This is a genomic window from Pseudoalteromonas atlantica, from assembly GCA_007988745.1.
Lineage (GTDB): Bacteria > Pseudomonadota > Gammaproteobacteria > Enterobacterales > Alteromonadaceae > Pseudoalteromonas > Pseudoalteromonas atlantica.
Map to the genome: position 1 here is coordinate 1 of BJUT01000014.1, position 57,671 is coordinate 57,671.

45 protein-coding genes and 1 pseudogene (1 of these 46 running past the window's edge) are annotated in these 57,671 nt (G+C 41.7%); 29 read left to right on the forward strand and 17 right to left on the reverse strand.

Annotated features, from left to right (window positions below):
• A partial coding sequence (gene glnE, locus PAT01_RS08190; protein ID WP_154945311.1) for a bifunctional [glutamate--ammonia ligase]-adenylyl-L-tyrosine phosphorylase/[glutamate--ammonia-ligase] adenylyltransferase occupies positions 1-2,837 on the reverse strand: 2,837 nt, incomplete at its 3' end.
• A gap of 78 nt (positions 2,838-2,915) precedes the next feature.
• Between glnE and PAT01_RS08195 the strand changes: the two genes are divergently transcribed.
• The 6 genes from PAT01_RS08195 to ruvX all read left to right on the forward strand — a co-directional run bounded on the left by PAT01_RS08195 (position 2,916) and on the right by ruvX (position 7,341).
• Entirely contained in the window at positions 2,916-3,809 is an 894-nt protein-coding gene (locus tag PAT01_RS08195) for a DUF350 domain-containing protein (protein WP_004586847.1), read from the forward strand.
• A gap of 81 nt (positions 3,810-3,890) precedes the next feature.
• Positions 3,891-4,367 (forward strand): hypothetical protein, encoded by a 477-nt coding sequence (locus tag PAT01_RS08200; protein ID WP_024031544.1) that lies wholly within the window; start codon positions 3,891-3,893, stop codon positions 4,365-4,367.
• A gap of 72 nt (positions 4,368-4,439) precedes the next feature.
• A complete protein-coding gene (rsmE, locus tag PAT01_RS08205) occupies positions 4,440-5,174 on the forward strand; it encodes a 16S rRNA (uracil(1498)-N(3))-methyltransferase (RefSeq protein ID WP_024031543.1) in 735 nt (244 codons plus the stop codon).
• Between the two features lie 75 nt (positions 5,175-5,249).
• Positions 5,250-6,200, forward strand: a complete 951-nt coding sequence (gene gshB, locus PAT01_RS08210) for a glutathione synthase (RefSeq protein WP_154945312.1) — start codon at positions 5,250-5,252, stop codon at positions 6,198-6,200.
• A gap of 124 nt (positions 6,201-6,324) precedes the next feature.
• Entirely contained in the window at positions 6,325-6,882 is a 558-nt protein-coding gene (locus PAT01_RS08215; protein WP_004586843.1) for a YqgE/AlgH family protein, read from the forward strand.
• Positions 6,883-6,891: 9 nt separating this feature from the next.
• Positions 6,892-7,341, forward strand: coding sequence for a Holliday junction resolvase RuvX (gene ruvX / locus PAT01_RS08220; protein WP_004586842.1), 450 nt, complete (start codon positions 6,892-6,894; stop codon positions 7,339-7,341).
• Between the two features lie 133 nt (positions 7,342-7,474).
• Here ruvX and PAT01_RS08225 read toward each other — a convergent pair whose 3' ends face one another.
• Positions 7,475-8,608, reverse strand: coding sequence for a PilT/PilU family type 4a pilus ATPase (locus PAT01_RS08225; RefSeq protein WP_054983574.1), 1,134 nt, complete (start codon positions 8,606-8,608; stop codon positions 7,475-7,477).
• Between the two features lie 9 nt (positions 8,609-8,617).
• On the reverse strand, positions 8,618-9,658 hold the full coding sequence (locus PAT01_RS08230) for a type IV pilus twitching motility protein PilT (RefSeq protein ID WP_154945313.1): 1,041 nt from the start codon (positions 9,656-9,658) through the stop codon (positions 8,618-8,620).
• Positions 9,659-9,660: 2 nt separating this feature from the next.
• Here PAT01_RS08230 and PAT01_RS08235 point away from each other — a divergent pair, with 2 nt between their 5' ends.
• The 8 genes from PAT01_RS08235 (at position 9,661) to PAT01_RS08270 (ending at position 16,682) form a co-directional block, all read left to right on the forward strand.
• The gene (locus tag PAT01_RS08235) at positions 9,661-10,374 is read left to right on the forward strand and encodes a YggS family pyridoxal phosphate-dependent enzyme (protein ID WP_004586839.1); all 714 of its coding nucleotides are present in this window, start codon (positions 9,661-9,663) and stop codon (positions 10,372-10,374) included.
• 17 nt (positions 10,375-10,391) lie between these two features.
• The gene (gene proC, locus PAT01_RS08240; RefSeq protein WP_154945314.1) at positions 10,392-11,213 is read left to right on the forward strand and encodes a pyrroline-5-carboxylate reductase; all 822 of its coding nucleotides are present in this window, start codon (positions 10,392-10,394) and stop codon (positions 11,211-11,213) included.
• A 26-nt stretch (positions 11,214-11,239) separates the two neighbouring features.
• On the forward strand, positions 11,240-11,773 hold the full coding sequence (locus tag PAT01_RS08245) for a YggT family protein (protein WP_004586837.1): 534 nt from the start codon (positions 11,240-11,242) through the stop codon (positions 11,771-11,773).
• A 57-nt stretch (positions 11,774-11,830) separates the two neighbouring features.
• Positions 11,831-12,274, forward strand: a complete 444-nt coding sequence (locus PAT01_RS08250; protein ID WP_138578006.1) for a DUF4426 domain-containing protein — start codon at positions 11,831-11,833, stop codon at positions 12,272-12,274.
• 4 nt (positions 12,275-12,278) lie between these two features.
• Positions 12,279-12,878 carry an XTP/dITP diphosphatase gene (locus PAT01_RS08255; protein WP_138578004.1) on the forward strand — a complete coding sequence of 200 codons (600 nt, stop codon included), beginning with the start codon at positions 12,279-12,281 and terminating at the stop codon, positions 12,876-12,878.
• Positions 12,875-14,011: a radical SAM family heme chaperone HemW gene (gene hemW, locus PAT01_RS08260; RefSeq protein WP_138578002.1), complete on the forward strand. Its 1,137-nt coding sequence runs from the start codon at positions 12,875-12,877 to the stop codon at positions 14,009-14,011. The genes PAT01_RS08255 and hemW overlap by 4 nt, the downstream gene beginning before the upstream one ends.
• An 86-nt stretch (positions 14,012-14,097) precedes the next feature.
• Entirely contained in the window at positions 14,098-15,930 is a 1,833-nt protein-coding gene (locus PAT01_RS08265) for a DUF885 domain-containing protein (protein WP_154945315.1), read from the forward strand.
• An 83-nt stretch (positions 15,931-16,013) separates the two neighbouring features.
• On the forward strand, positions 16,014-16,682 hold the full coding sequence (locus PAT01_RS08270; protein ID WP_138578000.1) for a hypothetical protein: 669 nt from the start codon (positions 16,014-16,016) through the stop codon (positions 16,680-16,682).
• On the opposite strand, the gene PAT01_RS08275 is transcribed toward PAT01_RS08270, so the two are convergent.
• Entirely contained in the window at positions 16,679-17,395 is a 717-nt protein-coding gene (locus PAT01_RS08275; RefSeq protein ID WP_004586831.1) for an SIMPL domain-containing protein, read from the reverse strand. The genes PAT01_RS08270 and PAT01_RS08275 overlap by 4 nt on opposite strands.
• 114 nt (positions 17,396-17,509) lie before the next feature.
• On the opposite strand from PAT01_RS08275, the gene PAT01_RS08280 reads away from it, so the two are divergent.
• Together PAT01_RS08280 and PAT01_RS08285 are read left to right on the forward strand one after the other, a co-directional pair.
• Entirely contained in the window at positions 17,510-20,182 is a 2,673-nt protein-coding gene (locus PAT01_RS08280; RefSeq protein ID WP_138577998.1) for a bifunctional acetate--CoA ligase family protein/GNAT family N-acetyltransferase, read from the forward strand.
• Positions 20,179-21,126 carry an ion transporter gene (locus tag PAT01_RS08285; RefSeq protein WP_004586829.1) on the forward strand — a complete coding sequence of 316 codons (948 nt, stop codon included), beginning with the start codon at positions 20,179-20,181 and terminating at the stop codon, positions 21,124-21,126. Before PAT01_RS08280 ends, PAT01_RS08285 begins: the two co-directional genes overlap by 4 nt.
• Before the next feature lie 8 nt (positions 21,127-21,134).
• Here the strand turns inward: PAT01_RS08285 and PAT01_RS08290 are convergent.
• The 3 genes and pseudogenes from PAT01_RS08290 to PAT01_RS08300 all read right to left on the reverse strand — a co-directional run bounded on the left by PAT01_RS08290 (position 21,135) and on the right by PAT01_RS08300 (position 26,268).
• Positions 21,135-25,639 (reverse strand): annotated as a pseudogene (locus tag PAT01_RS08290) (EAL domain-containing protein).
• Positions 25,640-25,659: 20 nt separating this feature from the next.
• Entirely contained in the window at positions 25,660-26,061 is a 402-nt protein-coding gene (locus PAT01_RS08295; protein WP_004586827.1) for a GNAT family N-acetyltransferase, read from the reverse strand.
• Between the two features lie 3 nt (positions 26,062-26,064).
• Positions 26,065-26,268, reverse strand: coding sequence for a DUF3283 family protein (locus PAT01_RS08300; RefSeq protein WP_004586826.1), 204 nt, complete (start codon positions 26,266-26,268; stop codon positions 26,065-26,067).
• Between the two features lie 156 nt (positions 26,269-26,424).
• Between PAT01_RS08300 and PAT01_RS08305 the strand changes: the two genes are divergently transcribed.
• Positions 26,425-27,123 (forward strand): substrate-binding periplasmic protein, encoded by a 699-nt coding sequence (locus tag PAT01_RS08305; RefSeq protein WP_138577994.1) that lies wholly within the window; start codon positions 26,425-26,427, stop codon positions 27,121-27,123.
• A gap of 15 nt (positions 27,124-27,138) precedes the next feature.
• Here the strand turns inward: PAT01_RS08305 and PAT01_RS08310 are convergent, their stop codons facing one another.
• Positions 27,139-27,384: a DUF1289 domain-containing protein gene (locus PAT01_RS08310; RefSeq protein ID WP_004586824.1), complete on the reverse strand. Its 246-nt coding sequence runs from the start codon at positions 27,382-27,384 to the stop codon at positions 27,139-27,141.
• A 108-nt stretch (positions 27,385-27,492) separates the two neighbouring features.
• On the reverse strand, positions 27,493-28,632 hold the full coding sequence (locus PAT01_RS08315) for a 1-acyl-sn-glycerol-3-phosphate acyltransferase (protein ID WP_029774392.1): 1,140 nt from the start codon (positions 28,630-28,632) through the stop codon (positions 27,493-27,495).
• A gap of 428 nt (positions 28,633-29,060) precedes the next feature.
• Between PAT01_RS08315 and PAT01_RS08320 the strand changes: the two genes are divergently transcribed.
• Positions 29,061-30,005 (forward strand): D-2-hydroxyacid dehydrogenase, encoded by a 945-nt coding sequence (locus PAT01_RS08320; RefSeq protein ID WP_154945316.1) that lies wholly within the window; start codon positions 29,061-29,063, stop codon positions 30,003-30,005.
• 295 nt (positions 30,006-30,300) lie between these two features.
• Positions 30,301-30,681, forward strand: a complete 381-nt coding sequence (locus PAT01_RS08325; protein ID WP_004585870.1) for a DUF3192 domain-containing protein — start codon at positions 30,301-30,303, stop codon at positions 30,679-30,681.
• A gap of 92 nt (positions 30,682-30,773) precedes the next feature.
• Here PAT01_RS08325 and PAT01_RS08330 read toward each other — a convergent pair whose 3' ends face one another.
• The 3 genes from PAT01_RS08330 to PAT01_RS08340 form a co-directional block, all read right to left on the reverse strand.
• On the reverse strand, positions 30,774-31,679 hold the full coding sequence (locus tag PAT01_RS08330) for a diguanylate cyclase (RefSeq protein WP_024031527.1): 906 nt from the start codon (positions 31,677-31,679) through the stop codon (positions 30,774-30,776).
• Positions 31,663-35,454, reverse strand: a complete 3,792-nt coding sequence (locus PAT01_RS08335) for a PAS domain-containing hybrid sensor histidine kinase/response regulator (protein WP_154945317.1) — start codon at positions 35,452-35,454, stop codon at positions 31,663-31,665. Before PAT01_RS08335 ends, PAT01_RS08330 begins: the two co-directional genes overlap by 17 nt.
• Positions 35,455-35,520: 66 nt before the next feature.
• Positions 35,521-36,918 (reverse strand): PhoH family protein, encoded by a 1,398-nt coding sequence (locus PAT01_RS08340; RefSeq protein WP_004585867.1) that lies wholly within the window; start codon positions 36,916-36,918, stop codon positions 35,521-35,523.
• A 306-nt stretch (positions 36,919-37,224) separates the two neighbouring features.
• Here PAT01_RS08340 and rapA point away from each other — a divergent pair, with 306 nt between their 5' ends.
• The 3 genes from rapA (at position 37,225) to PAT01_RS08365 (ending at position 42,345) form a co-directional block, all read left to right on the forward strand.
• Entirely contained in the window at positions 37,225-40,119 is a 2,895-nt protein-coding gene (gene rapA / locus PAT01_RS08345) for an RNA polymerase-associated protein RapA (RefSeq protein WP_055254909.1), read from the forward strand.
• Between the two features lie 534 nt (positions 40,120-40,653).
• Positions 40,654-41,307 (forward strand): bifunctional tRNA pseudouridine(32) synthase/23S rRNA pseudouridine(746) synthase RluA, encoded by a 654-nt coding sequence (gene rluA / locus PAT01_RS08360; RefSeq protein ID WP_095206678.1) that lies wholly within the window; start codon positions 40,654-40,656, stop codon positions 41,305-41,307.
• A gap of 81 nt (positions 41,308-41,388) precedes the next feature.
• Positions 41,389-42,345 carry a DUF3530 family protein gene (locus PAT01_RS08365; protein ID WP_154945318.1) on the forward strand — a complete coding sequence of 319 codons (957 nt, stop codon included), beginning with the start codon at positions 41,389-41,391 and terminating at the stop codon, positions 42,343-42,345.
• On the opposite strand, the gene djlA is transcribed toward PAT01_RS08365, so the two are convergent.
• From djlA to PAT01_RS08380, 3 genes are read right to left on the reverse strand one after another with little or no spacing between them, the layout of a single operon-like run.
• Positions 42,328-43,188: a co-chaperone DjlA gene (djlA, locus tag PAT01_RS08370; RefSeq protein ID WP_029773301.1), complete on the reverse strand. Its 861-nt coding sequence runs from the start codon at positions 43,186-43,188 to the stop codon at positions 42,328-42,330. The two genes, PAT01_RS08365 and djlA, sit on opposite strands and share 18 nt — an antisense overlap.
• Positions 43,189-43,205: 17 nt before the next feature.
• On the reverse strand, positions 43,206-43,868 hold the full coding sequence (gene murU / locus PAT01_RS08375; protein WP_154945319.1) for an N-acetylmuramate alpha-1-phosphate uridylyltransferase MurU: 663 nt from the start codon (positions 43,866-43,868) through the stop codon (positions 43,206-43,208).
• Complete coding sequence (locus PAT01_RS08380; RefSeq protein ID WP_154945320.1) at positions 43,865-44,866, reverse strand: aminoglycoside phosphotransferase family protein; 1,002 nt, start codon at positions 44,864-44,866, stop codon at positions 43,865-43,867. Before PAT01_RS08380 ends, murU begins: the two co-directional genes overlap by 4 nt.
• A gap of 101 nt (positions 44,867-44,967) precedes the next feature.
• Between PAT01_RS08380 and lptD the strand changes: the two genes are divergently transcribed.
• From lptD to PAT01_RS08415, 7 genes are all read left to right on the forward strand, one after another.
• On the forward strand, positions 44,968-47,220 hold the full coding sequence (lptD, locus tag PAT01_RS08385) for an LPS assembly protein LptD (protein WP_154945321.1): 2,253 nt from the start codon (positions 44,968-44,970) through the stop codon (positions 47,218-47,220).
• A gap of 92 nt (positions 47,221-47,312) precedes the next feature.
• A complete protein-coding gene (gene surA / locus PAT01_RS08390) occupies positions 47,313-48,608 on the forward strand; it encodes a peptidylprolyl isomerase SurA (RefSeq protein ID WP_154945322.1) in 1,296 nt (431 codons plus the stop codon).
• Positions 48,609-48,610: 2 nt separating this feature from the next.
• Positions 48,611-49,603 (forward strand): 4-hydroxythreonine-4-phosphate dehydrogenase PdxA, encoded by a 993-nt coding sequence (gene pdxA, locus PAT01_RS08395; protein ID WP_024031517.1) that lies wholly within the window; start codon positions 48,611-48,613, stop codon positions 49,601-49,603.
• Positions 49,600-50,406: a 16S rRNA (adenine(1518)-N(6)/adenine(1519)-N(6))-dimethyltransferase RsmA gene (rsmA, locus tag PAT01_RS08400; RefSeq protein WP_004585856.1), complete on the forward strand. Its 807-nt coding sequence runs from the start codon at positions 49,600-49,602 to the stop codon at positions 50,404-50,406. Before pdxA ends, rsmA begins: the two co-directional genes overlap by 4 nt.
• Complete coding sequence (gene apaG / locus PAT01_RS08405) at positions 50,390-50,779, forward strand: Co2+/Mg2+ efflux protein ApaG (RefSeq protein WP_004585855.1); 390 nt, start codon at positions 50,390-50,392, stop codon at positions 50,777-50,779. The genes rsmA and apaG overlap by 17 nt, the downstream gene beginning before the upstream one ends.
• An 11-nt stretch (positions 50,780-50,790) precedes the next feature.
• Positions 50,791-51,609, forward strand: coding sequence for a symmetrical bis(5'-nucleosyl)-tetraphosphatase (locus PAT01_RS08410; RefSeq protein ID WP_154945323.1), 819 nt, complete (start codon positions 50,791-50,793; stop codon positions 51,607-51,609).
• A 112-nt stretch (positions 51,610-51,721) separates the two neighbouring features.
• Positions 51,722-53,737 carry a methyl-accepting chemotaxis protein gene (locus tag PAT01_RS08415; protein WP_154945324.1) on the forward strand — a complete coding sequence of 672 codons (2,016 nt, stop codon included), beginning with the start codon at positions 51,722-51,724 and terminating at the stop codon, positions 53,735-53,737.
• Between the two features lie 86 nt (positions 53,738-53,823).
• Here PAT01_RS08415 and PAT01_RS08420 read toward each other — a convergent pair whose 3' ends face one another.
• Positions 53,824-56,010 (reverse strand): YgiQ family radical SAM protein, encoded by a 2,187-nt coding sequence (locus PAT01_RS08420; protein ID WP_154945325.1) that lies wholly within the window; start codon positions 56,008-56,010, stop codon positions 53,824-53,826.
• Positions 56,011-56,115: 105 nt separating this feature from the next.
• Positions 56,116-57,671 carry the 3' portion of a bifunctional diguanylate cyclase/phosphodiesterase gene (locus PAT01_RS08425; RefSeq protein WP_154945326.1) on the reverse strand. It continues 646 nt past the right edge of the window, so 1,556 of the gene's 2,202 nt are visible here — the last part of the coding sequence; its start codon lies off the right edge, out of view; the stop codon is at positions 56,116-56,118.

Sequence of the window (57,671 nt, forward strand, 5' to 3'; positions counted from 1 at the left end):
TCGTCCCTAGATTGAACAAATTTCAATCCGCAAAGATCAACACGCCCTAGTTCAAATATTGCATTCCAGCATGCCGTTACACTTTCTATATCGGTTTGATACTCCTTACGCGACACCAAGCGACCTTGCTGATTTAGGCTTAAAACGTGGTAACGTGAGCGATAATCAATATACGCCTGGATTAACTGCTGCTTTTGGGTTTTAGTGATACAACCAATCGCGGCAGCGTCTGTGAGTATTCTTACATTATCGGAAAACACCGTTAGCTGGCTAAACTGATTTGCGTTTTTGAGCACTAGGTATTGAGTTATAAATTCAATGTCGGTCATGGCGCCTACATCTTGTTTTAAATCAAATTGCTCAGAGTTTCCCTTAGCTAAGTGCGTGCGCATTTTTTCGCGCATTTTAAGCACATCCTGTTTGAGTGTATCTACATCCCGTGGGGCACATAATATCTCTTTACGAATTTGTGCAAAGCGCGCTCTTAGCTCATCTTGGCCTAATATAACGCGGGCGCGCACAAGCGCTTGGTGCTCCCAAGTCCATGCTTGGGTTTGCTGATAATGATTAAAGCTCTCTAAGTTAATAGCCAATAAACCAGAGGCGCCTTCGGGGCGCAGGCGTGTATCAAGCTCATACAATATGCCTGAGGCAGTACGGGTATTAAATAAATGCATTAAGCGCTGTGCAAGTTTTAAATAAAACTGTCGTGAGGTAATCGATTTATCGCCATTGGTGCTGCTATTACCATCGTGATTATGCACAAACACAAGATCTAGGTCGGAGTCGTAGCCTACTTCAAAGCCGCCCGTTTTACCGTACGCAATAACGGCAAAGCCTTTGTGTTCATCATCTGTATTTGGTGGCATGCCAAAGCGCTTAACCGTGTTATACCACGCTATATTAACGGCTTGGTCTACCACAGCCTCGGCAAGAGCCGTTAAGTGATCGCTTACTTTCATAACATCAATCACACCAGTTGCATCGGCAGCCGCAATACGTAATTGATGTGTTTGCTTAAACTGCCTAAGCGCTTCCATTTGTAGCTCTAGGTCGTCGTGTTCTATACGTAAAAAATATTGTCGTATTTCATCTTTATAAGCGCTCAACGGCGTAGGTTTGTAAAGCGCAGCAGGGTCTATTAGCTCATCAAGCAAAATAGGATAACGGGAAATATGCTCCCCTATCCATTTACTATGACAACATAATAAAACAAGCTGCTTTAGTGCACCTTGGTTTTCGTACAGTAATTCAAGGTAAGCGGTACGCGATACAATTTTATTTAAAATTTGGCATACCAAGGTAAATGTTTCACCACTGGCATTAAAGTCACTGAGCTGTTTGAGCAATAAAGGCATTAGTTTGTCGAGAATATCTCGTCCACGATTCCCTATATTTACCTTACTCAAACGTTGTTTAAAATCATGAAGTGGTACTTGCCACTGATCTTTTATATCGTTTAAAAAGCTAACATCACCATGATCCCAAGCACTTATAAACGCACCTTCGCAGGTATCAAGGGGAACGGTTTCCTCCCCTATCACCAATAAAAATTCATCGTGAATTTTAGCCATCACCTGCTCAATATCGCTCATGGTATGGTTAAAGCTTTCAGACTCGAGTAAGTAATTTAAGCGCTCTTGATTAAGCTCATCATCGGGCAGAGTTTGTGTTTGTTGATCGTCAAACATTTGCAAGTATTGCTCTACTTTACGTAAGTGTAAGTAGTTGCGCTTTAGCTCATTCGCTTCTTGCTCATCCATCGCTTGGTTTAACGTTAACTGCTCTAAGGCGTACAGTAACGATTGGGTTTGTAAGTTAGCTTCTCGCCCACCACGCACCATTTGCAAAGCTTGTACAATAAATTCAACCTCGCGAATGCCACCAGCACCTAGTTTTATATTGTTGGTCAGGCGTTTTCGGCGAACCTCTTGAGCTATCATAAGCTTCATTTTTCTGAGCGATTCAATCACCGAAAAATCAATATATCGACGATAAACAAAGGGCTTTAAAAGCTGTATAAACTCATCCCAATATTGATTGGGTGTGCCAATTAGCCGCCCTTTTAGCATGGCGTAACGTTCCCAATCCCGCCCTTGCTCTTGGTAGTAATCTTCTATGGCGTGAAAGCTCATCACTAAAGGCCCACTTTCACCAAATGGGCGCAAGCGCATATCAACCCTAAATACTTGGCCATCACCGGTTACTTGATTAAGTGCATTAATCAGTTTTTGCGCTACTTTGGTGTAAAACACTTGGGCTTCAATACGTTTGCGCCCACCTTGGGTCGGTACATTGCGCGGATAAGCAAAAATCAAATCTATATCTGATGAATAATTAAGCTCGTGGCCGCCCAATTTACCCATGCCTAAAACCATTAAAGGCAAAGAGTTACCTTGCTCATCTAATGGCTCCCCTGCTGTTTTTGCCGTTTGCGCATGAGCCCATCTATTTGCGCTATTAATTAGCATATCAGCTAATAGGCTTATGTATTTTATGCTGTCACTGATTGGGTTATCGCAACACAAATCGAGGTACGCTACTTTTAACCAGTATTTTTCTCGGTACTGTCTTAAAATCTTATTGCACTGGTTTTCATCTACCTGCTGCAAGTCAAGGCCGTCGAATGGCGCGGGCACGTCTCGGCTAAATTGCTCATCGGGGTTTATTAACCAGTCTTTTAATTGAGGTTGCGACTCTAAACTACGAAAAGCAAAGTCGCTCAAAGCACATAATTTTACAACTTCTTCTTGTATAGGTTGCTGCGGATACAGCTGTGCAAAGCGTGTTGAGCCAAGTTTTTGTAATTGAATAGGAAGTTGCATTTTGTTACTCATCAATCCTCTCTTTTATATATGCGCTAACCATACTAGAATAACTAAAACCAAGAAAGGTTATCTCTAATTAGGATCAGCATGTCATATTTATCATTATCTAACACTAGTTTAGTTGCGATTGCCATTAGTTTTGCGGTTATATGCATTACTATTTTTAGTCTTAGAATTGTCGCTCAAATAAAAGCAAAACAGGCACTTAAAGATGAACTAGCGCAGCATGATAATTTTGCAATGGGGATTAGTTTCGCCTCAGAAATTACCGTGGTTATTGCCACTATGGCATTTTTATTTGATGAAATAAGTATGAGTACGGCACAACATAATCCATTAAAAGTGGTTATTTTAATTGTTCTATTATTTACATTTATAAAAGTCGGGCATTTAATTCATAGAAAATGGATATTACACAGATTTAATGAAGAAGCTGCTATATTAAAGCAAAATGTATGCGCTGCATTGGTTGATTCTGGTATGTTATTAGCCAACTGTATTATTGCACTTGGCTTGTATACCTGGACTCACGCACAAGGGTTTAGTAACTTACTTATTGCTTTTGTTAGCTTTTTTACGCTACAAGGGATGTTTGCGCTAGATAGCAAAATCCGTGAATACCGCTTCGCTAAAGCAAACCAAGGTGCCTCACTGCAAAGTAACTTTAACCTTGAAAACACCTCTATTGGCATTAGATACGCAGGAAAATCAATAGGTTTAGCCCTAGCCGTGTATGCTGGATTATCTAGTGCGGCCTTTCAAAATGGAAAAATGGTCGAAAATATATTTACACTGGTAATGCATTGCGGTGTAATGTGGGTGTTATTATATTGTTTAAGTTTTGTAATAAAAGCAATTTCATTACCCAATATTGATGCCGCTTTAGAGGTCGACCATCAGGACAATATAGGCATAGCATGCATTGAGTTTGCTGTTTTTTGTGCTATAGGCTATTTACTTATTAGCATGTTTTCACTTTAACGCCACGCTATTAAATAAGTCGCCAAGCGCCCCGTATTTAGTTAACTGGCATAACACATTTGCATAAAGCAACGGGGCCCTATGTCATTTGAAGTAACTAACTATTTGTTAATTGATATAGATAACGAATTTAGTCGTACATTTGCCGAGTATTATTTTAAGCATGCGGCACCCAATACACCCAGCACCTTAATAGTTGCAGGCAGTAACACCCGTAAGCTGGTAAAAATGATGTTTGACGAACTCATTAAAGACTATTGCTATTGCGACCTAGAAAACGAAATTAGCGTATCTGAACTGGCCACTTACCTACACGAGCACCACGATATTCAGGGCGTGTTATTTAATAACACCGACTATCTACTTGCCGACGACAAACAACGTTTTATATATAACTCTCTGCATGAAAAACGCTACGTAGTTAGCTTTGACGACAACGGCTATACATTTAATCGTATTACTGACGAAGGCTTTAAAAATCACTTATCGTGCGATACCGATATTGCCGAAACACCTAAAGATTTAATCGCACTTGCCAAGGCACTTAAACAAAAATAAATAATTGCGTACAGCGCCCCGCTTACTTACCATAGCGCTATACACCTTTACGCTATAAAATAAGTGACCCCCATGCGAGTACCTCATATTTATCAGGCATCGAGTATTGCCTTAAACACCCCGGTTTCTTTAAACGACGATGCAGCGGGCCATATTGGCCGCGTATTGCGCATGAAAGTAGGCGAACATGTGTCTATTTTTAATGGCGAAGGCGGTGAATACTTCAGTGAAATTATTGAGGTAACTAAAAAATCAGTTGTTGTTATGCCACAACGTTTTGATGAGCATGATGTCGAATCGCCGCTTAAAATTCATTTAGGGCAATGCGTATCGCGTGGCGACAAAATGGACTTTACCATCCAAAAATCTGTTGAGCTTGGCATTAGCGAAATCACCCCTATTTTTAGTCAGCGCTGTGGCGTTAAACTCAGTGGCGACCGGTTAGAAAAAAAACACCAACAATGGCAAAAAATTGCAATTTCAGCCGCCGAACAATCGGGGCGTAACTTTGTGCCAGTTGTTCACACACCGGTTGATTTAAAGCAATGGCTTGAACAACAAACAGACGCCATTAAGCTCACTTTGCACCCTCGTGCCGAGCACAGCATTAAAACAATAACCGTTCCAAGCGCCGGTGTACGCTTTTTAGTAGGCCCTGAAGGCGGCTTTACTGATGAAGAAATGCTGCAAACTAAAGATCAGCACTTTGTTGATATTCGCTTAGGGCCGCGCGTTTTACGAACAGAAACGGCCGCTTTAACGGTCTTAAGTGCATTACAATTACAATTTGGCGATTTAGCTAATTGAAATAGCTCAATGGCACCCTCATATTAAAACTATTAGCACTCTAGTAGTCATTATAATTAGATTAAGGCACAGCGCATGGCGATAAAGTTAGGTATTATTTCTGATCCTATTAGTGGATTTAACATCAAAAAAGACACCGGTTTTGCAATGATGATGCAAGCGCAAAAACGTGGCTACGAAATTTACTACATGGAGATGGATGACTTATCGCTTCGCCAAGGTAAATCGTATGCAACCGCAGCAAAAGCGCAGGTATTTAACAACACCGAAAAGTGGTACGAACTTGAAGAAAAAGCCACAATCGCGCTTGCCGACCTAGACGTTATTTTAATGCGAAAAGATCCGCCGTTCGATACGGAGTACATCTACGCAACTTATATCTTAGAGCGTGCAGAGCAAGAAGGTACGTTAATTATTAATAAACCACAAAGCCTGCGCGATGCTAACGAAAAGCTATTTACAGCGTGGTTTAGCGAGCATACGCCAGATACGCTAGTAACACGCAGCCAAGCTCAAATACGCGCGTTTTTAGCTGAGCATAAAGACATTATTTTAAAACCACTCGATGGCATGGGCGGCGCATCTATTTTTCGTATTAAAGAAGATGATGCAAACATTGGCGTTATTTGCGAAACCTTAACTGAGCATGGTAATCGCTTTGCCATGGTGCAAAATTACATTCCAGAGATCAAACAAGGTGATAAACGCGTATTGGTTGTTGATGGTGAAGTTATTCCGTATTGTTTAGCGCGTATTCCACAAAATGGTGAAACCCGCGGTAACTTAGCTGCAGGTGGCCGTGGTGAAGCCCGCCCCCTTAGCGAGTCAGACCTTAAAATAGCTCAAGCAGTTGCCCCTACGCTTAAAGAAAAAGGGTTAGTGTTTGTAGGGTTAGATATTATTGGCGACAAGCTCACCGAAATTAACGTAACAGCACCAACCTGCGTACGTGAAATTGAAGCCGCTTACGATATATCTATTACCGGTATTTTGTTTGACGCAATTGAGCGTAAGCTCGCTAAATAAACACCATTTAAAAGTCCATTAATTTAAGTATTTCATACAATTAATGGACTTTTTATACGCTACGTATATATCTATGCCATACTCAAAGTTCAATAAGTATTCATAAACTAAAAGGGTGAAATCTATGCAATCATTAGAAAATCATTTTTTAATCGCTATGCCGTCGATGCAAGACCCTTTTTTTAAACGTGCCGTTACCTATATTTGTGAGCACAATGAAGATGGGGCTATGGGATTGGTGATCAACCAGCCTATTGATGTGACCGTTGGTGAGCTTTTAGATAAAATAGAAATAGACAACGACAAAACCCAACAAGCCGCGCAAGTCTCTGTGTTTGCAGGTGGTCCGGTTAAAACCGACCGAGGTTTTGTACTTCATTCACCTCAGCCAGGCTACTCTGCAAGCCAAAAGCTTAGCAGTGATATAATGATCACCACATCAAAAGACGTACTTGCCAACCTGACCACCGCCCACGCACCTGAGCAATTTATTATTACGCTTGGTTATTCGGGCTGGGAGCAAGGACAACTTGAGAAAGAGCTTTTAGATAACAGTTGGTTGATCATTAAAGCCGATCCGAAGATCATTTTTGATACACCGGTAGAAAAACGCTGGGAAAAAGCAGTTTCGATGCTGGGCTTTGATGTTAGCCAACTTTGCAGCGAAGCTGGACACGCTTAAAGAACGATAATGACGAAAAAAAACCTTAAGCCGCAAGGCCAGCGCACCGTAATGGGCTTTGACTTTGGCACCAAAAGCATTGGTATTGCCATAGGACAAGAACTAACAGGCAGTGCGTCTAGCCTAAAAGCGGTAAAAGCCCAAGATGGTATTCCTAATTGGGATCATATTGCGGTTCAAGTTAAAGAGTGGCAACCCGACTTAATGGTCGTCGGGTTACCCCTTAATATGGATGGTACTTCGCAAGAGGTAACCTTTAAGGCTAAAAAGTTTGCTAACCGCTTGCACAATCATTACGGCATACCGGTGCAAACACAAGATGAGCGACTCACAACCGCCGATGCTAAAGCGCGTTTATTTGAGCACGGTGGCTATAAAAATTTAGGGAAAGGAAATGTCGATAATATGTCGGCAGTGATTATTTTAGAGAGTTTTTTTGAAGCCAGTTATGGTGAATAAGTAATGCCGACTCCTTTAATTACGTAATCTATTTTAAAGGTCGAAAAACACCGCAGTGGTATAAAACGTTATAAGTAATTTTATCCATAAAAAAAGCGCCCAGCGGCGCTTTTTTTATGGATAAAATACAGTGTTAATTGCTGTTTTTATCATCTAGTCCATCTATGGTTACACCTTGTAAAAATCCTGCACCTTGTTGCTCGTTATTGCGCAGCTTAATCATTAAGCGTAAATCGTTTGGCGAATCAGCATGATGCAGTGCATCGGCATAATTAATACGTTGCTGTTTGTATAGCTCAAATAAAGCTTGATCAAAGGTTTGCATACCCATTTCTTTAGATTTAGACATGGCCTCTTTTATGCCACCAATATCCCCATTTTTAATTAGCTCTGCCACCATGGGTGAGTTTAATAATATTTCGATCGCGGCTACACGCCCTTCCCCATCAGAAGTGGGAATAAGTTGCTGGGCAACAATGGCGCGTAAATTTAGCGCTAAGTCGTACTTAAGCTTGTCGTGTTTTTCTTTAGGCACTAAGTGCATAATCCGGTCAATGGCTTGGTTGGCATTATTAGCATGCAATGTAGCCACACATAAGTGACCCGTTTCGGCAAAGCTCAGTGCGTATTCCATGGTTTCTTGCGAGCGTATTTCACCAATTAAAATAACATCGGGAGCTTGGCGTAAAGAGCTTTTAAGTGCCGACTCAAAGCTGTCGGTATCAAGCCCTACTTCGCGCTGAGTAATAATACTTTTACGGTGCTCGTGTACAAACTCAATCGGATCTTCAATGGTGAGTATATGGCCGCGCTGGTTGCGGTTTCTGTAACCGATTAAGGCAGCCAATGAAGTTGATTTACCCGTGCCAGTACCACCAACAAACAGCACTAACCCGCGCTTTGACATAATCACATCAGTAAGTGTAGAGGGCAGCCCTAAATCACTTATATCAGGTATTTGCGTTACAATGCGGCGAATAACCATACCCGCTCTATCGCGCTGCCAAAAAGCCGATATACGAAAACGCCCTTCGTCTGTGGCTATCGCAAAGTTACACTCTTTAGTGGTATGAAATTCGTTTTTTTGTTTATCGCTCATCGCTGATTCTACAAGCGCAAGCGATTGCTCGTCACTTAACTTATCGTCGCTAAGAGCGATAAGCTCACCATTAATTTTTGCACTGACTGGTAATTGACTAGAGACAAATAAATCCGAGCCTTTTTTATCAATCATTATGTGTAAAAAGTGATTTAAAGATAAATTCATAATATGTCCTTAGCCACCAAACTGGGTTTTATCTTGGGCTTTTTCTTTTGCGGCTGCGGTTGTCACAATACCGTGATTAACTAAATTATTTAAACATTGATCCATGGTTTGCATGCCGTGTGATGCACCCGTTTGAATAGACGAATACATTTGTGCAATTTTATCTTCACGAATTAAGTTACGAATCGCCGGTACACCAATCATAATTTCGTGCGCGGCCACGCGTCCACCGCCAATTTTTTTAAGTAGTGTTTGCGAAATAACGGCGCGCAGTGACTCAGAAAGCATTGAGCGCACCATATCTTTTTCTTCACCTGGGAATACATCAATAATACGGTCAATCGTTTTTGGTGCCGAGGTGGTATGTAGCGTACCAAACACTAAGTGGCCGGTTTCTGCGGCGGTCATCGCAAGGCGAATGGTTTCTAAGTCACGTAGCTCACCAACGAGTATTACATCCGGGTCTTCACGCAGCGCGCTGCGCAGTGCATTAGAGAAGCTGTGCGTATCTCGGTGTACTTCACGTTGGTTAATAAGACTGAGTTTATTATCGTGTACAAATTCGATAGGATCTTCAATGGTGAGGATATGGTGATGTTTTGTTTGATTTATATAATCGACCATAGCCGCAAGCGTTGTTGATTCACCCGAACCTGTTGGGCCGGTAACCAATACTAAACCACGCGGGTTATCTGATATTGTTTTAAAAATATCTGGCGCACCTAAATCCTCAAGCGTCAGTACATCGCTAGGGATGGTACGAAACACCGCTGCAGGGCCGCGGTTTGAGTTAAATGCGTTAACACGAAATCGTGCAAGGTTAGGCACTTCAAACGAAAAATCCACTTCTAGATTTTGTTCGTAGTCCTTGCGCTGATTATCGTTCATAATGTCGTAAACAAGACTGTTTACATCTTTGTCTGCAAGTGCAGGTATATTAATGCGGCGAACATCACCATCTACGCGTATCATAGGTGAAACACCTGACGATAAGTGTAAATCAGATGCTTTGTGTTGCACACTAAACGCTAATAATTCGGTAATATCCATTTATGACTCCACAACTAACTGATAAATATATGGTTACAATAGCAGAACGACTCACATCCGCCTACGCTAGAATTGCCAGCGCGGCTAAAAATGCTAAACGTAGTAGCGATGCTATTACGCTGCTAGCAGTATCAAAAACAAAACCAAGCGACGATATTATTGCTGCCTACGAGCATGGCCAGCGCCAATTTGGTGAGTCTTATGTTCAAGAGGCTGTAGATAAAATAGCTCAACTACACACATTTAGCGACATCATTTGGCATTTCATTGGCCCTATTCAATCAAATAAAAGCGCCCTTGTTGCTGCACATTTTGATTGGGTACAAAGCGTAGATAGAATAAAAATAGCTAAGCGTTTAAACAGTCAACGTCCAGAAAACCTAGCCCCTTTAAATGTGCTTATTCAAGTAAATATAAGCGCCGAGGAGGCAAAGTCGGGCTGTAGCGTAGAGCAAATACCCGAACTAGCTGAGTTTATTGACCAATGTGAGCAACTCACTTTGCGTGGTTTAATGGCTATTCCGGCTAAAAGCGACGATCCGAGTGAGCAAAGTCAATCTTTTGAGCAATTACAAACTTGCTTTGATAAACTAAAGGCCCAATATCCTCATATAGATACGTTGTCGATGGGGATGAGCAATGATGTTGAAGCCGCCGTTAGCGCAGGTTCAACCATGGTGAGGATCGGCACAGATATTTTTGGAACTCGAACTTAAAAGGTGATAACAGACATATGTCAGATAAAACAATCGCATTTATAGGCACAGGTAACATGAGCTACGCCATTATTGGTGGCATGGTAAAAAACGGTTTTAATGCAAACAACATCATTGCTACAAACCGCAACCAAGAAAAGCTTGCCAAGGTAGCAGACGATTTCAAGGTGAAAACCACCAGCGACAATAACGAAGCCTTACGCGATGCTGATGTCATTGTATTGTCTGTTAAACCACAAATGATGGGCGATTTATGTAAATCGTTCCAAGAATCGGGGATCGACTTTAGTGATAAACTGTTTATTTCGGTAGCGGCTGGCTTAACCGTTAAGCGTTTACGCGAAATGCTTGGCCAAAACGTTAAAATAGTACGTTGTATGCCAAACACGCCATCGCTACTAGGGCGTGGTGTATCGGGTTTATTTGGCGCAGATGAAACACCCGAAGAGCACGACTTTGTACAACAAGTGTTTGAGTGCACAGGTATTGTTGTGTGGGTAGAGCAAGAGTCGCAAATTAACGATGTCATTGCTGTGACAGGCTCATCGCCCGCTTACTTTTTCTTATTTATGGAAGCCATTGAAGAAAAAGCGAAAGCACTTGGCTTTAACGATGAAGATGCGCGCCGCTTAGTACAGCAAACTGCGCTGGGTGCAGCCGAAATGGCATTGAGCCAACCAGAGATAAGCATTTCGCAATTACGCGCTAATGTAACTTCTAAAGGCGGCACCACCCATGCTGCGGTTGAGCATTTAAAAGGCGAAGGCCTAGTGCAAACAGTTAGCGATGCAATGGATGCGTGTATTGCGCGTGCAATGCAAATGGAAAAAGAACTTTAAAATTACTTTTTATTGAAGGTTACACTATGAATGCCATGCAATTTTTGATCAGTACCCTGTTTGATTTGTTTTTAATGGTGGTACTACTGCGTTTTTGGCTACAGTGGGCAAAAGCCGACTTTTACAACCCAATGAGCCAATTTGTGGTTAAAGCAACGTCGTTTGCAGTTAACCCGTTACGTAAAATTATACCTGGCCTAGGGGGGCTTGATTTAGCCTCTCTATTGCTGGCATTTATTGTAGCCGTTGCCAAAATTAGTACTTTAATGCTGGTGATATACGGCGCATGGGCTGCGCAACCTGTGTTTATACAAGCACTTATTACCGTACTTAAAGAAGGCTTAAACCTTGTATTTTGGGTATTGATTATTCGCGCTATTTTAAGCTGGGTAAGTCAAGGTTATAACCCAATAGAAGCGGTTTTCCATCAGCTTACTGAGCCAATGCTCAAGCCACTTCGTAAAATTATTCCACCAATGGGTGGCTTAGATTTATCGGTGCTTGTACTAATTATTGGTATTCAGTTTTTACAAATGCTGCTAATGGACTTTTTAGCCTAAATTTTTTGTTATAAGCAAAAGAGGCCCTTTGGCCTCTTTTTTATATAGGACATCATAATGAACCGTTTAATTAAGTTTTTCTTTATTAGTTTTTTAGCCTTTGCTTTTAATGCCCACAGTGAAGACATGCAAGGCGCACAGTACAAAGAGCTGGGCCCTTGGCAAGTGCATTACATTGCTTTTCCATCTACCTTTATTCAGCCGCAAATAGCTAAAACATATGGCCTTGAGCGTAGTGGTTATAAAGGCATTGTTAATATTTCAGTACTGAAAAACAATAGCGATAAAACCGCGCAAACCGCTCAGCTCAGCGGCACCGCAAAAAACCTACTCGGCAATAAGCAAGCCCTTACTTTTAAAGAAGTAAAAGAGGGTGAATCAATTTATTACCTTGCGCAAGTAGACTACACCAACGAAGAGATTTTACGTTTTGAGATAAACATCCAGCAAGGTAGTCAGTCTCAAAAACTCACGTTTCAGCAAAAATTTTACGTAGATTAAAAACATGACCAAAACATTAGTGCTTGCCACAGGCAACCCTGGCAAAGTTAAAGAGCTGGCCAATATGCTTAGCCCGCTTAATATAAATGTGCTTCCGCAAAGCGATTTTAACGTAGGCGAAGTGGCCGAAACCGGCACCACCTTTGTAGAGAACGCGATAATTAAAGCCCGCCATGCTGCTAAAATTACCGGCATGCCAGCCATTGCAGATGACTCAGGCTTAGAGGTAGATGGCTTAAATGGTGCGCCGGGCGTGTACTCAGCTCGTTTTGCCGGTGAAAGCGCCAGCGATCAAGACAACATAGATAAACTACTTAACGAATTAGCCAATAACCCAAATCGTAAAGCCCGCTTTTGGTGTGTGCTGGTATTAATGCGCCACGCCGATGACCCTACCCCGCTAATTTGTAGCGCAAGCTGGGAAGGCGAAATTACACAAACCCAAAATGGCGAAGGCGGCTTTGGTTACGATCCGGTATTTTTTGTGGCAGAGCAAAACTGTACCAGCGCCGAGCTCACCAAAGAGCAAAAAAATGCGGTGAGTCATCGCGGCCAAGCACTTAAAAAGTTATTACTAGAGCTACAAAGCAAAGGCGGCCTGTGAACCTTCCACCACTGAGCTTATATGTGCATGTACCTTGGTGCGTGCAAAAATGCCCCTATTGCGATTTTAATAGCCATGGGCAAAAAGGCGACATTCCTGAAGCTGAATATGTTCAGCATTTAATTGACGACTTAAAAGCAGATTTGCACTTGGTGCAAGGGCGTAAAATTCACAGTATTTTTATTGGCGGCGGTACTCCAAGCTTATTAACTGGCGATGCATACACCCGCTTATTAAGCGAAGTCGATAACCTAATTGGCCTAAGCGACAACTGCGAAATAACCCTTGAGGCAAATCCTGGTACCGTAGAAACCGGACGCTTTAAAGAGTACGTTAAAGCGGGTATTAACCGTATTTCTATTGGCGTGCAAAGCATGCAAAACGACAAGTTAAAAGCACTGGGCCGTATTCATGGCGCCGATGAAGCGCACTACGCTGCAGAGCAAGCTAAGCAAGCCGGGTTAAATAGCTTTAACCTTGATTTAATGCATGGCTTGCCTGGGCAAAGCCTTGACGATGCGCTGAGCGATTTAAAAAAAATAATTGCTTTAAACCCGCCACATATATCCTGGTATCAGCTTACTATTGAACCTAATACACAATTTGCATCCAAGCCGCCAACTTTGCCACAAGATGAAACCCTATGGGATATTCAAGAGCAAGGCCAAGCACTACTTGCTCAAGCCGGTTACATACAATACGAAATATCGGGCTATGCAAAGCCAGGCTTTCAATGCCAACATAACTTGAATTATTGGCGTTTTGGCGATTATCTCGGTATTGGCTGTGGCGCTCATGGTAAGGTGACTGATGCAAAAACCGGCATTATTACCCGTACTGAAAAAATTAAGCATCCGCGCGGTTACATGGATATGCTTAAGCCGTACTTGTATAAAAGCTGGCAAGTAGAGCAAGACGATTTAGCCTTTGAATTTTTTATGAATCGCTTTCGCTTAGTCGAGCCTTGCCCTATTGATGATTACAGTGCGCTGACTAATCAGCCATTGCAAAACCAACAAGCAGCGTTAACTAAAGCAATAAATGCAGGTTTGTTAATACAAGAAAACGGCCACTGGCAAGTTAGCCTCAAAGGGCATCGTTTTTTAAATGACCTGCTAGAATTGTTCGTGTAGTGGTTTTAACCACGCGCGATAAACATAAAATACAAGCAAATAAATATAATACCCCCTAATGGGTTTCTAACAACAAAGGGAAAACAATGCGTAAACTTACCTTTATTGCAGCAGCCGTGAGCGTTGCTATTTTAGCCGGCTGCCAGCAGGCACCACAACAAACAACCCCGGCGCCTGCAGTGCAAGCGCAACCTGTGCAAAGCGAAATCGACAAAGCGAATGCGTTTTTTGAAGATACCTTTAACCGCGATGTAATGAGCAGCCCGGTTTATCAAACTTACATGGGTATTAAAAAAGATTACGATAAATGGGATGACGGCAGCGAAGAGCAAAAACTAAAAGACCTTGCGCAAGCAAAAGAAGACTTAGTTACTTTAAATGCTATCAACCGCGACCTGCTTGATGATGCCACTAAAGTAAGTTACGACTTAAAAAAACAAGACCTAGAAAGCTCGATTGCTGATTTTAAATGGCGTTACCATAACTACCCGGTTAACCAAATGTTTGGTACGCACTCTATGGTGCCTGCGTTTTTAATTAACCAACATTCAATTAGTAATGTTAAAGAAGCTAAAGATTATATTGCGCGTTTAAACGGTGTACCTACTGTATTTGATCAGCTAATTACTGATTTAGAAACCCGTGCTGATAAAGGCATTATTGCGCCTAAATTTGTGTTCCCACATGTTATAGATTCGAGCAAAAACATCATTCATGGTGCGCCGTTTGATAAAGGTGAAGACTCAACACTATTAGCCGACTTTAAACGTAAAGTAAGCGCTCTTGAAATTAGCCAAAATGAAAAAGATGCCTTAATTAGCGATGCAACTGATGCATTAAAATCAGCCGTTAAGCCTTCTTACTCTAAGTTAATTAATTACTTAGCACAGCTAGAAAAACGTGCAGATAACCGCGATGGCGCATGGAAACTGCCTGACGGCGAAGCGTTTTACAATAACGCACTTAAGCGCACCACAACAACTGACTTAACCGCTAAAGAAATTCATGCCATTGGCCTTGCTGAAGTAAAACGTATTCATGATGAAATGCGTGAAATTAAAGACAAAGTAGGTTTTAAAGGTGATTTAAAAGCGTTTATGCAGTTTATGAAAACGGATAAACAATTTTATTATGCCAATGACGAGCAAGGTAAACAGCGTTATTTAGATGAAGCCACTGGCCTAATCAACACCATGAAAACTCGTCTAGATGAGTTATTTATTGTTAAGCCAAAGGCTGATCTTAAAGTTAAAGCCGTTGAAGCATTCCGCGAAAAAGCAGCAGGTAAAGCATTTTACCAACAACCTGCACCAGATGGCTCACGCCCTGGTATTTACTACGCAAACCTTTACGACATGGAAGCAATGCCAACGTACCAAATGGAAGCATTAGCGTACCATGAGGGTATTCCGGGTCACCACATGCAAATTGCTATTTCACAAGAGCTTGAAGGTGTACCTAAGTTTCGTAAGTTTGGTGGCTACACCGCTTATATTGAAGGTTGGGGCTTATACTCAGAGTACATTCCTAAAGAAATGGGCCTTTACTCAGACCCATACTCAGACTTTGGTCGCCTTTCAATGGAATTATGGCGCGCATGTCGCCTAGTGGTTGATACCGGTATTCACGCAATGAAGTGGACTCGCCAAGAGGGTATTGATTACTACGCAAATAACACGCCTAATGCCACATCTGACGGTGTTAAAATGGTTGAGCGTCACATTGTAATGCCATCGCAAGCGACAGCTTATAAAGTGGGTATGCTTAAAATTTTAGAGCTGCGTGAAGAGGCTAAAAAGCAACTAGGCGATAAGTTTGATATTCGTCAGTTCCACGACGTTATACTTAAAAATGGCCCTGTACCACTTAACGTACTAGAGAACTTTGTAAACGAGTGGGTAGCAAGTAAAAAAGCTTAATACTTGGTTATAAATAGAAAAAGGTCGCTGATGCGGCCTTTTTTGTTTTATAGTAATAAAAACGCTCAGAGGTAGGGTTAAGAATGGATTTAAGCATACAATTACTTAATGCGCGCATTGCTAAGCATCAGCTAGACGAGCTCGATAACGACTTTAAACAGTTAAGCCCGGCTCAGCAAACATTACAGCTAAACCACCTTTACGAAAGTGCTTTGCGGATGAGTATTAAATACGACTTTATGCAAAATGTGGCAACACGTATTTTAACAACCAACACCCCACCAGCACCTTTTATAAACCAATTAACAACAATTGATGCATTAACGTTTTTTACACCTGCATTAAAAGAAAATAACGGCTTTTTAGCACAAGACAGCCAAGGAAATAATGTACTGCACAATGTATTTAAACACGCCAATGCTCAAAAGCTGGCGTTTAACTATGTGCGCTCATTAATGCTATTTGAATCTAACGATAATTTAGTAAAAGCCCTTGCACAAACAAATGCTCGCGGCCTTACCCCTGTTGCCTGTTATATCGCCTATGCTGATAAACCTAGCACACCAATAAAGCATGAATTTTCAGCATTATTAGCGCTTATGGAAATAGAGCAAAAACAAAATCCAACCGCTAAACAGCAACTGGCAAACATATTAAAAGGCGCTGATATAAACGAAACCAGTATTTTACTTAGCGCTGCTTACCTACAGCGCTCAACCGCGCAAATTGCCCACTTAGTTAGAGCAATTTAGTCACTTAAGTAATATTCAACACTGGTGACCACCCTCACCTTTTTGATATGTGGCGTGTTTGAATCGCGATTGCTAATGCTAAATTGCCCTTGGCGAGCGGATTTTATTTTACCCAGCGTTGAGTTCGAATCTTTAGCAAATTTGTTGGCAACTTCACGGGCTTTTTCTGTAGCCTCTTGCACCATGGCTGGTTTTATATCGTTAAGGCCGGTAAATAAATACTCAACTTTGGTTTCGTAACTATTTTGCACAATGGCAATGCCCTGTTTAGCTAATTGACTCACTTTACTCAGCGCATTTTGTACTTTGTCGGGCGCGTTCGAATACACAATAATATTAGCGCGTACCAAGTAACGAAACTTTTGATTATCGTTAGCGTATTCACGGGCTTGCTTATCAATAATCGACTGGCTACCCGTGCTTATTTCGTCATCATCAAAGCCATGTAGCTTTAAAAATGCAATAACAGCATCGTTTTTTTGCTCAACCCGACTAACCAGTTTTTCTAAGTCGTTGTCTGCATCACTGTATTGCAGCGGCCAAATTACCGTATCAGCGCTAACTTCACGCTCTGCTAACCCTTTAACCTGCACACTACGTTCCATGCTTTTTACATCTACTGCGGCACTTTTAATAATAAAGCCTAATAAAATTAAGCCTATACTTAGGCAAATTGCGGCTATAACTGTGTAAAAACCGGGTGTTTTATTCACAAAAAACTCCTTGATTGATATCAATAATAAGTATCTATGCGCTCGAAATAACACAGCAAACAGGGTACATTGAGACTATAAATAACGCAAAATATAATCAGCCAAGGATATGCCATGAGCTTAAAGCGCATCAGCCAATTTTTTAATCCGGCCTCGGTAGCCGTTATTGGCGCCTCGAATACCCCCACACGCGCGGGGTTTGTGGTTATGCGCAATTTATTACAAGGTGGGTTTAAAGGGCCAATCATGCCCGTAACCCCTACCCATAGTGCGGTACACGGTGTGCTTGCCTACCCTGATATTGCCGCGCTGCCCAAAGTGCCCGACTTAGCCGTTATTTGTACAAATAAAAATACCTTACTGAGCATTATCGAGCAGCTAGGTGAACTTGGCTGTAAAAGTGCAATTGTGATTGCTGATGGGCTCTCATTGAGCCAAAAAACAGCCTTAAAGCGCGCTGCAAATGCACATCACGTTACTTTGCTTGGGCCTAATTGTTTAGGGCTGCTTATTCCGCATATTGGCCTTAATGCCAGCTTTTCTCACACAGTTGCAGCACCAGGGAAACTGGCATTTATATCGCAATCCGCAGCGGTGTGTTCCACTATTTTAGATTGGGCTAAAAATAAAGAAATTGGCTTTTCGTATTTTGTTTCGGTCGGTGATTGCCTAGATATCGATTTTGACGAGCTGCTCGATTTTTTAGGCCGCGATGCTAAAACCAAAGCGATTTTGCTCTACATAGATAATATTGAGGATATTCGCGGGTTTATATCAGCAGCACGGGCAGCGGCCTTTAGTAAACCGGTTATTGCCATTAAAACGGGAAAAACCGGAGCAGGCGCACTGGCTGCTGAAATTCATACCGGTGGCAAGCAAAGTTCAGATGCAGTGTACGATGCGCTTTTTCAACGCGCCGGAATGCTACGTGTTAGTGATCTGCGCGAACTTTTTGCAGCCACGCAAACACTTGCCATCCACCCTAAATTACTAAAAGTTGAGCAGTTAACCATTTTAACCAACGGCGGCGGCCCGGGGGTTATGGCGGTCGATGAGCTTATTTTAAATTCGGGCAAACTTACCCAGCTTAGTGAGCAAACACGATCCGCACTCAATAAAGTTATTCCGCAGTCGGATACTACATCTAACCCTGTCGATATTTTTGGTGACTCTGCTCCGGCGCGTTACAAGCAAGCATTAGAAATTTTACTTCGCGCCGAAGAAGTTAAAAACTTACTTATTATTCATACCCCTTCGGCACTTGCACCAAGTGAAGACTACGCCGATATGATAGTGCAAACCTTACAAAAAATACCAAAGATGGCACGCCCTTATGTAATGACCAACTTTATGGGGGAAGATGCGGCTTATGCCGCGAGGCGTGTTTGCTCTAACCACACTATTCCAACCTATCGTACGCCTGAGGGTGCGGTTGGCGCATTTATGCATTTAGTTAGCTATCGTCGTAACCAAAAACATTTAACGCAAACACCCGAATCAAATACCGATGATGCAAAAATAAATAAATCAGCGGCCACTACGCTCATTAACGAATTTTTAGAAGAAGAGCAAAGCTACTTACCCACTCATCAAGCAAGCCAAATTCTTAGTCATTATGGTGTTGAGTGTATTCAAACAGAAGTAGCCTACACGCCCACAGAGGCGCGTGAGCAAGCAATTGAACTAGGTTTTCCGGTAGCGTTAAAGTTGATTAGCCCAAGTATTGCCTCAAAATCAGAAGTAGGGGGCGTGGTTCTTAACTTAAACGATGCAAACGAGGTTGAACAAACCGCCTTTGCCATGCTGATACGAATTAAAAACACCTATCCAGATGCTGTTATTGAAGGGTTTTCATTGCAAAAAATGGCGCCGCGCGCCGGCGCTAATGAACTGCGAATCGCCATTAAAACTGAGCCTAATTTTGGCCCTGTTATATTACTTGGTGAAGCGGGTAATGGGTTAGAGTATGCCCAAGCAGCCGTTGCTTTGCCGCCGCTTAATATGAACTTAGCTAAATACCTCATTGCAGCCGCAAACGATAAAGGCGTATTAAAAGATCGCATTTTGCCAGAAAAAGTCGACAAATATCGCTTGTGCGCCCTGCTCACACGTATATCTCAACTTGTTGTCGATCAGCCCGATATAAGTGCCATGGAACTTAATCCTATTTTAGCCAGTAATGGGCAATTTTTGGTGCTTGATGCCACAATTAGTGTTAATCGCTATCAGGCACGCAGCGATCGTAAACGTTTATGTATTCGCCCTTACCCTATTGATCTTGTAGAAGAAGTAACCCTTAAAAATAATACACGAGCTACATTAAGGCCTATTCGTCCAGAGGATGAAAAAGCCCACCAAGAGTTTGATCAATCACTCAATAAAGAAGATCGTTACAAACGCTTTTTTGGTGAGCTGCCCCAGTTTAACCACGACCAGCTCGCAAAAATGACACAAATAGATTACGACCGAGAAATGGCCTTTATTGTATGCCAGCGCTTTGAAGGTAAAAGCCGCACCCTAGGTGTAGCACGCGTTATTATGGACCCTGATAATTTACATGCTGAGTTTGCAACCGTGGTTCGCTCTGACTACCAAGGCTTAGGTCTTGGCAGGCTGCTTATGAGCGCTGCAATAAATCATTGTAAGCGCCAAGGCGTAGAAGTAATTGAAGGCATAACACTGCCTGAGAACACCGGCATGATTGAGCTTGCCCGTAAGTTAGGTTTTACTATTAGCCGTGATTTTGAAGAAGGCAGTATTAATATGCTGTTAAAGCTAAACACATGAGCAGCACAGCAAGGCAAACTTTAGCGCAGGTATTTGAAGGGACTGGCGATTACCGAAAAGCGGGGCATATACTCGACACCGCGCTGATTGCTTTAATTATGCTTAACGTTATTGCCATTGTGTTGGAATCAGTACCGAGTATAAACAAAGTATATTACCCGCAGTTTTTACTATTAGAGGTTATTTCGGTGGCTATTTTTAGCCTTGAATACCTTGCAAGGCTTTGGGCCTGTGTCGATAAAAGCAAATACGCAGCTATAAAAGGTTCAAACGCAAAACGCCGGCTGCATTACTTTTTATCACCTTTGGCTCTTATCGATTTAATAGCCATTTTACCCAGCTTGTTAATGTTTGTGTTTCCTCTGGATTTGCGTTTTTTACGTGTATTAAGGCTGTTAAGAGTATTTAAACTTACTCGTTATTCACGTGCAATGCAGTTGTTATTACAAGCATTTAAAGACGAAGCGAGCTCGTTACTGGCCGCGTTTTTTATTATGTCGGTACTGCTAATACTTGCCTCCTGCGGTATTTATTTATTGGAGCACGATATTCAGCCAGATAAATTTGGCTCTATTCCTGCGGCTATGTGGTGGGCTATGGCGACCCTCACTACGGTTGGGTATGGTGATGTTGTACCGCTAACGCCACTTGGTAAACTATTTGGTGGCGTAGTCACTTTGGTGAGCATGGGAATGGTGGCAATTCCTACAGGCTTGCTTGCCTCTAGTTTTTCGGAGCAAATACGTAAACGCCGGCAATTTTTTGAAGATGCCGTACATGAGCAAATTCACCAAGGCAGTTTAGATGACTCACAGCGTTTGCACTTAGAGGAGCTGCGCTACAAGTTAGGTTTAAGTAAGCTTGAGGCCAATAAAGCAATTAAAACGCAGCTTAATCAACGCAACAGCCATTTATTTTGCCGCCACTGTGGTAAACGCCAATAAGCTTATTTTTACTGGTTAAATATGTTGCCCCAATCTTGTTTGATCAGTTCGGGAACAGCTTCTTTAGGTACTGGCTTACTAAATAAATAGCCCTGAAAATGCTTACACCCTAACTGCTTTAAAAACTGCAGCTGTTGTTTGTTTTCAATGCCCTCTGCCACACACTCTTTACCTAAGCTATGAGCTAAGGTAAGCGTTGATTGAATAATGGCTTCATCATCCGAGTCCACACCAATATCTTGCACAAAGCTTCTATCTATTTTTAGTACATCGATAGGAAAACGCTTTAAATACGTTAATGAGGCATAGCCTGTTCCAAAGTCATCCATGTAGAGTTTACAGCCAAGCTTTTTCAGCATTTCCATACTGTGCAGCGCATGTTTAGAGTCGCGCATTAAAATAGACTCGGTAATTTCAAACACTATGGCTTCTGAGGGCACATTAGCGTGGCTCAGCGCTTTATGTATGTCGGTTACAAGCTCTTCGTATTCAAAATCAAGTGCAGAGAGGTTTATCGACAAGTACAGCTGAGGTGAAATCTCACGCCATTGTTTAAGGGCTTGCAACGCACGGGCAAAGGTTTGCAGCATAATTTTTGTTATTAACCCTATGCTCTCAGCCGCTAAAGAAAACTCTTGCGTGGGCACTAAAGTGTTTTCTGGCCAGCGTAACAGCACTTCAAAACCTTCGGTTTTTTGAGTGTGCGCATTCACTATAGGCTGGTAGTAATTACAAAACTCTTGCTCTTGATACGCTTTAGTTAGCAAAGACTCTAAATGCAGGGCTTTTTGTACATGTTGATTCATCTCTTGCTTGTAAAACTTATAACTGCTTTCGAGAGACTCTTTTGCATGGTACAAAGCTATACTGGCAGCTTTTAACAGCGCAGCATGATCTGCGGCGTCATCAGGCGCTATTGCTACTCCGATACTTAAATTAACGTTTACCACCTGGCCATTAAATTCCATATTTTGGCTTACAGAGTCTATTAATTTAGAGCAAATAAGTAATACTTCTTCAATTTGCTGCACATCTTCCACCAGCACCACAAATTCATCGCCACCAAAGCGCGCAACACTTGCAGAAGGACGCAAGGAGCGCTTAATACGCTTAGCCACTTGCTTTATTAGCTCATCAGCCGCTTCACGTCCAAATGAGTCGTTAAAGTATTTAAACCGCTTAATGTTTATGTGCAGCATAGCCACTTTACATTGATGATTTTGCGCTTGCTCAATCGCATGCTCAACCCTGTCGTTAAACAGCATACGGTTAGGCAAACCGGTTAATGAGTCATAGTTGGCTAAAATATGAAGCTCATTTTCAGCCAATTTTTGCGCATGAATGTCGGTTAAAATAATAACGTAGCTGCTTAAACGGTGCTCGGTGTCGGCCACTGCACTTATTTTTACTAACACATGGCGCTGCTCACCACTGGCTAGGGTGACTAAGTCTTCACAGGAAAAATGCTCACCCACATTCAGCTTTTGCATTATCCGTAAGTAGTCAAAGCGATTACTTCGCGATATACCTAAATTAAGGGCGCGGCTAGAGCGTGGCTCACTAGGAAAGTTAAAGGCCGTTTGCAACGATTTGTTAGAGGCGCGAACCGTAAAGTTTTTATCAAGAATAAATACCCAATCACGGGTTTGCTCAAACGCAGCGGTAAATAAACGGGCATGCTCTTCAAACACCATTTCGCGGGTCATATTGGTGTAAGTACCCGCTACTTTTTTAGGAAGTTGTCCGCTCCATTCCACCACTTTGCCAAAGTCTTTATACCAACGCCAATAGCCTTTAGCGTGGCGTAAACGATAAGTGCAATTAAAGTAGCCTTTATCGGTTGATAAAAATTCTAACCATTCTAATCTGAAAAGCGCTTTATCTTGCGGGTGAATTTTAGCTAGGTAATCATCTAGGCTCACGCTTTCTTGATCATACCCAAGTTCATTACATAAGCGCGGCTGGTAAATACTACTCGATGTTGACTGCCAATCCCACATGCCCGACTCACTACCCTCTAAGGCTAGTTTTAATCGCGCTTCACTTTCTTTACTTTCTTTATTAGCGGCCAGTAATATGCGCTGAATTTTGTTGCGGCGCATTACCCAAAAAGCAATAAATGCGATAAACAAAACGCCATAAAGCACCATAAAATATGGCGCTCGCCACAGGGGATACTTAACACGAATTTTTAGCACTGCAGGCGGCGTGTACTCGCCGGTTAACGGATCTTTAGCCCATACTTTGAGCTGGTAATTACCTGGATTTAATTTAGGGAATAACACCCGATTATTATTACGGGTGTAGGTTTTTTGGCCGTTATCGAGCTGGTACTCATAAATTATGCGCTCTTGATAGCTAAAGGCCATCGCCGAAAACGCTACCTCTAAACCGATATCATCATGGTTGAGGACTATTTCATTTAATGGCTGTTTTAAATCGATAGATAAGTCGCGCGACATTAAATCAACTCGCGTTATATTTACATGATCAATTAATGAGTGGTAATTTTGATTTTCCATCGGATGAAAATATGTAATGCCCTTTAAGCTGCCATAGGCAATGCGCCCATCGCTTAAATGCGCCATGGCACTGCTGTTAAACTCAGCAGAAAGCAGCCCCTCAGATGTAGTAAACTGCTGAAAATGAAGTGTTTCTGGGTTTAGTCGCCATATGCCTTTATGGCTGCTCATCCAAATCATGCCATTATCATCAAGCACCATGTCATAAAGTAAGGTACCTAACTTATTTTTTCTAAGTCAATCGTGTGTACCAATTTGTAACTGGCTGCATCAAGCCCAATCAGGCCAAAATTAGATAGTGAAATCCATAAAATATTGTTGTTATCGACCACGTAAGAAAGCACATTAATAGCCACGTTATCGTGCTGTTTTGGCACTTTATAAATGGTGTTTAATGCTAATGTGGTTGGGTTTACCTGGTATAAAATACCCGCATTAAAAAACAGGGGCATATCAGGCTTGGTTGCCAGCGCTGGCGAAAAACCATGCGCCAAAAACGGCTCTATTTTGCTAAAGGCCCCTTCTAATCGGGTGATCTGCTGAGTATCAATATTATATACAAACATACCGTGATCTGAGTGCACATAGTACAAATCACCGTTAGGCATTAAGGTTACGCCGTGTACCCAGCCTTCTATGTAGGCTCTATTGTTGGGGTTTGTTATTGTTGGCTCGTTAATTTGATGCGTTATGGGGTCAAACTCAAACAGCCCACGGTTTGTATGTAACCAAAGCTTTTGCTTATAAGGAATAATTTCATACACGCTAAATTCGGTAGTCAGTAAGTCTACTTTGTGGTTTTTTAAGTAAACTTGGCTGGTGTTAGTGGCTAAATCAATTTCGGTTAAGCCATTATGCGTTGCCAGCCATAGGCTGTTGCCATACTCCGTAATGCCCCAAACCGAAGGATGTGAAAGGCCATCGCCACCCAGTTTACTACCATCTATATTGCTAAAGTGATAGGTATTATTAGACAGATAAAATGCACCATCGGTTTTAGTAGCGAGCCAATATCCCCCCGATTTATCTTTTACCATGTCTATCATACTGGTATCAGATAGGCTGTATTTACTTTGTGTAATACGTGTATTTTTTACCAACTCTTTGCTATTTAAATCAAATTTAAAGAGCCCTTTATTAGTCGCCAGATCTAGCTTTTCGCCTTCGTTGATGATGCGCCATACATTTAAATCGGCAATAACGGCTTGGTTTTTAAATGCTATGTCGGGGCGTTCAAACATGCCTGGCAAGTCGCTAATATCAACTTGATACAAGCCTTTAACGGTGCCTACTAACAACTGATTATTTTCAATAACCGAAAACGATTTAACGTTGTTTTGATAAATATGCTCAGCTTTGCTTTTTAAATGCTGCAGCGGCCTAATTTGCTCAGAGGCGATATCAAATACAAACGCCCCATGGCTTGTGCCTATAAAAATATACCCATTGTAATGAAAAAGCTCTCTTACTAAGGTGTTTTCGTATTCTTTAGGCAGCTCAAATAAGCTGGTTATTTTACCTGTTTCAATATCTAATTTAGCAAAGTCGCGACCACGCCCAATCCATAAGGTTTTGTCATCAACCGCGGCCATACTAAATACCGACTGGCTTAAAATTTGTTTTTCGCTGGTAGGTTGAGAAATAAATTGCTGGTAGGTGTCGGTACTTGGGTCGTATTTAAATAAGCCGGCAAGTAATGAGGCTATCCAAATATTGCCTGCGGGGTCTTGGTAAATACAATCAATTATGGCTTCTTCAAGCTCGCCATTAGGGCCATTAATTGAAACAACTTGATAACCATCATAGCGGTTTAACCCCCCTTCGGTAGAGAGCCATAGGTAACCGTTATCATCAAGCAGCATAGTGTTCACATAGCTTTGCGACAGGCCTTCACTGGGGGATAAACGTTTAACCTGTGCGCCAACTTGGCAACTAAATATAGCGATTAAAGCTATACAGCAACTAATGATCCAATGAACGCCTTTACTCATGGCTTGATCCGTTGTTTTTGTTATAAGTATTCGAGTGCGACTATATTTCGATGCGTATAAATATCAAAAAGTGCTTTTAAACCAGGAGTATATGTTAATACTTGGTTAAAACCAAGACTCGTATATAAAGCTGTAATATTTTTATAAGCAAAGGTGTAAAGCGGCATGCTTTGCTGTTTTATAGCAGCGCATACTAGTTGCTTTGCCAGCCCTTTTGCACGGTGCTGCGGGGCAACAAATACGGTCGATAAAAATAAAAAATCGTGTTTATTTTGTATCCGACACGCCGCAACTATCTGCATTTCACTGTAAACAACCCAAACCTGATCTTGCTTATTAGCACGTCCTCTTACGCTATACAGTGCATAAAACTTATTAACTAATGGAATCTTAAGTGTGTCTAACTTTTGTACTGTATACATATATTAGCTTAGCATTAACGCCAAATACTGCTCAAACTGTTGCTTTAAAAACGTTTGCTCTGCCACTGGGCGGCTATGAATCGTATTATAAACTTGCTCACGTGTTTTTTTATTACGTTTAATTTGATAAGCCCAAAATGAGGCTTCGTAATCTAATTGAATCTGGTATTTTTGCTCTCGGGGTAAAGCACATAAATTAAAACTCACAACCACTCCTAAGTACGGTTAGTTATCCGCATTTATTATACGTATATTTGAACCCATTTACTGTTTAAAAAGCAACAAACATGGGCAAAAACCAGACTATTTTGGTATTATTCGCTGCGATCATTTGCCCTGTCCTCATTTTAAACGGAAGTAACCTTGCAGATACAGCTCAATGCTTTGTTTTTATTAGTCGTTTTATTTTTTAGTAAAATTACACTCGCCAATCACAATAGCGTTATATTTAACCGCCCGGCCGACTCAGCTCAAGCAAGCTATGCGCTCGCTTTACTCACATTAGCCTATAAAGAACTTAATTATGAAGTACACATAATTGATTTTAATCGCCAAAATGCCTTATTAGCAGCCAATAATGGGGTGTTAGATGGCCAGCTTGGCCGCGATATGAGTATAGAGGCGGACAATAAAAACCTGATCAGAATTAACTACCCACTGTTTGACTATAAGCTTTTACTGTTTAAAAACTGCCAACCCAATACACTCGATAAGCTCGATAGTATTGCGGTTTTATCAGGCTATCCAGTTCAACACCATTACTTAAATGAGCATAAGTTTAACGGCAATATTATTGAAGTAAAAAATATTACGACCCAACTTAACCTACTAGCCCAGCATAAAGTTGATGGGGTAATTATGCTCGACTTTGTGCTTAAAGCCGATAACTTTTCCCTGCCAGAGACCTGTATGCAAACCCAGCTGCTAAGTACATTTTCGCTCTATCACTATGTACATAAAAAGCACGCGGCTTTGGTAAGTAAATTATTGAATGCTTTAAATAAACTACACGATAACGGCACTAGTCGCGCATTGCGCGCAAAATACAATTTAAAACTCTAGCATGTACAGCAAGGTTTAAAATTCAAAGCCTTGTTGTTTATCTAAAGTGGCTTGTGATTGCGCAGCTTGGCGTTTTTGTAAATACCGTTTGTAACGTTGTTGGCACAAGCTAAGTACTTTCTTTTTTTGCGCATTACTTAACGCGTTCCAATTAAAGCGCTCATCCCGGCTTCGGTAGCAGCCTTTGCAATAACCTCGGTTGTTTACTTGGCAAATACTTTTACAGGGGCTTGGAATATCAAATATTTCAATTTGTTGCATTGCGCCCCCTAAGTAGATTAATTGCTTTGTATGAGTATAGCGTTATTTATGCACAAAAAAAAAGCAGCGTTTACGCTGCTTTATTACGCTATTTGCCAACGCAGATGCCTAATGGCTTTGCTCACATACTTTGTTTGTGATTTCAGTTTTGCGTTGAAATGGCTTTGCATACATAGCTAAAACAAGTGGCTTTAGCTCTTCTGGCACTAAGGCTAAACGCTGCTCAAAAGTGGCGGTATCGGGCTCATCAATAACTGCTTGCTTGCACCCACCGGCAATGTAATTTCCTGGGTGTAAGTAAAAAGACTCAACAATGTGCTTATCAATTGTTTGCGCCAGCTCATCAGCATCATCGCAGCCGCTTTCAACCGGTTGTCCAAATGCTAAGTGTACATGCCCTTTAGCAGAGCTAAATCCTTCAACAATACTTGCTATGTCTTCGCCTGCTGATTTTACGTATTCACCGTGCTGCTGTTTATGATAAAGCTCTTTTGCTTTAGAAATTGCACAAGGCTCATACTGATAGGAAATAGACACCGGAACAATTTTTAACTCTTTAATGTACTCGCCAAATTCTTTCTTTTGTTTACGACCATTAAGTTGCAGCATTTTTAAAAGTGCCGGATCTGTTTGATCAAAGCCGTCTTTTGCACGCCCTTCTTTTTGCGCAATCCAAATAGAATTTCCTGCTGTTAACGAGTCATAAATATACGACGACAACTGCGTAAGCGCCTTAAGCATCTCTTTAGGTGCTTTGGCTGAGCGCTTAACGATAAAGCTTTTATTTAAGCGCATCAGCTCGGTTATATACGGTATTTGCAATAAGTTATCACCAATTGCTATACGCACCGTCTTCATTTTATGTTGATACAAACCCCAATTAACAAGTGCAGGGTCCAGCACTATGTCGCGGTGGTTTGATATAAATAAATACGCCTGCTGCGGGTCTAATTTGTCTAAACCCGAAAAGGTAACTTTTGAGGTAGTGCGTTTTATAAGTTTATCTAAATACTTTGCAACTTCGTTTTGTACATCTTCAACGCTCGTAAATTTACCCCATTTTTTTCGTAACTGGCTTCTCACCAGTGTACGAGCAATAAAAGGCATAGCGGATATAAAGCGCGGTAAGTTGTACTTTGCTATTACATCTATAAACGCATTATCGTTAATTAAACGCGCTAGCGAGGCCGCAACTTCATCGTCGTTGTAAGGTCTTATGTCTGCGTACTTATCTTCTAATTCACTCATTACTGCATCTACAATGTTAAAAAACGGCACGCAAAACGTACCGTTTATATATAATTTTGATTATAACTCAGCCACTCTTAAATAAGAAATAGCCATTTGGTTATGCTTATTTGCGAGCCATTTCAGTCTATGACCACACAAAAAGGGGTTGGTGCATTGTTTTTTAGTTTTATCAACGTTAATAAGGCTTGTTGACCTTTCAAAGGAAAGTGAGTTCAACCTCAAAAAATAAACAGGCCCCAGCGATATAGCCCGCTAAAATATCATGTTATTTATATTTGAGTGGGCAGACCAGCCAATTTAAACTTTTATCAGCAACCTGACTTTTTGTACTAAGCATTTGGTAGTAATAGCATTAACAAAGGTGTGTATTCGTAGTACCTTAAACGCTCTGCCATTTTACGGTACGCATTTAGATAGGACACACAATGAAAATCACCATTCTCGATAACGCTACTTTAGCTAAAACCTCGTTAACTTGCATTGAAGAACTAGGTGAGCTAACTACTTACGAACTTACGTCACCTGAGCAAGTTGTTGCTCACAGCCAAGGCGCGGACGTCCTTATTACCAACAAGGTTGTGCTAAATCGCGATACGATAAGCCAACTTAAAACGCTTAAGCTTATTTGCGTAAGTGCAACAGGCACTAATAATGTTGATTTAAACGCCGCTGAAGAATTTGGTATTGCCGTTACCAATGTAGCAGGCTACTCAACCCCTTCGGTTGTACAGCACACGTTTTCGTTAGTGACTAATTTATTAGGTAATACACACCGCTACCAGCGCGACTGCCAGCAAGGCGCTTGGCAAAAAAGCGAGATGTTTTGCAGATTAGATTACAGCTTTAATGATTTACAAGGTAAAACATTTGCCATTATAGGCGGCGGAACGCTAGGTAAAGGTGTGGCGACAGTAGCGCAAGCTTTTGGAGCCAATGTAGTGGTTGCAGAGCGTAAAGGCGCCTCTTGTAGAGAAGGCCGTACACCTTTTGAAGAAGTATTAGAAACCGCTGATATAATTAGCGTGCACTGCCCGCTTACTGATGAAACACGTGATTTAATTTCGTTAGATGAGCTAAAAATGATGAAACCCAGCAGTATTATTATCAATACCGCCCGTGGTGGCATTATAAATGAAGCCGACTTAGTCACAGCCCTAGAGCAAAATTTAATTGCCGGTGCGGGTGTGGATGTACTTACTAAAGAGCCGGCAGAGCCTTCTAACCCGCTGGCTAATTACACAGGCGAAAACTTGCTTCTTACACCTCACATTGCATGGGCCAGCACAGAGTCAATCGTACGCTTAATTAATGAGGTAAGCCTAAATATTGCAGCCTTTACTAACGGCGAGTCTCGTAACCGCTTGGTATAATAACAATTTGCAATAATAATTAGCCGCATTGAGGCTAGGTTTTACCTGCCTCAAAGTGCCTTATTCTATTTAGTAAATAGCTGTAACGTGTTTTCGCTATGCTAAATAAACGCAGGCTAGCTTAATCGTTAAAAAACCTAAAAAGTGGCTGTTTTTGCTAATGATTTTTATAATTAATCACTTAAAAATAGCCACCACAATCTAACCCTATGAATTTTATAACTTTGTTATATTGGCCTATTACTTGCTCCTGATAAGTAAATAATTAAATTAAAACTCATCAAGGACTATAACAATGAAAAAATCACTTTTAGCTGCTGCTCTTATTGCTCCGTTTTTAACAGGCTGTGTTATTGCCGTGTCAGATGGCGAAGCAGAAACGCACTGGGCAGGTAACGACTCATCAAGCTGGCAACATCAGCATAAAAAAAACCGTGAAGCGATTGCAGATTTAACAATGGATAGCAGCTACCAATCTGTTTTAGCGCAATTAAAAACGCCAAACTTCACTGAGCTATTGAAAAAAGACGATGATGTGTATCAGGTACTGTTTTACGTGACTAACAGCATTCACTCTGATGGCAAAACAACAAAAGATGAATGCACGCCATTGGTATTTAAAAATGATAAATTGGTAGGTATTGGTGAAAGCGCGCTGGGCATGATCACAAAATAACAACGCGTTAGTAGCGTAAAGTCGCCCCGCTAGGTAATAACATTAACGTGTGGGGCCGATTTAAATAACGCTTTAATATAAACACAGCCACATTATAAGTTAAGCGCAACCACCTGATCGCGCCCTGCATCTTTTGCGGCATATAGCCCTAGGTCAGCTTGTTCAAGCAAGGCTTGTTCGGCACTTGCATTGCCGTTTTCCATACTAGCAATGCCAATACTGATTGTTATGTGATCTGCATTTAACGAAGCTTTGTGCTCTATATTGAGGCTGTTTACTGCTTTTCTTAACTTTTGGGCAAATGCTAATGCCTGTTGTTTATTAACATCGGGTAATACCGCTGCAAATTCTTCCCCCCCGTAGCGGGCAATAAAGTCAGTACTACGCTCACATTGCGCTGCTAACGCCTGGGCAACCTGCTTTAAACACTCATCCCCCGCTCGGTGGCCATAGCAATCGTTGTAACGCTTAAAGTGATCTATATCCATTAATAAAACAGACAAACACGAGCCATTACGTTTACTTCTGCGCCATTCACGAGAGAGGTTTTCATCTAAATAACGCCTGTTGGGTATTTCCGTTAAACCATCAATTGAGGCAAGCATTTCTAACAAATCATTTTTTTGCTTGATCAGTAATTGGTTGCGTACCCGCACTTTGACTATAGACGCATTAAAGGGTTTAGTGATGTAATCCATTGCACCTAATTCAAGTCCTTTTGCTTCATCGGTGTGGCTATTATTAGCCGATATAAACACAATAGGAATAGACTGAGTAATAGGGTTTTCTTTAAGCTGTACAAGCACTTCATAACCATCAATGCCTGGCATCACCACATCTAAAATAATTAAATCGACCTGATTAGATTTAATAAAGGTGAGCGCTTTTTCGCCGCTTTCGACTAAAAATACGTCATGCTCCGTGCCCAGTGTTTTTTCAAGCACCAGCCGGTTAAGGGGATCATCATCCACAATCAGTATTTTAGCTTTTTTCGACATCCCGTCCCCCTAAGGTTTCAATAAATATAATCACTTGCTTTAGCTGAATGATTAGCTCTTTTAAAGTGTGCTGAAGCGGCTCGTTAGTTGTTTTAAGGTGCGTTTCACATTGTTTTGCACACAATGAAAGCCTAATAAAACCTAAGTTACCCGCCACGCCTTTAATGCTATGCACTAAGCGTACCACTTCATCTCGCTGGGTGTTTTCTTCAATTTGTTCTAACTGCGTTTCACACAGCTTGGCAAACTTTCCGACCATGGTTGCCAGTAAATTTTCATCAAAATTAAACTGGGTGAGCGCAAAGCTTTGGTCATAAAACTTAGGTTTTATAAAGTCTACGTCTCTAATTGCATCTAACAGCACAGTTGCAACCACAGGTTTAGTCAAATGCTTATTCATGCCGCTACTAAGTGAGCGCTCAACATCTGCAGGTTCACAATGTGCTGTTAAAGCGAAAATAGGCAGCTGGCGCGCGTCAAACTGTTGGCGAATCAATTGCGTTGCTTGGCAACCATCAATATGCGGCATTTGCACGTCCATCAAAATTAAATCTGGTTTTAATATTTGTAGCAGCTCTATTGCATCTGGCGCATTGGTAACCGTTATTACATTTATATGGGCCTGTTTTAGCACACTGCTAATAATGTCTAAATTAAGCGGGTTATCATCAACCGCCATAATAAGTAGACCCGATATATCTTTTTTTACTTCTTCATTATTTTCAGCGGCTTTAGGTGGCTCCGCCCCCGCATTAGCATTTAAGCTAATCAAGCGCTGAGCTAACGCCGTAGCTTTAACATGTTGTGCGTTAATTTGCGTAGTACAAGGCAATGCTAAAGTGTGTTCGTGATTCACCACAACCACAGGGTATGAGTTGCCACTGAGCGTTTCGTGTATAGATTCAACCTTTAATAAATCGTTCAATGTGGTTTCATCAATAATCAGTTGCTGTGCATCAGCAAGCTTTATTGGGTAGCGAAGCGCCTCTTCTAAATCAATAGCTACCACTTGTGAGTAGGCATTAACCACTTCGTTTAGCTGTACAGTGTCATCGCTGACAATGGCTAATGTATTAGGTATAAATACACTATTTTTAGCCGTATCTACCGCAAGCGCTAGAGTAAAGAAAAACTCACATCCACGACCTTTGTCACTATTAATTGCAATTTCGCCGCCCATTAAGGCTACACCATGTTTAACTATAGCAAGTCCAAGCCCGACCCCTTGGTGAATACGCGTAGAGGATTCATCGCCTTGAGTAAAAGCATCAAACAGTCGTCGTTGGTCAGCTTTAGCAATACCTACACCACTGTCTATTACGTGAAAACAAATACGTTGCTGATCTAAAACGTCATTTTCTTCAAGCGCCATTTTTAAGGTAATACTGCCTTTATTAGTAAACTTAACGGCATTGGTAAGTAAGTTACCTAATATTTGTTGCAAACGTATTGAATCCCCCACCAGCGCGGGGTTAATGAGTGGATCTATTTCAATATTAAAGCTTAACCCTTTGTTTTGGCACAATGGCGCTGTTAAGCTCTCACAAATATCAATCAGTTCAACTAAGCAAAAAGGCACCGGTTTAATTTGCGCTTGCGCACTTTCTACACGGGCAAAATCGAGCATTCTGTTTAGCATTAATAATAAGCTTTGTGCTGCGTTTTTAGCCTGCTTAGTTTGTTGCAGCTGCTTATTTTTTAAGCCTTGCTCTACTATCATATCTAACAGCCCTAACACAGCGTTAAGAGGGGTGCGGATCTCATGGCTTAGATTAGCAATAAAGCGGCTTTTAGCTATTGTTGCGCGTTCTGCGTCATGCTTAGCTTTAGTCAGCGCACTTACATCTTGAATATGAATAACATAATAAGAGGGATCACGGCTTTCATCCCACACCAGCGACACACTCAGCTGCAGCCAACTTGTTAGTTTTCCTTGTGAGAGCGTTAAATGATAAACCCGTTTTTTATCATCTAATAAGTGACAAAGCGCATTTTTTATTTCTTGCCACTGCGCCTCATCAAACAGCATTTTTAGTGGCTCACCAGTTAAAATATCTTGCTGTGAAAATAACTTACGAGCCGCTTTGTTAACTTGCAATATGGTGTGCTCAAGCGAAAGTAACACCACACTGTTTGCTGCAAACTCTATTGCACTTCTAAATTTAGATTCTGACGCTTTTAACGCCGATAGAGTTTGCTGCTGCTCAGTAATGTCTCGCCCAATTCCCATAGTGCCTAATAAGTGCTGGTGCTCGTTATAAAATGGGGCAATCGTTAATTGATACGATTTGTCGGTGCTATCTATGCGTTGCTCAATACTACTTTTGGTTTGTAAAACTTGCTTTTCTAGTAGGCTTAACTGTAAATCGTCGCTGTCTAAATCTTCAATACGCTTACCTACTAGGATGGCTTGCTCTTTGCCTACATAGGCTTCAAATGCTTTATTACAGCCTAAAAAAGAGCCATCAATATTTTTAAAGTAAATAAGATCAGGCACACTATTTAGCATAGTATTTAATAGCGCTAGGTGTCGCTCTTTTGCTTCGTAGCTGCGTTTTAGCTTTTGAGATTGCAGCTGTAACTGCTCATCAAGTTCTTTATTAGCCTCTTGGAGCGACTCAACTAACTGTGCATTTTTATCAAATACATATTTAACGCGAGAAAACCAAGGCTGCCAATTTAAAGGAATGGGGTAATTAGAAAGCGCGGCTTTAGGGGCCTCATTTTGTTCAAAATATTGCATTAAATGAGTCATAGGTCTAACAAAAATACGTTGGCTTAACCAAAAAAATACCGCAAACATTAAGCTTAAAAATAACGTTAAAAACGCAAACTCCAAAAGAACTTCATACCTAATTGGCGTGATCACTTTTATTTGCGGCTCATAAAAGGCGGCATGAATGGGCAGGTTCCCCATTGCTTGCATAAAAAACTGCGCATTTTTGTTATTAACTAAGTTTATTTTTTCATTGTTATGGGCTAATTCAGGCCAATAATCTTTTAAGGCTGTTGCTTCATTTAACTGCTTAACAGAGCTGGCTATCACTTGATGCGACTGGTTCATAAACACATATTCGCCTTCGCTTGGTGCCACCTTTTTAAGCCAGCTAGACATGGCCTCTAAATCGTATATTAAAATGATGTAGTCTGACGAATTAGGTTGTTTTTTACGGCCAATAGCAAAATAAGCGCTATCGCGTATTTTAACAATGGCGCTTGAGGTAAGCTGGCCAGGTATAAATGTGGGCTTAAAATTACCATTTAAAATTTTATTAAGCATAGTGCTTTGGCTTTTATTACGCCTTACCACATAGGCAAACCCCGAATCATCAACATAGGCAACGGCCGATAACGATTGCATAAGCGATAACGCGGTATTAAACGTTGGGCTTAGGGTTGTAGCTTGCTGCCATTGGATCAACGCACGGTTAGAAAAAGCAAACTGCCCTTTACCGACTATTTCGCCTTGGCGCTCGCTAAAGTGGCGGTAGTAGTAATTGTCGTATTGATTAATACCTTCTAGTAAGTTGCGATTGAACTGCTCAACACTAGGCTGCTGATACGATATAAAGGCATTGTCAAAAAAGTCATTTACCGAGCTCATTATATGGCTAACTTGAGCCGACACTTGCTCAAAATCGGCTTGACGTTTTTCTATGGCGCGCTCAACTTTTATATTATACAAGTGCAAACACAGTAAAAATGCCACAAATAAGGGAACAAATAATGCTACAAATAAAGAGCGGTAATAGTCTTTTAGAGGTAAAAATTTCAACGTTTTGCCTAAGTTTTGGCCCGATAGTCAGCCACTAGACTATCGAGCCAAATTGTTCTGCGCAAGTTATAAATTTTCTTCTGCAAAGGAGGCTAAACGGCTGCGCACTACCCCGTTTAAATTAACTGTTGCACTGCCTTCAAAGTCTTTAAAACGCTCAACAATATAAGTAAGGCCGGAGGTAACGGGGGTTAAGTAATTGCTGTCTATTTGCGCTAAATTACCGCTACAAATTAGTTTTGTTCCCTCGCCACAACGGGTAATAATAGTTTTAAGCTGAGATGCCGTTAAGTTTTGGCTCTCATCCAAAATTACCACTGCATTTTGAATACTACGCCCACGCATAAAGTTCACCGATTTAAACTGTACATTGGCTTTTTCCATTATGTAATTGCGACTCGAAATTGGGTTCTCGTCTCCTTTGTGTAGTACCTCTAAGGTGTCGGTAATTGCAGCTAACCACGGCGCCATTTTTTCTTCTTCGGTACCGGGTAAAAAACCGATAGACTCAGCTATTTCTGGGGTATTACGCGTTACAATGACCTTGTCGTAAATACCACGTTCAATCACCATTTCAAGCGCACTGGCCAGTGCCAGTAATGTTTTACCGCACCCAGCTGGGCCGGTTAAAATAACCAGCTCAATACTAGGGTCAAGCAAGGCGTCGAGTGCCATACCTTGGTAAATATTTTTAGGTTTTACGCCCCACGCTTGCTGATGCATTAAACGCTCAACACTAATATCTTTTAATTTAATACGCTCGTTATCGTAAGATTTGACCCGCGCAGCAAAGTGCTCGCTGCCATCAAGTATGTACTCATTGCAAAACACATCTGGAATTAAGTTTTTAGCCACATAATGAAACGTATCACGGCCGTGCTGCTGTGTTTCGCATTGCCCTACGTGCTGCCAAAAATCGCCCTCTATTTTTTTATAGCCGCTAGTTAATAAAGCAATATCATCAATTAGTTGGTCGGTACGGTAATCTTCAACATATTTAAGGCCTGCACCTTTTGCTTTAAGGCGCATGTTTATATCTTTTGTCACCAATACAATTTTTGAATCGCTGTGCTGTTTTTGTAAATACACGGCGCAGTTAATAATACGGTGGTCGTTTTCATCCCCCGGTAAACCAGAAATAGAATCTGCAAAAAGATGATCATTAACAATAATGAGCGTGCCGGTGGAATTGGCATTTGCCTTTTTATTGCTAGGCAGTGCAACACCCTGCAACATTTGCTCAGGAGTTGCGTCTTTTAGTACCTCATCTAAGCCGCGAATAGCCACTCGTGCATCACGGCTTACGTCGTGTTTTCTATCTTTAATGTGGTCAAGCTCTTCTAAAACAGTCATGGGAATGACAACGTTATGTTCTTGGAAAGACAAATAAGCGAGGGGTTCGTGGAGTAATACATTGGTGTCTAGCACATACATTTTACTTTCAAGGTTCGAAGCTTTTTCCATAGCACTTTCCTTACGTTTTATGATTTTTATGCTATACCAAAATAATTAAGTAAAACGGGCCTAAATTCAAACCTGCAATACTTAATTGCTAAGGCATAATCTAAGTTTAGTCTATTTGTCATAAAAGTCCGTTTTATTACAAACACGATATAGTTTTTATTTACCTAAAAAAGAGCCATTTGTTAGCACTGTTAATGGGATTAATTCGCACTTATAAAATTAATTAAAAGTGAGTCAAATAGCGCCTTGCAGTGGTGTTATGTAACAGGTAACATAGCCGCCTTTTTCTTCATAGACGAGACATACATGAATTTTTCCTTAGGTCAGCGTTGGATCAGTGATACAGAGTCAGATTTAGGATTAGGCACCGTAGTTGCCATTGAAGGCCGCCAGGTCAGCATTTTATTTCCTGCCAGTGGTGAAAACCGTGTTTATTCTAGTGCAGAAGCACCGGTTACCCGTGTGGCATTTAATCCAGGTGATGTGATCAAAAGCGTTGAAGAATGGGAATTAGAAGTAGAGTCTATTGAAGTGCAAGGTGAACTACTTTGCTACGTAGGTACTCGCGTTGATACCGGCGAAGAAGCAAAGCTAAAAGAAACCTTTTTAGATCATTTTATTAAATTTAATAAACCGCAAGATCGTTTATTTGCAGGCCAAGTAGATCGCTTTGATCGCTACACCTTACGTTACCAAACATGGCAACACCAATTTGAGCGCCAGCAATCGCCTATTAAAGGCTTAATTGGCCAGCGCGCTAACCTTATTCCGCATCAGCTTTATATTGCACAAGAAGTAGGTAAACGTTTTGCCCCACGTGTACTGCTCTCAGATGAAGTAGGCCTTGGTAAAACCATCGAAGCCGGCATGATTTTACACCAACAAATCATTAGTGGCCGTGCTAGCCGTGTACTCATTGTGGTGCCAGAAAACCTGCAGCACCAATGGTTAGTAGAAATGCTACGCCGCTTTAATTTACGTTTTTCTATTTTTGATGAAGAGCGCTGCGACGAAGCCTTTGCAGACTCGCCAAACGTATTTGATACCGAGCAGCTAGTGCTTACCAGCCTTGAGTTTTTAACCAAGAAAAAACGCTGGTTTGAACAAGCAACACTTGCTGATTGGGATTTATTAGTTGTTGATGAAGCGCACCACCTGAGTATTAACAATGGTAAGCCGAGCACCGAATATCAGCGCATGGCTGAGCTTAGCCAAGATATTCCGGGTCTTATTCTATTAACAGCAACGCCTGATCAACTTGGTCACCGTAGCCACTTTGCCCGCTTACAATTGCTCGACCCAGATAGATTTTACGACTACGACGTATTCAAAGAAGAAGAAGCTAATTACAAAGACGTTGCCGAAGCGGCAAATCAGCTACTGCAAGCACAAGCCCTTGATGATACAGCCAAAGCCACACTCATTGAGCTATTAAAAGAAACCGATATTACCGATGTGCTTGAAAAAGCTCAGCAAGGTGATTTACCGGCGCGTAAAGAAATACTTAACATGCTGCTTGATCGCCACGGCACAGGTCGTATTTTGTTTAGAAACAGCCGCAGCGGAATTGATGGCTACCCAAGCCGTAAATTACATGCTTACCCAATGGCACTGCCAAAGCAATATAAAACAGCAATGTCAGTACTTGGCAGCATGAGCGGTATACAAAGTGCAGAGCTAAGCGCACAACGCGCGCTGTTTCCAGAAAAAATATTTCAAGAGTTTGAAGGTGAAAGTGCAAGCTGGGGCGCATTTGATCCACGTGTAGATTGGTTAATCGAAACACTTAAAACCCTAAAGCACGAAAAAGTACTGCTTATTTGTGCCAAAGCCGAAACCGCTATTAGCCTTGAGCAAATTTTGCGTGAGCGTGAAGCAATAAAAGCATCTGTGTTCCACGAGGGCATGTCGATTATAGAGCGCGACCGCGCAGCAGCTTTTTTTGCCGATGAATACGACAATGCACAAATACTGCTGTGTTCAGAGATTGGCTCAGAAGGACGTAACTTCCAGTTCTCGCATCACTTAGTGTTATTTGATTTACCACTAAACCCTGACTTACTTGAACAACGTATCGGCCGATTAGACCGTATTGGGCAAACAAAAGATGTTAATATTCATGTGCCGTATTTTGAAAATACAGCGCAAGAAGTATTACTGCGTTGGTACAACGAAGGCCTTGATGCATTTGAAAGCACATCTACCACTGGCCAGCTATTGTATAAAGAATTTAGTGAAGACCTACTTGATTACATTGCTGCCCATAATTGTGATGAAGAAGAGCTCGACCCTCTACTTGAGCAAGTAGCAAAGCAAAATGCCGTGCTACGCAAACAAATGGAAAGTGGCCGTGACCGTTTATTAGAGCTGCATTCATCTGGCCAAGGCGCTGCCGATTCATTGGTTGAAGAAATTGAAGCACTTGATAACCAATTTGAGTTACCAAGTTACATGATCAACGTATTCGACACATTTGGAGTAAGCCAAGAAGACAAAGGCGAAAACACCATTATTTTAAAGCCAACAGAGCATATGCTAAGTGCATCGTTCCCAAGCTTAAAAGAAGATGGCATGACGGTTACCTTTGACCGCGATACCGCCCTTTCGCAAGAAGACGTACATTTTATTAGCTGGGATCATCCTATGGTGCAAGGCACAATGGACATGATTTGTGATGATGACTTTGGTAGTGCCTCTGTTGCTTTACTTAAAAACAAAAAATTACCACCAGGTACCTTTTTTGTTGAGCTAATATTTGTAGCCGAAGCTATGGCACCAAAAGCCCTGCAAGTAGGTCGCTTTTTACCGCCAACGCCTATTCGCATATTACTTGATAAAGCCAGTAATAACCTCGGCGAAAACGTGGCGTTTGATAGCTTTAACCAACAGCTTTCAGCCGTTGGTCGTCAAACTGCAAGTAAATTAGCAGGCGCTTTACAAGGTGCGGTTCACCCAATGATCAACACCGCAAAAGACATGGCTCAGCAACAGCTTGAGGTTATACGCAGTGCGTCACTTGAAAAAATGCAAAGCACCTTAGGTGAAGAACAAGCTCGCCTTGAAGCGCTTAAGCAAATTAACCCTAATATTCGCCAAGAAGAAATTACCTTCTTCGATAAGCAGCGCAGCGAGCTGACAACGCATATAGAAAAAGCCCAGTTAAAACTTGATGCGATACGCTTAATCGTAGTTTCACACTAAAGGTTTTTGAGCGTTTAGTTTATAGCTATCAGCCGTTAGTTAGATCAATATTTAACTAAACTACACTTCAAAAAGCACGGTTTACAGGCCGTGCTTTTTACATTCACCTCTACAATTACTCATCAGTATCTTAGCCACCTAGTATAGCCATTATTTCAATATCTATTTCTGTAACTCTATAATAGATGCTGTCTGAGCCACAAACGGCACGTCGATTGATCACTAAAACCGCTTTTTTCTGAGTTAGCAAGCTTACCATTTATTGCTTCTGCTCTTCTTGCACGGCGAATTAAATCATTCACCAATTCACTTTTATTTGTGTAATCCCCCCACGTTTTCAACGTAATTACGAAGCCATAAATCATTCTGTTCAGTAAGTGAAATACTTTGCCTTGCCATAATGTGTTCCTATAACTTTAAGCTGGTGCAGTTTTACTCCAGCATGAAAAATACGCAATTAAACTTTTATCTTTTCCTTGAGCCTTTGCTCTCGCTCCCCTAAAATAGCGCCCTGCAAAATTACTGAGGTCGGCCGTGTTAGTTAATTACAATCCCCCAATGAGTCCGTATTTAACAATACTGCACCAAGATGACGACTTGCTCATCGTTAATAAACCCAGCGAACTTTTAACCGTCCCAGGTAAAGATCCAAAACATGCCGATAGCTTAATTAATCGCGTTAACCGTGTTTTTCCTACAGCTAAAATAGTGCACCGCCTAGATATGGCAACGTCAGGCATACTTTGCCTTGCAATGAATAAGGCAGCTCATAGGCATTTAAGTATGCAGTTTCAAGAACGTGAAACTGCAAAACGCTATATTGCACGTGTTTACGGCCAACTTGAGCAAGATACCGGATCGGTTGATTTGCCACTTATATGTGATTGGCCTAATCGTCCTAAGCAAATGGTTGATTATGAAAACGGTAAGCCCTCGCTAACCCACTTTAAAATACTTGCACGAGAAGCGGGCGCAACACGTGTAGAGCTCACGCCAATTACGGGGCGCTCGCACCAATTACGCGTGCACATGCTAAGCCTTGGCCACCCAATACTGGGCGATAGACTTTATGCCCATAAAGAGGCCCTAGCCGCGGCGCCACGTTTACAACTACATGCGCAAATGTTGCAACTAAAACACCCCGCGACCGAGCAAGTACTGACCTTTGAGGTAGAGCCCGACTTTTAATAGATAAAGCCCGCAAAGTTAGTACTAAACTTTTACCTTAGCGCGCCGATACTTAGTTATTACTCACGTTTTGGGCTTACTATGATATCTGCGCAGCTAATCAAAAAAACGCTACAAAGTGTATGTTGTTGCTCTGCGTTATGCTTAAGCGCATATGCCAGTGCTGCAGAGCATATAGCCCCACCTTCTTTATCAAGTATCGAAAATAGCGATATAAAACGTCTACTACCCAATGATGAAGTTAAACCCATACTTGCTGGTGATACAGAATTTTTAAGTTTGTATAGCGAATACATGAGCCGCGATTTTAGAGGTATTGTATTACTCATCCCTGATTGGAATTCTACCCCCACCAGCAATGCTGGCATGAGTTACCTGCGAAAAGAGCTTACTAATTTAGGTTACACAACCTACGCCATGACAGTACCCGATATAGATTGGCAAGCAAGTAAAATGGCTTCACAAGCAGATACCCAATCAAGCACGCAATCAAGTACGCAAGCGCAAAATGAAGAGCCAACAAAAACGGCGCAAAGTAACAGCGACGGTGCTGTTACAACGGCTCAAGAGCCACACTTTGTTAATGCCATTGATTTGGTGAGTAACGAGGTACTAAGCAGTTATAAAACTAATTTAATAATGCGTTATGAGGCGCTCTATCAAAACGCAATGAGTGAGCCAAATAATATTGTCGTCATAGCACAAGGTACCAGTGCGGGAGTATTGCTAGAATACTATGCCGATTTTCCTGACTCGCGAATAGATGCGTTTATAAGCTTAAGTAGTTATTTACCTAATACACAGCGCAATAAAGGTTTAGCGCAAACCACATCGCTGGTGACCCCCGCCTTGCTTGATATTTACTATGCAAATGACAATACCGATATACTTATGAGCCTTAAAAACCGCCAGCGCTGGGTAAATCGAAATGCTAAATTTGATTACCGCCAGCGCCAACTCTTTGGCCTGCGCGATGCGCCAGAGCAGCATGCACGGTTAACTAAAGTGATAGACGGTTTTTTACGCCGCCTTTTTTAAATACTCGTAAGCCGCTTGAATATCTTGGCTTTTTTTAACTGCTACTTCCATCATGTGTTTAGGTAGCCCTTGAGATACTAATTTATCAGGGTGATGCTGCGCCATTAATTTACGATACGCTACTTTAATATCTCGTTGCGTCGCGTCACTACTTAATCCTAATAAAGCCAAGGCCTGTGAGCGGTTCATGCTGTTATTAGGGGGCACATGATGACCAGAACCTTCACGGTAACTGCTACTTTGACCTTGCTGCTGTTGCCTATACTGTTGTTGCTGCTGTCTAAAACTAAATTCAGCTTGGTAACGCTTAAGAATAAAAGCAAAATGGGTTTTAGAAATACCTAATTGCTTACTTACCTCTTGTAACAGCTGTTTTTCTTGCTCTGCGAGCACGCCATCAGAAAACGCCATTTGAATTTGAATTTCTAAAAACAGTTGCAGTAAGTCGTAACGTTTTGCAAAGCGTTCTTTAAAGTCATGTACTGTTTCTTTAATCGAAAAGTCGCTGTCTTTACCTGATTGAAATGCATGCTGAGCTTCGCGGCGCTCATCGCCCTTTAGCCCCATTTCATCCATAAACATACTTGCCGCTTTTATATGCACCTCGCTTACGCGACCGTTCGACTTTGCAATATGCCCCATAACCGCAAAGCAGCTCGAAAAAAACAACGCTTGGCGCTCGTTTACATCATCACCTTTAAACAAACCTGAAAAGCCCCCGGCTTTATCAAAATCGTTTTTTAAGCTTTTATCAAATAAATGGCCGAGGTATAAACCTAAAATGGCGCCAAAAATTTTGCCAAACATAAAGCCAAAACAAAAACCGAGTATTTTTCCCCACATCTAATTAACTGCCTCTATTAAAGTGTGTTTTGTATGCGCTCGTTGAGCTGCGCGAGTCGCTGTGGTGTGCCTATATCGTCCCACTGACCGATATAAAGCTCAGTTGAGATAACCTGTTTGGCGAGTTTTTCTCGCAGTATTGGCCCAAGCGGGCGTATGCCAGGCTCTAAACTTTTAAAAAAATTAGCGTGGTAACGGCTAATTCCCGAAAATGTATACTTTTGACTCTCAGCCGATAAGTGACTTAACGCAAAATCCCCTTTTTCGTTATGAGGTGGGTTTTCTACTAACACTATGTGGGCCTCGCCGTCTTGCAGGTGCAATTGTGTAAGCGCACTCACATCGTAATCTGTGTATACATCGCCATTAATTACAATAAATTGCTCACCTAGTAATGGCAGCGCCTGAATAATTCCGCCTGCGGTTTCAAGGCCGCCCTCAGCCTCTTGGCTATATTCAATGCGCACACCAAACTCAGCACCATTTTTAAAATAGCTTTTTATTTTATCCCCTTGCCAAGCTAGGTTTATAACAATGTTAGTAATGCCAGCGGCTTTAAGGTTATTAATATGGTGCTCAATCAGCGGTTTACCCGCCACTTTTAGCATAGGTTTAGGCATAGCTTGTGTAAGCGGCATCATTCGCTGGCCGCGCCCGGCAGCTAAAATCATGGCTTTCATGTGCGCTCCTTAGCTAATTTTAGTGTTACCTGCGGTATTACAATGCTGCTTACCCACTCACTTAACGCTGCAAGCTCTGGATAGGTTTTAGCAACATCAACAATGTAATCCAACGTCGGTAAAATATTATCAAGGTAGCCGGTTTTACCATCGCGTAAATAGAGCCGGCAAAATATTCCCGCTGCCTTTAAATGGCGCTGAATACCCGTTAAATCAAACCACTGTTTAAACTGCTCAAAAGAAGTATCTGTTATTAATTTTTGCGCTGTAAATTCTTCATAGCCGTACTCAAGCAGCTGATTAAGCTGTGCTTGTGGCAACTTAAAGTAGCAATCACGTAGCAGCGACACTAAGTCATAGCACAGCGGCCCGCGCACGGCATCTTGGTAATCTATAATTGCCCACTGCTCATTGCTATACATAATATTACGGCTGTGATAATCACGATGAACCGTCACCTTAGGCTGCGCTAGCATAGCGTTCGTTAATAGCTCACAGCTTTGCTGCCAAAGCGTTTGTTGCTCAGTATTTAATGTTAAGCCAATAAAATCAGTAACCAGCCATTGGCTAAAAATATTCAGCTCAAGGTGAATAAATTCTTTATTATAATTTTGCATAGCTGCTGATTCAGGTGTTTTGGCCCAGCTTGCCGCTAAACGGATTAATTGCTTGTAATATTCATCTCTATTTGGCTCATCGAGCTTATCGGCTAAGTGTGTATTTCCTAAGTCACTTAACACAAAAAAGCCCTGTTCTTCATCGCTTGCAATTATTTCAGGCAATAAAAAGCCGTTGTCGGTGAATACTTTATTAAGAGAGATATACGGAGCGTTATTTACTTTTTGTGGGTCGGAGTCCATCACAATAAACGCTTTTCCGGCACAGCTTAAACGGTAATAACGGCGAAAGCTGGCATCCCCAGTAATGGCTACTAAGGAGTGTGGTTTAGCATCAAAGTGCGTATTTATAAATAGTTGTAAATTATCAAAGCGTGTCATTATATAAGATGTCTATTTTTATAGGTCAATTACTGTATTTGCCATTGTTTTCCTTTATTATGTCTAGCTTATAATAAACCAAAGAGCATTAAGGTCGATAAATGAGCAAAACCTGGGGCATATTGATGCTAGGCGTAATTAGCGCACCATCGCTTGCCGAAACTGAACTGGCACACAATTTATGTGGCATTTCAATGCAAACCAGAGCTTGGCAACCTCTACCAAATTTAGCGGTAGGATCGGTTGATATACAAGCTGACGATGTAGAGCTCCTAGGCACACAAAGCGCTGAATTTACCGGCAATGTTGATATTAACACCCTTGATATGAGTTTGTCCGCACAAACTGCGCTTATAGATAAACAGCGCGGTTTGCTTAATGCAACAGGCCCTATTACTTATCAAGACCGGGTAAGCCAAGTAAACAGCTCAGGTTTAAATGCCGATTTAAATAGTTCAGAAATAAGCCTACTAGGTGCCGATTACAGCTTAACAGCGCAACAAGGTAAAGGTGGCGCCGAAAAACTCACTGTCAACGAGTCTGGCTTATTGTTAATGAATGCAAGCTTTACTACTTGCCCAAGCGATACACCCGTGTGGGAAATAGAAGCCGACGAAATTAACCTCTCTCGTGAAGAAGGCTGGGGCGAAACCTATAATGCCGTTTTACGTATTCTTGATACCCCCGTTTTATATTTACCTTATTTCACGTTTCCACTGGATGAGCGACGCAAGTCGGGCTTATTAACACCTAGCATTTCGAGCTCCGACCGTTACGGCCTTGAAACTGTTACGCCTTATTATTGGAATATTGCGCCTAATTTTGACGCCACTATTACACCACGTTATATGTCGCGCAAAGGCTTACAATTGCAAACCGAGTTTAGATACCTCACGGAGCAACATGAAGGCTTAGTCGGTATTGAGTATTTAGATAGCGATGATTCGGAGCCAAGCCTTGATGAGCGCTATATGTTTCATTGGCAGCAACAAAGCTATTTAAGTGAAGACTGGCGCGCCAATATTGATGTAACTAACGTCAGTGATGACAACTACATCACCGATTTAAGCTCTAATTACGCAAATAAAACCGATACCCAACTTTATCGTACCGGCTCTGTGACTCACCTTGGTGACACATGGCGTACCGATATTAAATTTCAAAACTTTGAAGTACTGGGCGATCACTTAGAGTCGTATGCCGCGGTTCCACAAATTAGCTTTACACAAACCGCCCCATGGCGTTTTGATAACTTTGACTTTAGTTTGTCGGGTGAAGTAAGCCACTTTACCAACGAATCTTCAGAAATTGCCATAGACAGTGCTACCCGTGTACACGTAGAGCCAAAAGCACGCTTTAACTACGCAACACATGCGTGGTCGTTTCTCTCAGAAGTGAGCTTATTGCAAACTAACTACAAGCAAAGTGGTAATTTAACGGGCACTCAATATAGCGATAGCGTTTCGCGTACCTTGCCAAAAGTACGTTTGTACTCGCAGCTTAATTTTGAACGTGACACCTCGACCTTTTTTGAAGATGGCATTCAAACTCTTGAGCCACAAATACAGTATTTATATACCCCTAATAAGGATCAATCTGAGATAGGCCTATTTGACACCACTCGCCTACAGGATGACTTTTTTGGCCTATTTAGAGATACGCGCTTTTCGGGTGTAGACCGTATAGCCGCAGCTAACCAATTTACGTTAGGTGCAACAACACGCTTATTTGATAATAAACACGAAGAAGTGTTTAACTTTAGCGCGGGTCAAATTTTTTACCTAAACGATTCGGCTAAACCTACCGAGCAAGATTTAGACTCAGAGACAAACTACAACGCCCTTTTTGCAGCGCAAACAATGCTACATTGGCACCGCCGTTGGTACCTCTCAGCGGGTATGCAATACGACACGGATGGTAAGCAAATGATCCAGTCAAATGTCACCCTCGATTACAAAGGTGACAATAATGAGCTAGTTCAATTGAACCATCGCTATGCAAATGATGTCTCAGGAAATACAATCGAGCAAACGGGTGTATTTACAAGTATCCCAATTAGTGACCATTGGCAATTTATTGCAAGCTACCACCGGGACCTTGAAAATAATCGAAGCATCGAATTTTTAAGCGGATTACAGTATGAATCATGCTGTTGGGCAATCCAAATTACTGGTCACCGTCAGATTGAAACCGATTTAAATCAGTCTATCGGGCAGCAACAAGCCACTTTTGATTCAGGTATTAGTTTAAACTTTGTATTAAAAGGACTTGGCAGTAAGAGCCGTTACGATGCACAAAAATTATTACAACAAGGTATTTTTGGCTACCGTAGACCGTATTTTCTTAATAATTAAGGCAAACGAGCAATTAAGGTGATACTTTAAAGCCCTAAAATGCAGTACGCCCTGTTTTAAAGCAGTACTATTAGAAGAGTAGTAAAAAGAATATGAATTTAAAAAAACTATTATCAACAGCTATTTTAAGCTTAAGCTTATGCCATGGCGCATTTGCCGCCCCACAGGAAATCGACAAAGTAATTGGTGTTGTAAACCAAGGCGTAATTTTAAAAAGTGAAGTAGACACCATAATTAATCGTGTTAAAAAGCAAGCCGCAGAGCAAGGCCAACAACTTCCTAAAGACGAAACGCTTCGCGTACAAGCCGTTGAGCGTTTAGTTAACCAAACGCTTATGATGCAAATGGCTGAACGTATGGGCCTTGAAATTTCAGACAGCCAGTTAGACCAAACACTCGCGAATATGGCAAAAGATCAAGGCGGCAGCATTGCCGATCTTCGTCGTACCATTGAAGCCGCTGGCGAGAGCTTTCAAGCTTACCGCGAAGAAATTCGTAAAGAGATCACCACCCAACAGGTTACCCGTGCCAATGTAGATCGTCGAATCTATATTAGCCAACAAGAGGTAGATAACCTGTTAAAAATAATGGAAAGCCAAGGTCAAAACTCTGAAGAGTATGATATTGGCCACATCCTTATTGATATTCCTAACGATGCAACAGCAGATGAAATCACCAGTGCGAAAACCCGTGCTGACAAAGTTATTGAGCTATTAAACGATGGCCAAGAGTTTAAACGCATCGCTATTTCATCATCAGGTGGCTCAAAAGCGCTTGAAGGCGGACAACTCGGTTATATGAGTATCAACGAAATGCCTTCGTTATTTGCCGAAGCTGTAAAAGGTCAAAAGAAAGGCGCTATTGTTGGCCCGCTTCGCTCGGGTGCTGGCTTTCATATAATTAAGGTGCAAGATGTACGTGGTCGCCAATTAGTAGAAACTACAGAAGTACGCTCACGCCATATTCTTATTAAGCCTTCAATTATTTTAAGTGAAGAAAAAGCACGTAGCATGCTAGCAGGATTTGCCAAAGATTTACGCGCAGGAAACGCTGACTTTGCTGAGCTTGCTAAAGAATACTCAGAAGATCCAGGCTCAGCCCTTAAAGGCGGTGAGTATGATTGGACTGACCCTACAACGTATGTACCGGCGTTTAAAGATACTTTGTTATCACTTGATAAAAATCAAATTAGTGAACCATTTAGAACACAATTTGGTTGGCACATAGTACAACTTTTAGATAAACGTGTAGCAGATAAAACCGAGCTAGCTAAACGTAACCGTGCGCACGGCATGTTGTTTAATCGTAAATTTAAAGAAGAAAGTTTTAACTGGCAGCAAGAAATGCGCGAACAAGCCCATGTTGAAATTTTCCCTATAGACGAGTAATTATGACATTACGAATTGCAATTACCCCGGGTGAACCTGCGGGGATTGGCCCTGACTTGCTGCTGCAATTAGCGCAGCAACCATGGCAAGCTCAACTGGTCGCTATCGCCGACAAACAGTTATTAAAAGAACGCGCTCAACACTTGGGCCTTAATATTGAGCTAATTGATTTTGATGAAAATGCCCCTGCAGCTATAGCGCCTGCAGGTAGCATTTATATTCACCAAGTAGATTTAGGTACTGACGTTAAGCTAGGTGAACTAGACGACTTAAATGGCCAATACGTGCTTGATACCTTACGTATTGCCAGCGAAAAAAATATGGACGGCACCTTTGATGCCGTTGTCACAGGCCCTGTTCACAAAGGGATTATTAATAAAGCCGGTATTTCCTTTAGTGGCCACACTGAGTACTTTGCTCAGCAATCGGGCACCTCTGATGTAGTAATGATGCTAGCAACTGAAGGCTTGCGTGTTGCCCTAGTAACAACGCATATACCACTGGCTTATGTATCGCGTGCTATTACACAAGAGCGCTTAACTAAAGTTATTAGTATTTTAAACCACGACTTACAAACTAAGTTTGGTATTGAGCAACCAAAAATTTTAGTGTGTGGATTAAACCCCCATGCCGGCGAAGACGGTCATTTAGGCACTGAAGAAATAGAAACAATTTCACCTACGCTTGAGCTTTTAAACAGCCAAGGCATGAATTTAATTGGTCCGCTTCCTGCTGATACCCTATTTCAGGATAAATACCTCTCTCAAGCCGATGCCGTGCTTGCTATGTATCACGATCAGGGTTTACCTGTGCTAAAATACAAGGGATTTGGTAACTCGGTAAATATAACCTTAGGTTTACCATTTATCCGCACTTCGGTTGATCACGGTACTGCGCTTGATTTAGCAGGCACCGGTGACGCTGAAGTTGGCAGTTTTGAATTAGCGATCCGCGAAGCAATTAAGCTCGCCCATGAAAAAGCACAGAATCAATGACCGATAAAGTACATTTAGGACACCGCGCCCGTAAACGTTTTGGGCAAAACTTTTTATTTGATGAATCTATCATTGATAAAATAGTGACTGCAATCGATCCTAAACCACAAGACAACCTAGTAGAGATTGGCCCAGGTTTAGGCGCAATTACCGAGCCTGTTGCTGATTTAAGCGGCCAACTTACTGTTGTTGAGCTAGATAAAGACTTAGCTCAGCGTTTAATTGAGCACCCTTTTTTAGGTCCTAAATTAAACGTAAACCAAGGCGATGCAATGAAGTTTGACTTTGCAAGCCTTGTACGCGATGACAAAAAATTAAAAGTGTTTGGTAACCTGCCTTACAATATTTCTACGCCATTACTGTTTCATCTTTTTGAGTTTGCTGATCATATTGAGCACATGCACTTTATGCTGCAAAAAGAAGTAGTAAAACGTATGGTTGCAGGCCCAGGCAGCAAAACTTTTGGCCGCTTAAGCGTGATGACACAATACTACTGCCACGCAATGCCCGTGGTTGAAGTACCGCCAGAGTGTTTTAAACCAGCACCTAAAGTAGACTCTGCGGTTATTCGTCTGATCCCTAAAAAAGCCGAGCAACGTACCGCTAAAAGCGTGAAAATTTTAAACACCGTGTGTTTAGAAGCCTTTAACCAACGCCGTAAAACATTGCGTAACAGCTTAGGCAACTTACTCACCGCAGATGAGCTTACCAGCATTGGTATTGATATTACTTTGCGTGCTGAAAGCCTAACGTTACAACAATTTATTGATATAGCTAATTGGATTTATGACAACAAGCAGTAATATTGGCTCTCCTGTAAAAGTCTCTGTAGAGACTTTTTATGTTGAAGGGCAATCTCAGCCTGAGCTAGAAAAGTACGTTTTTGCCTACTCAGTGACAATTAAAAACCACAGTCTTTGCAGCGCTACACTTTTAAGCCGTTATTGGTTGATCACCGATGCCAATGGTAAAGAAGTTGAAGTAGAGGGCGAAGGCGTTGTGGGCGAAACCCCCGTTATAGGCCCAGGCGAAACTTATAAATACACCAGTGGCGCAATATTAGACACCCCTGTTGGCACCATGCAGGGACACTACACACTGCGCAATGAGTTTGGCTCTGAGTTTGAAGCACCTATAAGCGTATTTCGTTTAGCGTGCCCTAACATTTTACATTAGTAAAAAGCGCCATGGCTGATTACGCAATTGGTGATTTACAAGGCTGCTTTAAAGAGTTTAGCCGCTTGCTCAAACGGGTTGACTTTAACCCAAGCAAAGATCACCTTTATTTAGTGGGCGATATCGTCGCACGTGGGCCGGACTCCCTAGCCTGCCTAGATTATATTTATCGCCATCAAGACAGCATGACTGTTACTTTAGGCAATCATGATTTACACATGGTTGCCTGTCACTATCTGAATAAGCCAATAAACCCCAAAGATAAACTCGGTGCTATTTTTGATAGTAAAAAGCTTCCTCACTATATCGCCTATTTGCAAACTCAGCCGCTTGCTATTTATTTAGCACAGCACCGCAGCTTTATATCGCATGCAGGGCTTAACCCTAATTGGTCTATAGAAAGCGCACTTAAACACGCACAGTTTGCTCAGCGTTGTTATGAATCGGCTAATGCTAAGCACTTTTTTGAAAAAATGTATCAGCCCCACCCCGCGATATGGCATGACGATTTAAACGAATTTGATAAGTTTAGATACATTGTTAACTACTTTACCCGCATGCGCTTTTTAACCAGCAACAACACGTTAGAGCTTAGTGCGAAAGGCGCAATTAACGATAATAAAACGTTAACAGCCTGGTTCACTCATCCTAATATAAAAGCATTAGAAAACAACCTTATATTTGGCCATTGGGCCGCTCTTGAAGGGATTACTCAGCTCAATCACATACATGCGCTCGATACCGGATGCGTATGGGGCGGTGCTCTAACGATGATGGACTTGCAAACTAAGCAAAAAATAGTAGAAAAGCCGACGCTTTTATCTAAATAAACTGTAAAACCCCAGCACATATGTTAAATTTAAATTAATAGATATTAATTGCTTAACTTATTGGTTAAAGAGCCGATAAGATGTGATTGAAGTACTTTAATTGGAAATCCATATGAATCTGACAGTAAGCCAACGAATTTGGTGTGGTTTTATATTTATCACCTTATTACTCATAATCATTGGTGGTAACTCTTTAATAAAAATTGCGAGCATTGACCGCTCTACCCAGCAGGTAAACCAGTTATCACTGCCCGCGCTTAATAAAAGCTCAGAACTACAAGCTGAATTTATTTTAATGAGTAAAGCAGCCCAAGCTAGTTTTTATACCACCTCAAGCGCACAGCTCACCCCTATAAAACAAAAAGTACTTGAGCAAAAAGACAAATTCAACTCGCTGCACGCCGACCTTCAACGTGTAGTAAAAAACGATGCATCACTGAGTCAAAAAAGCCAAGCAGTAGAAAAAACCTACTTAAGCTTTTTAGGTACGGTCGAAAACCTATTAGCTGATAAAGATAAACAACTAGCACTTAAGAAAACCCTCACAGCACAGCTTGAAACAATTGAGATTGCAGCTGAAGATGCCAACTCAGTCGTGCTTGATATCACAGATATTACTAACTTTGAGCAAAACCACCCACGCGCTTACCAAGCTGCCAATAACTTAGAAAACAACTTTCTGTCTGTGGTGAGTAACAGTACCGATATGCTCACGGTTAAAACGACAAACACCTTAGATATTGTAAAAAATGAGCAAGCTTATTACCTTGACGAAGTAATTCGTACTTTAACGTTAATAAAGCCAGCTATAGAGCAAGATAACAACGACCTATACAGTGATTTACAAGCATACGTTGATACCCTGATAGAAAATATCAGCGGTAATAATAGCCTAGCGGCCAATAAGCAGCGCCTTATTGACGCTATCGCACTTACCGAAAAAGAACTTGCCCAATCAGAGCAAGCGACCACTATGGCACTGTCGCAAATTGATGATTTAGTAACACAAGCAAGTACTGTAGCTTACAAATTACAAGAAGGTGTTCGCGAGGATGTAGACTCAGCGACGCTCTGGACATGGGCAGGTATGATCATCGCAACGTTAATTGCAATTGCAATTGCGATTCTTACCGTTAATAGAATCACTAAGCCATTGGCTGAGGTTAATCGGATTTTAGATATTGTTGCCAGCGGTGATATGACCCAACGCTTAGATGACTCTGCAAAAGATGAATTTGGCGAGCTATCAAAAAGCTGTAACACCCTTATAGATAGCTTACGTAGCTTAATTAAAGGCATTATTTCACGCTCAACTCAATTAGCAGCGGCGTCTGAGCAAACATCGGCCATTACCGGTGAGTCAAGCCAAGCTATTCGTAACCAACAAGCACAAGTAGAGCAAGCGGCAACCGCCACAACCGAAATGAGCAGCACGTCGCAAACAGTAAGCAACAGCGCACAGCAGGCACTTAACGAAATTAAAAATGCCGATAAAGAAGCTGAACGTGTAAAAGGTATTTCTCATCAAAATAAAGCCACTATTGAGCAACTTGCTCGCGAGGTGGACGATGCATCAGGTGTTATTAATAAGCTTCATCAAGACAGCGCATCTATAGGCAGTATTTTAGATGTAATACGCGGCATTGCAGAGCAAACCAACCTATTAGCACTTAACGCTGCAATTGAAGCGGCACGTGCCGGTGAATATGGCCGAGGTTTTGCGGTAGTAGCGGATGAAGTACGCTCACTGGCAAGCAAAACGCAAGAGTCGACCCAAGAGATACAATCTATGATTGAATCGCTTCAAAGTGGCGCAGAAGCGGCTGTAACAGCAATGGATAAAGGTAAACAGCAAGCAGAATCATGTGTTGAACAAAGTGACTTAGCAAGCAGCGCATTAGACTCAATTACACTTGCCGTATCGCAAGCACACGATGTAAGTGAAGAAATCTCTACCGCAGCTCAAGAGCAACAACAAGTATCACAAGAAATTAGTGAACGTTTAGAATCTATTGTAGCCATAGCCGAGCAAACAGCTGAGGGTGCAAATCAAACAAACATTTCAAGCTCAGAAGTAGCCAAACTTGCTGAAGAGCTAAGAATATCGGTAGAAAACTTTAAGGTGTAATGCACACCTAACAGCAGTAAATTAACGCAATAAAAAACCCGATACTGTTACTCAGTATCGGGTTTTTTGTTTACTTGTTTTAACGCTTAGCGAGAAGCACGCTGGCGATTGCCGCCCACTTTAGGCTTAGTGTTAGCCTTTTTAAATTGGCTAAACCCAGTATGGCGAGTTAAGGCTGGGCGCCCTCCTTTACCTTTACCAGCGCCTTTATGTGCTTTTTCATCGCGGCCTTCTTCTGGCACTAAGCAATTTGGGCCTTTACCAATTAAATTGGCTTTCCCCATACTACGCAGTGCATCGCGGATCATTGGCCAACCCGATGGATCGTGATAACGCAATATGGCTTTGTGTAAGCGACGTTGGCGCGCTCCTTTTGGCACGGGTACTTGCTCTTTGTTGTTTTTAATATTACGCAATGAGTTCATTTCTGTATGGTAAATGGTGGTTGCATTGGCCATAGGCGACGGGTAAAAGTTTTGTACTTGGTCTAACTTAAAGTCGTTAGATTTAAGCCACAATGCCATGTTAACCATGTCTTCGTCTTTGGTACCTGGGTGCGCTGAAATAAAGTACGGTATTAAATACTGCTTTTTACCCGCTTCTTTTGAGTACTTATCAAATAGTTCTTTAAATTGATCGTAAGCACCCATACCCGGCTTCATCATTTTAGACAAAGGGCCATCTTCTGTGTGCTCGGGGGCAATTTTTAAATAGCCACCCACATGATGTGTCACCAGCTCTTTTACATAGCGAGGGTCTTGTACGGCTAGATCGTAACGAACGCCTGAGGCGATCAAAATCTTTTTAATGCCTTTCACTTCACGGGCTTTTTTGTACAAATCGATAGTAGGTGTATGGTCTGTATCCATGTGCTTACATATATCAGGGTAAACACATGAAAGTCGTCTACAGGTACTTTCTGCTTTTTTGCTCGTACAGCGTAATTTATACATGTTGGCCGTTGGGCCACCTAAATCAGAAATAACACCGGTAAAACCAGGTACTTTATCTCTAATTTGTTCTATTTCGTCAATAATCGACTCTTGCGAGCGACTTTGAATAATACGTCCTTCATGCTCGGTAATAGAGCAGAACGAACAGCCACCAAAACAGCCACGCATAATATTAACCGACGTTTTAATCATATCGTAGGCTGGTATTTTTGCATCACCATAACTTGGGTGCGGTATACGCTGATAAGGCAAACCAAATACATCATCCATCTCATGGGTTTCGAGCGGGAATGCCGGCGGGTTAACCCAAATAGAGCGATCGCCATGGCGCTGAAATAACGCACGAGCACAACCTGGGTTGGTCTCTTGGTGCAAAATGCGCGAAGCATGGGCATAAAGCGGTTTATTAACACTTACTTGCTCAAATGCAGGCAGTTTAACGTATGTTTTTTCCCACGGTTTAGGACGTGCAGGCTGAATAGTTATAGGTTTAGCGGCCTCGGCTTTTAAATCAATACCGGCTTGCTTAAACTCTGATTTACTACACCCAACATCATCAGCCCCATAGGGGTTTGGAATAGGGTCAATTTTGCCAATTTTATCAATCGCTGTTGAATCACTTCCGCGCCAGCCCGGTATTGGCTCTTTACGAATAACCGCTGTACCACGAATATCCTGAATTGTATCCATAGTTTCGCCAGCGGCTATACGGTGGGCTACTTCCACCAGCGGGCGCTCTGCATTACCATAAATAAGGATGTCGGCTTTGGCATCAAATAAAATACTACGGCGTACTTTTTCTTGCCAGTAGTCGTAATGAGCAATACGGCGCAAGCTTGCTTCAATACCACCAATAACAATAGGCACACCTTTGTAGGCTTCGCGTAAGCGCTGAGAGTAAATCATCACCGCACGGTCAGGGCGCTTACCACCCACATTACCTGGTGTATAGGCATCGTCATGGCGCATTCGTTTTTCTGCCGTGTAGCGGTTGATCATCGAATCCATGTTGCCGGCTGTTACACCAAAAAATAAGTTTGGTTTACCAAGCCCCATAAAGGCATCTTTTGATTGCCAATCTGGCTGAGCAATTATACCCACTCTAAAGCCTTGCGCTTCAAGTACACGGCCAATTACCGCCATACCAAAACTAGGGTGATCTACATAGGCATCGCCGCTAATAATTATAATGTCGCAGCTATCCCAGCCAAGAGCGTCCATTTCTTCGCGAGTGGTAGGTAAAAATGGGGCGTTGCCATAACATTCAGCCCAATATTTGGGGTATGAAAATAGCGCGCGTTCAGCTTTAAGGGAGCTCATAGTTTTGGCCGTAGAATAACAAAAGGCGCGAATTATATCCTAATACATTGCTTATTTATACAACATTGCCTAGAGATATCGCGCCTACTGTAAAGTCTGTTGATATTAAGTTTTTTTATTTCGCTCTTTAATAAACTCTAAAAGTTCGTGCTCAGGCATTGGCTTAGCGTACATAAAACCCTGTACTTCATCACACCCTAAGTTTTTCAAAAACTCTGCCTGCTGCTGTGTTTCTACACCTTCAGCAATTGTTTTTAGTCCTAGTTTAGCACCAAGCGACACCACTAAAGCAGCAATAGCACCGGTATCGTTATCGGGTAAATCTTTTACAAATGCGCGGTCTATTTTAAGCCTATCAAGCGGTAAACTTTGTAAGTAACTTAACGAAGAAAAGCCCGTTCCAAAATCATCAATCGCCACTTCTACGCCTAATTCTTTTAACTCTTTTAGGGTATTGATCACGGTTTCTAATTCATCCATTACCACGCTTTCAGTCACTTCTAACTCTATATTGCAGGGTTTAACGTCGTACTTTTGTAAGGTGTTTTTTACTGTTTTAGCGTAGCCTTTAACCTTAAATTGCGGCACAGATACATTTACAGCAATGCAAATTTCTTCACCGAGTGCCTCTAAGCGTTTTTGCTGTTGGCAAGCTTGTTCTAAAACCCATTGGCCAATATCAACAATTAAACCGGCATCCTCTGCTAAAGGCACAAACACCGCAGGAGATATAAACGAGCCATCTTCTGATGGCCAGCGCAGCAATGCTTCACAGCCAATCAAAGATAAATTATCAAGTGAAAGCTGAGGCTGATACCACACTTGGAGTTTTTGCCGAGCAAAGTCATGACGTAACTGCCTAATAATACCTAAGCGCCAAGCCATTTTGTCTTGCATATCAATATCGTAGTAAATACCCTCTTTGCATTTAAGCTTTTTAGCTTGGTTTAATGCAATATAGGCAACTTTGAGTGTATCTAACCCAGTACTTTGAAAGTCTTGCTGCTGACATAAACCAATTCTAAAATCGACAGGCAAAATATGCTCGCCAGCACTAAAAGGCACACTTAGCACGTCGTTAAATTGTTCAAGGTCAAACTCCGTTTGGCGAATAATAAAGCCAAATACATCTGCGCCAATACGCGACAATAACTTTGCGTCTGGGTAAGCATCTTTAAGCCGCTTTACAATCTCGATTAACAAATGATTGCCAATTTCTTGTCCTAAGCCATTGTTAATATCTGCAAAACCAATCACATCAATTAATACAAAAACGTAGTCATTAACATGTGGTTTTTGATAACGCACCACCCGCTCAATAAAATTAGTACGATTAGAAATACCGGTCAGTACATCTTTGTAGGCCGCATCTCTTAGTTTTACAAACAGCCTTACGTTATCAAGGGCTACACTCACATTAGTAAGAAAAATCTCTGCAAATTGCAGCTGCGCATCACTCGGTTTATGCTCGCACTCTAAATAAATAGCAGCCTGGCGGTGCTTACTTTTAACAATAAAAGTTACGCTCGAATCAGTTTGGCAATGCTGGGCCGACTCAAAACACTGCTCTACTTGTTCAAGCGCAACGCTATCAACATTAGCAAGCTTTTCACCAAAGTAGCTCTCATAATGGCCACTACCACCCAATACTTGAATAAAGT

Coding starts and splice junctions, on each gene's coding strand:
- PAT01_RS08295 (WP_004586827.1), bottom strand. CDS start 26,061: ATGTATACAGTACAAAAGTTAGACACACTTAAGATTCCATTAGTTAAT.
- PAT01_RS08200 (WP_024031544.1), top strand. CDS start 3,891: ATGTCATTTGAAGTAACTAACTATTTGTTAATTGATATAGATAACGAA.
- rsmA (WP_004585856.1), top strand. CDS start 49,600: ATGACCGATAAAGTACATTTAGGACACCGCGCCCGTAAACGTTTTGGG.
- PAT01_RS08230 (WP_154945313.1), bottom strand. CDS start 9,658: ATGGATATTACCGAATTATTAGCGTTTAGTGTGCAACACAAAGCATCT.
- lptD (WP_154945321.1), top strand. CDS start 44,968: ATGAGCAAAACCTGGGGCATATTGATGCTAGGCGTAATTAGCGCACCA.
- PAT01_RS08320 (WP_154945316.1), top strand. CDS start 29,061: ATGAAAATCACCATTCTCGATAACGCTACTTTAGCTAAAACCTCGTTA.
- proC (WP_154945314.1), top strand. CDS start 10,392: ATGTCAGATAAAACAATCGCATTTATAGGCACAGGTAACATGAGCTAC.
- ruvX (WP_004586842.1), top strand. CDS start 6,892: ATGACGAAAAAAAACCTTAAGCCGCAAGGCCAGCGCACCGTAATGGGC.
- PAT01_RS08245 (WP_004586837.1), top strand. CDS start 11,240: ATGAATGCCATGCAATTTTTGATCAGTACCCTGTTTGATTTGTTTTTA.
- PAT01_RS08195 (WP_004586847.1), top strand. CDS start 2,916: ATGTCATATTTATCATTATCTAACACTAGTTTAGTTGCGATTGCCATT.
- PAT01_RS08235 (WP_004586839.1), top strand. CDS start 9,661: ATGACTCCACAACTAACTGATAAATATATGGTTACAATAGCAGAACGA.
- PAT01_RS08330 (WP_024031527.1), bottom strand. CDS start 31,679: ATGTCGAAAAAAGCTAAAATACTGATTGTGGATGATGATCCCCTTAAC.
- PAT01_RS08380 (WP_154945320.1), bottom strand. CDS start 44,866: ATGACACGCTTTGATAATTTACAACTATTTATAAATACGCACTTTGAT.
- rapA (WP_055254909.1), top strand. CDS start 37,225: ATGAATTTTTCCTTAGGTCAGCGTTGGATCAGTGATACAGAGTCAGAT.
- PAT01_RS08420 (WP_154945325.1), bottom strand. CDS start 56,010: ATGAGCTCCCTTAAAGCTGAACGCGCGCTATTTTCATACCCCAAATAT.
- PAT01_RS08255 (WP_138578004.1), top strand. CDS start 12,279: ATGACCAAAACATTAGTGCTTGCCACAGGCAACCCTGGCAAAGTTAAA.
- PAT01_RS08340 (WP_004585867.1), bottom strand. CDS start 36,918: ATGGAAAAAGCTTCGAACCTTGAAAGTAAAATGTATGTGCTAGACACC.
- PAT01_RS08325 (WP_004585870.1), top strand. CDS start 30,301: ATGAAAAAATCACTTTTAGCTGCTGCTCTTATTGCTCCGTTTTTAACA.
- surA (WP_154945322.1), top strand. CDS start 47,313: ATGAATTTAAAAAAACTATTATCAACAGCTATTTTAAGCTTAAGCTTA.
- PAT01_RS08410 (WP_154945323.1), top strand. CDS start 50,791: ATGGCTGATTACGCAATTGGTGATTTACAAGGCTGCTTTAAAGAGTTT.
- djlA (WP_029773301.1), bottom strand. CDS start 43,188: ATGTGGGGAAAAATACTCGGTTTTTGTTTTGGCTTTATGTTTGGCAAA.
- apaG (WP_004585855.1), top strand. CDS start 50,390: ATGACAACAAGCAGTAATATTGGCTCTCCTGTAAAAGTCTCTGTAGAG.
- pdxA (WP_024031517.1), top strand. CDS start 48,611: ATGACATTACGAATTGCAATTACCCCGGGTGAACCTGCGGGGATTGGC.
- PAT01_RS08270 (WP_138578000.1), top strand. CDS start 16,014: ATGGATTTAAGCATACAATTACTTAATGCGCGCATTGCTAAGCATCAG.
- PAT01_RS08315 (WP_029774392.1), bottom strand. CDS start 28,632: ATGAGTGAATTAGAAGATAAGTACGCAGACATAAGACCTTACAACGAC.
- PAT01_RS08365 (WP_154945318.1), top strand. CDS start 41,389: ATGATATCTGCGCAGCTAATCAAAAAAACGCTACAAAGTGTATGTTGT.
- PAT01_RS08225 (WP_054983574.1), bottom strand. CDS start 8,608: ATGAATTTATCTTTAAATCACTTTTTACACATAATGATTGATAAAAAA.
- gshB (WP_154945312.1), top strand. CDS start 5,250: ATGGCGATAAAGTTAGGTATTATTTCTGATCCTATTAGTGGATTTAAC.
- PAT01_RS08250 (WP_138578006.1), top strand. CDS start 11,831: ATGAACCGTTTAATTAAGTTTTTCTTTATTAGTTTTTTAGCCTTTGCT.
- PAT01_RS08415 (WP_154945324.1), top strand. CDS start 51,722: ATGAATCTGACAGTAAGCCAACGAATTTGGTGTGGTTTTATATTTATC.
- murU (WP_154945319.1), bottom strand. CDS start 43,868: ATGAAAGCCATGATTTTAGCTGCCGGGCGCGGCCAGCGAATGATGCCG.
- PAT01_RS08310 (WP_004586824.1), bottom strand. CDS start 27,384: ATGCAACAAATTGAAATATTTGATATTCCAAGCCCCTGTAAAAGTATT.
- PAT01_RS08285 (WP_004586829.1), top strand. CDS start 20,179: ATGAGCAGCACAGCAAGGCAAACTTTAGCGCAGGTATTTGAAGGGACT.
- PAT01_RS08265 (WP_154945315.1), top strand. CDS start 14,098: ATGCGTAAACTTACCTTTATTGCAGCAGCCGTGAGCGTTGCTATTTTA.
- rsmE (WP_024031543.1), top strand. CDS start 4,440: ATGCGAGTACCTCATATTTATCAGGCATCGAGTATTGCCTTAAACACC.
- PAT01_RS08215 (WP_004586843.1), top strand. CDS start 6,325: ATGCAATCATTAGAAAATCATTTTTTAATCGCTATGCCGTCGATGCAA.
- PAT01_RS08280 (WP_138577998.1), top strand. CDS start 17,510: ATGAGCTTAAAGCGCATCAGCCAATTTTTTAATCCGGCCTCGGTAGCC.